This window comes from Bacteroides sp. 214, from assembly GCF_010501015.1.
Taxonomy (GTDB): Bacteria; Bacteroidota; Bacteroidia; order Bacteroidales; family Bacteroidaceae; genus Bacteroides.
In genome coordinates this window covers 115,344-173,014 of sequence record NZ_QVML01000004.1, presented here as the reverse complement: position 1 = coordinate 173,014, position 57,671 = coordinate 115,344, and the positions used below count along the sequence as shown (strand labels likewise).

43 protein-coding genes and 1 tRNA gene (1 of these 44 only partly in view) are annotated in these 57,671 nt (G+C 42.7%); 17 read left to right on the top strand and 27 right to left on the bottom strand.

Translation table 11 applies throughout. The features are described 5' to 3' along the window. The 6 genes in view from D0T50_RS05190 to D0T50_RS05165 are tightly spaced (at most 11 nt apart) and all read right to left on the bottom strand, a layout consistent with a single transcriptional unit that may run on beyond the window. Positions 1-1,220 carry the 5' portion of a DUF58 domain-containing protein gene (locus D0T50_RS05190; RefSeq protein WP_163222447.1) on the bottom strand. Its footprint begins 91 nt before the window's first position, so 1,220 of the gene's 1,311 nt are visible here — the first part of the coding sequence; it begins with the start codon at positions 1,218-1,220; its stop codon lies beyond the left edge, outside the window. Then, a complete protein-coding gene (locus D0T50_RS05185) occupies positions 1,220-2,191 on the bottom strand; it encodes a MoxR family ATPase (RefSeq protein ID WP_163222446.1) in 972 nt (323 codons plus the stop codon). Before D0T50_RS05185 ends, D0T50_RS05190 begins: the two co-directional genes overlap by 1 nt. An 11-nt stretch (positions 2,192-2,202) precedes the next feature. Further along, entirely contained in the window at positions 2,203-3,480 is a 1,278-nt protein-coding gene (locus D0T50_RS05180; RefSeq protein WP_163222445.1) for a DUF4350 domain-containing protein, read from the bottom strand. Then, positions 3,477-4,103 carry a DUF4129 domain-containing protein gene (locus tag D0T50_RS05175; RefSeq protein ID WP_163222444.1) on the bottom strand — a complete coding sequence of 209 codons (627 nt, stop codon included), beginning with the start codon at positions 4,101-4,103 and terminating at the stop codon, positions 3,477-3,479. Before D0T50_RS05175 ends, D0T50_RS05180 begins: the two co-directional genes overlap by 4 nt. Before the next feature lie 9 nt (positions 4,104-4,112). Next, positions 4,113-5,045, bottom strand: coding sequence for a hypothetical protein (locus D0T50_RS05170; RefSeq protein WP_163222443.1), 933 nt, complete (start codon positions 5,043-5,045; stop codon positions 4,113-4,115). Then, positions 5,026-5,988: a stage II sporulation protein M gene (locus D0T50_RS05165; RefSeq protein ID WP_163222442.1), complete on the bottom strand. Its 963-nt coding sequence runs from the start codon at positions 5,986-5,988 to the stop codon at positions 5,026-5,028. Before D0T50_RS05165 ends, D0T50_RS05170 begins: the two co-directional genes overlap by 20 nt. Positions 5,989-6,086: 98 nt before the next feature. Between D0T50_RS05165 and D0T50_RS05160 the strand changes: the two genes are divergently transcribed. Further along, positions 6,087-6,818 carry an RDD family protein gene (locus D0T50_RS05160; protein ID WP_163222441.1) on the top strand — a complete coding sequence of 244 codons (732 nt, stop codon included), beginning with the start codon at positions 6,087-6,089 and terminating at the stop codon, positions 6,816-6,818. A 74-nt stretch (positions 6,819-6,892) separates the two neighbouring features. On the opposite strand, the gene D0T50_RS05155 is transcribed toward D0T50_RS05160, so the two are convergent. The 3 genes from D0T50_RS05155 to dnaE are packed head-to-tail and all read right to left on the bottom strand — an operon-like array spanning position 6,893 to position 11,320. Next, positions 6,893-7,228 (bottom strand): hypothetical protein, encoded by a 336-nt coding sequence (locus tag D0T50_RS05155; protein WP_163222440.1) that lies wholly within the window; start codon positions 7,226-7,228, stop codon positions 6,893-6,895. A 30-nt stretch (positions 7,229-7,258) separates the two neighbouring features. After that, positions 7,259-7,573, bottom strand: coding sequence for a thioredoxin (gene trxA, locus D0T50_RS05150; RefSeq protein ID WP_163222439.1), 315 nt, complete (start codon positions 7,571-7,573; stop codon positions 7,259-7,261). Positions 7,574-7,630: 57 nt separating this feature from the next. Beyond that, positions 7,631-11,320 carry a DNA polymerase III subunit alpha gene (dnaE, locus tag D0T50_RS05145; protein WP_163222438.1) on the bottom strand — a complete coding sequence of 1,230 codons (3,690 nt, stop codon included), beginning with the start codon at positions 11,318-11,320 and terminating at the stop codon, positions 7,631-7,633. Between the two features lie 163 nt (positions 11,321-11,483). Here dnaE and D0T50_RS05140 point away from each other — a divergent pair, with 163 nt between their 5' ends. The 3 genes from D0T50_RS05140 to D0T50_RS05130 are packed head-to-tail and all read left to right on the top strand — an operon-like array spanning position 11,484 to position 13,182. Then, a complete protein-coding gene (locus tag D0T50_RS05140) occupies positions 11,484-12,173 on the top strand; it encodes a phosphatidylserine decarboxylase family protein (RefSeq protein ID WP_163222437.1) in 690 nt (229 codons plus the stop codon). 3 nt (positions 12,174-12,176) lie between these two features. After that, on the top strand, positions 12,177-12,887 hold the full coding sequence (gene pssA, locus D0T50_RS05135; protein ID WP_163222436.1) for a CDP-diacylglycerol--serine O-phosphatidyltransferase: 711 nt from the start codon (positions 12,177-12,179) through the stop codon (positions 12,885-12,887). 52 nt (positions 12,888-12,939) lie between these two features. Continuing rightward, positions 12,940-13,182: a DUF4834 family protein gene (locus tag D0T50_RS05130; protein WP_163222435.1), complete on the top strand. Its 243-nt coding sequence runs from the start codon at positions 12,940-12,942 to the stop codon at positions 13,180-13,182. 632 nt (positions 13,183-13,814) lie between these two features. Here the strand turns inward: D0T50_RS05130 and D0T50_RS05125 are convergent. Next, positions 13,815-14,252, bottom strand: a complete 438-nt coding sequence (locus tag D0T50_RS05125; protein ID WP_163222434.1) for a nucleoside deaminase — start codon at positions 14,250-14,252, stop codon at positions 13,815-13,817. Between the two features lie 9 nt (positions 14,253-14,261). Continuing rightward, positions 14,262-14,498, bottom strand: coding sequence for a hypothetical protein (locus D0T50_RS05120; protein ID WP_163222433.1), 237 nt, complete (start codon positions 14,496-14,498; stop codon positions 14,262-14,264). 99 nt (positions 14,499-14,597) lie between these two features. On the opposite strand from D0T50_RS05120, the gene D0T50_RS05115 reads away from it, so the two are divergent. The 3 genes from D0T50_RS05115 to D0T50_RS05105 are packed head-to-tail and all read left to right on the top strand — an operon-like array spanning position 14,598 to position 16,087. Next, positions 14,598-14,963, top strand: coding sequence for a YraN family protein (locus tag D0T50_RS05115; protein ID WP_163222432.1), 366 nt, complete (start codon positions 14,598-14,600; stop codon positions 14,961-14,963). 16 nt (positions 14,964-14,979) lie between these two features. Continuing rightward, positions 14,980-15,336, top strand: a complete 357-nt coding sequence (locus D0T50_RS05110) for an MmcQ/YjbR family DNA-binding protein (protein WP_163222431.1) — start codon at positions 14,980-14,982, stop codon at positions 15,334-15,336. Beyond that, entirely contained in the window at positions 15,320-16,087 is a 768-nt protein-coding gene (locus D0T50_RS05105) for a biotin--[acetyl-CoA-carboxylase] ligase (protein WP_163222430.1), read from the top strand. The genes D0T50_RS05110 and D0T50_RS05105 overlap by 17 nt, the downstream gene beginning before the upstream one ends. Positions 16,088-16,278: 191 nt before the next feature. Here D0T50_RS05105 and D0T50_RS05100 read toward each other — a convergent pair whose 3' ends face one another. The 4 genes from D0T50_RS05100 to D0T50_RS05085 form a co-directional block, all read right to left on the bottom strand. Next, positions 16,279-16,971 carry a YjjG family noncanonical pyrimidine nucleotidase gene (locus D0T50_RS05100; protein ID WP_163222429.1) on the bottom strand — a complete coding sequence of 231 codons (693 nt, stop codon included), beginning with the start codon at positions 16,969-16,971 and terminating at the stop codon, positions 16,279-16,281. A gap of 104 nt (positions 16,972-17,075) precedes the next feature. Beyond that, positions 17,076-17,936 carry a hypothetical protein gene (locus D0T50_RS05095; protein ID WP_163222428.1) on the bottom strand — a complete coding sequence of 287 codons (861 nt, stop codon included), beginning with the start codon at positions 17,934-17,936 and terminating at the stop codon, positions 17,076-17,078. A gap of 26 nt (positions 17,937-17,962) precedes the next feature. Further along, positions 17,963-18,634 carry a 16S rRNA (cytidine(1402)-2'-O)-methyltransferase gene (rsmI, locus tag D0T50_RS05090; protein WP_163222427.1) on the bottom strand — a complete coding sequence of 224 codons (672 nt, stop codon included), beginning with the start codon at positions 18,632-18,634 and terminating at the stop codon, positions 17,963-17,965. Between the two features lie 4 nt (positions 18,635-18,638). Beyond that, positions 18,639-19,133, bottom strand: a complete 495-nt coding sequence (locus D0T50_RS05085; RefSeq protein ID WP_163222426.1) for a hypothetical protein — start codon at positions 19,131-19,133, stop codon at positions 18,639-18,641. Positions 19,134-19,293: 160 nt separating this feature from the next. Between D0T50_RS05085 and D0T50_RS05080 the strand changes: the two genes are divergently transcribed. From D0T50_RS05080 to D0T50_RS05070, 3 genes are all read left to right on the top strand, one after another. Beyond that, the gene (locus D0T50_RS05080; RefSeq protein ID WP_163222425.1) at positions 19,294-19,893 is read left to right on the top strand and encodes a thymidine kinase; all 600 of its coding nucleotides are present in this window, start codon (positions 19,294-19,296) and stop codon (positions 19,891-19,893) included. 21 nt (positions 19,894-19,914) lie between these two features. After that, positions 19,915-21,054, top strand: a complete 1,140-nt coding sequence (locus D0T50_RS05075; protein ID WP_163222424.1) for an AI-2E family transporter — start codon at positions 19,915-19,917, stop codon at positions 21,052-21,054. 78 nt (positions 21,055-21,132) lie between these two features. Further along, positions 21,133-21,205 (top strand) — tRNA-Lys (locus tag D0T50_RS05070). Positions 21,206-21,317: 112 nt separating this feature from the next. Here the strand turns inward: D0T50_RS05070 and D0T50_RS05065 are convergent. Continuing rightward, positions 21,318-23,648: a beta-galactosidase gene (locus D0T50_RS05065; protein WP_163222423.1), complete on the bottom strand. Its 2,331-nt coding sequence runs from the start codon at positions 23,646-23,648 to the stop codon at positions 21,318-21,320. A 200-nt stretch (positions 23,649-23,848) separates the two neighbouring features. On the opposite strand from D0T50_RS05065, the gene D0T50_RS05060 reads away from it, so the two are divergent. The 7 genes from D0T50_RS05060 (at position 23,849) to D0T50_RS05030 (ending at position 34,615) form a co-directional block, all read left to right on the top strand. Next, entirely contained in the window at positions 23,849-25,378 is a 1,530-nt protein-coding gene (locus D0T50_RS05060; RefSeq protein ID WP_163222422.1) for a family 43 glycosylhydrolase, read from the top strand. Between the two features lie 6 nt (positions 25,379-25,384). Next, the gene (locus D0T50_RS05055; RefSeq protein WP_163222421.1) at positions 25,385-28,489 is read left to right on the top strand and encodes a DUF6298 domain-containing protein; all 3,105 of its coding nucleotides are present in this window, start codon (positions 25,385-25,387) and stop codon (positions 28,487-28,489) included. A gap of 500 nt (positions 28,490-28,989) precedes the next feature. Next, positions 28,990-29,757, top strand: a complete 768-nt coding sequence (locus D0T50_RS05050) for a DeoR/GlpR family DNA-binding transcription regulator (protein WP_163222420.1) — start codon at positions 28,990-28,992, stop codon at positions 29,755-29,757. 113 nt (positions 29,758-29,870) lie between these two features. Further along, the gene (locus D0T50_RS05045) at positions 29,871-30,725 is read left to right on the top strand and encodes a transketolase (RefSeq protein WP_163222419.1); all 855 of its coding nucleotides are present in this window, start codon (positions 29,871-29,873) and stop codon (positions 30,723-30,725) included. Between the two features lie 6 nt (positions 30,726-30,731). Beyond that, positions 30,732-31,676 (top strand): transketolase family protein, encoded by a 945-nt coding sequence (locus tag D0T50_RS05040; protein ID WP_163222418.1) that lies wholly within the window; start codon positions 30,732-30,734, stop codon positions 31,674-31,676. Between the two features lie 7 nt (positions 31,677-31,683). Beyond that, a complete protein-coding gene (glpK, locus tag D0T50_RS05035; RefSeq protein ID WP_163222417.1) occupies positions 31,684-33,177 on the top strand; it encodes a glycerol kinase GlpK in 1,494 nt (497 codons plus the stop codon). Between the two features lie 16 nt (positions 33,178-33,193). Continuing rightward, on the top strand, positions 33,194-34,615 hold the full coding sequence (locus D0T50_RS05030) for an L-fucose/L-arabinose isomerase family protein (RefSeq protein ID WP_163222416.1): 1,422 nt from the start codon (positions 33,194-33,196) through the stop codon (positions 34,613-34,615). A gap of 160 nt (positions 34,616-34,775) precedes the next feature. Here D0T50_RS05030 and D0T50_RS05025 read toward each other — a convergent pair whose 3' ends face one another. The 11 genes from D0T50_RS05025 to D0T50_RS04975 form a co-directional block, all read right to left on the bottom strand. Next, positions 34,776-35,018: a hypothetical protein gene (locus D0T50_RS05025; RefSeq protein WP_163222415.1), complete on the bottom strand. Its 243-nt coding sequence runs from the start codon at positions 35,016-35,018 to the stop codon at positions 34,776-34,778. Between the two features lie 67 nt (positions 35,019-35,085). After that, positions 35,086-35,625 (bottom strand): RNA polymerase sigma factor, encoded by a 540-nt coding sequence (locus D0T50_RS05020; protein WP_163222506.1) that lies wholly within the window; start codon positions 35,623-35,625, stop codon positions 35,086-35,088. A 225-nt stretch (positions 35,626-35,850) separates the two neighbouring features. Continuing rightward, entirely contained in the window at positions 35,851-38,958 is a 3,108-nt protein-coding gene (locus D0T50_RS05015) for a DUF6298 domain-containing protein (RefSeq protein WP_370520881.1), read from the bottom strand. A gap of 84 nt (positions 38,959-39,042) precedes the next feature. Continuing rightward, a complete protein-coding gene (locus D0T50_RS05010) occupies positions 39,043-43,449 on the bottom strand; it encodes a hybrid sensor histidine kinase/response regulator transcription factor (protein ID WP_163222414.1) in 4,407 nt (1,468 codons plus the stop codon). Positions 43,450-43,498: 49 nt separating this feature from the next. Further along, positions 43,499-46,114 (bottom strand): glycoside hydrolase family 2 protein, encoded by a 2,616-nt coding sequence (locus tag D0T50_RS05005; RefSeq protein WP_163222413.1) that lies wholly within the window; start codon positions 46,112-46,114, stop codon positions 43,499-43,501. Further along, a complete protein-coding gene (locus tag D0T50_RS05000; RefSeq protein WP_163222412.1) occupies positions 46,114-48,354 on the bottom strand; it encodes a DUF5703 domain-containing protein in 2,241 nt (746 codons plus the stop codon). The genes D0T50_RS05005 and D0T50_RS05000 overlap by 1 nt, the downstream gene beginning before the upstream one ends. A 14-nt stretch (positions 48,355-48,368) precedes the next feature. Continuing rightward, the gene (locus D0T50_RS04995) at positions 48,369-49,787 is read right to left on the bottom strand and encodes a sialate O-acetylesterase (protein ID WP_163222411.1); all 1,419 of its coding nucleotides are present in this window, start codon (positions 49,785-49,787) and stop codon (positions 48,369-48,371) included. A 6-nt stretch (positions 49,788-49,793) separates the two neighbouring features. Beyond that, positions 49,794-53,012: a glycosyl hydrolase gene (locus D0T50_RS04990; protein ID WP_163222410.1), complete on the bottom strand. Its 3,219-nt coding sequence runs from the start codon at positions 53,010-53,012 to the stop codon at positions 49,794-49,796. 12 nt (positions 53,013-53,024) lie between these two features. After that, entirely contained in the window at positions 53,025-55,874 is a 2,850-nt protein-coding gene (locus D0T50_RS04985; protein WP_163222409.1) for a glycoside hydrolase family 2 TIM barrel-domain containing protein, read from the bottom strand. Positions 55,875-56,090: 216 nt separating this feature from the next. Continuing rightward, complete coding sequence (locus D0T50_RS04980) at positions 56,091-56,453, bottom strand: DUF4377 domain-containing protein (protein ID WP_163222408.1); 363 nt, start codon at positions 56,451-56,453, stop codon at positions 56,091-56,093. Positions 56,454-56,718: 265 nt separating this feature from the next. Then, positions 56,719-57,078 (bottom strand): hypothetical protein, encoded by a 360-nt coding sequence (locus D0T50_RS04975; protein ID WP_163222407.1) that lies wholly within the window; start codon positions 57,076-57,078, stop codon positions 56,719-56,721. Positions 57,079-57,671 lie beyond the last annotated feature (593 nt).

The window sequence follows — 57,671 nt, the reverse complement described above, 5'->3', positions numbered from 1 at the left end:
TGTTGCTTTAGTGTGGTTACGATGAGTCGTTTCTCGAAGATGAATTTCTCGGCAATAACCTGTTCGTAGTAGGCTTGGGTATTGTGTGGAGTATGCTTGGAGAGTTTATGAAGCTCTGTATCTTCGAAGAAAACAACAAGCAAACGGTGCATTTTAGAGAGTTGCAGCAGGTACGGGAGCTGACGGTTAAGGCTGCCGATGCTGTCGAAATCGGTATAAAGAATAAGAAGGCTGCGTTTGTTGATGTATTTACTCAGGTATATGCACAGAGCAGAGTAGTCGGTTTCCTTGAAAGCCGTTTGCTGATGATAGAGCCCCTCGAGCAACAGTTGCATTTGCCCGGCTTGCTTGGAAGCGGGAATGAACTTATCGAAATGATCATTGAAGGTAACCAGCCCTGCCTTGTCATCTTTGCGAATAGCAACGTAAGAGAGCACCAGTGAGGCATTGATGGCATAGTCGAGCAGGGTAACTCCTTCGAAGGCACGCTGCATGACACGCCCTTTATCTATCACACTATATATCTGCTGCGAGCGCTCGTCCTGATACACATTGACCATGAGGTCGTGTCTACGGGCGCTGGCTTTCCAGTTGATAGTGCGATAATCATCGCCCTTCACATACTCTTTGATATGCTCAAACTCGGTGTGATGACCAATGCGGCGTACTTTCTTGATGCCCAGTTCAACAAGGTTGTTGCTCATCGCCATTAATTCATACCGGTGCAACATAAGGTAAGAAGGATATACCTTCACTACTTCGGGCTCGCCAAGGGTATAGCGACGCTGCAATAATCCTATGGCAGAAGTAACAAACACACGAATCCGTCCAAAGTCATACTCACCACGCTGTGTGGGTCGCAAGTTGTATTCAATGGTTTTGCCCTCACCCGGGCGCAAGGAAAGCTTAAAATCAATGTCGCGCTTCTGAAAAATGGGCGGTATTTCATCAATAACCGTAAGCCACACAGGGAACGAATAAGTACTCTCTATGCGCAGTTGCACCCGATTATCGTCACCATTGGAGAAGCGTTTGCCGCACCGACGGGAAGCCACCATGCGTTTGGAACGAAAGAGGATAAAGGCTTCGAAAGCAATGAGCAATAAGAACACTACCAACAACACCTGCCCCATAAGAAACAGGGAAGTCCACCAGTATCCGCCTGCCAAGAGCAATACCAGTAAAGAAGAGGCAATATAGAACCTACGAGGCAAAAACATTATTTCGGCACTTCTACTTTATCCATCAATCGGGTAGTTACCTTAGCGGGCGACAGTCCTTCCATCTCTGCTTCGGCAGTGAGGATAAGACGGTGTTGTAATACGTAAGGCGCCACAAACTTGATATCCTCGGGGGTTGTAAAATCGCGCCCCTGCAACAAAGCAAAAGCTTTGGATGCCTGCAAGATTGCCACCGAAGCACGAGGCGAAGCTCCTAAGAATACCGCTTTACTGGTGCGGGTTTGCTCCACTATAAGGGCAATGTAACGCAATAGTGTAGGCTCCACAAAAACGCTGTTGGTGAGTTTGCGCAGTTCTAACAATTCGTCGCGCGTAATGATGGGGTTGATATCCTCCAACTTTACAAAAGCAGCGTTGGTGTGATGGCGTTCGAGGATGCTTATTTCCTCGTCTACCGTAGGGTAGTCCATGGTTATCTTCAATAGGAATCTATCCAACTGCGCTTCGGGGAGTTTGTAGGTTCCTTCTTGTTCTACCGGATTTTGAGTGGCAAGAATAGTATAAAGGTCGCCCATCTTATAGGTGTGTCCGTCGAGGGTTACCTGTCGCTCTTCCATAACTTCAAAAAGCGCCGATTGGGTTTTGGCGGGAGCACGGTTTATTTCGTCCACCAAAAGGATATCGGCAAATACGGGTCCTCGATGGAACTCGAAGCTACTCTCCTTCATATTGAAAACGGTTGTCCCCAAGAGGTCGCTCGGCATGAGGTCGGGCGTAAACTGCACTCTGCCGAAATCGGCGCTGATAAGGCGGGCAAGCAGTTTGGCGAGCAATGTCTTAGCCACACCGGGTACACCTTCTATTAATACATGCCCGTTGGCAAGAATAGCAGTAAGTACTAACTCCACCGCACGGTCTTGCCCCACAATGATGGTTGCTATCTGCTCCTTCAGTTGCGCTATTTTTTCGGCAAAAGCCGACAGGTCTGTGCGTTCGTTCATTTCTTCCATAAGGTAATGCGTTATATTCGATTGATTATTTCGTTTATTTTATCTATATATTTCTTGAGTTGCTCTTCGGTAATAGAACGATTCTCTTGCAAAACAGACTGAATGGCAATCAGCGTCCGTTCCAATCGCAAAGCTTCCATACCTGTTTTTTGCGCGAGTTTGTGTGCTAACGTCCGCGCGTCACTGCCATCATCAATATCTATTTGTACCGCGCGCCTTAATGTTTCGGCAAAGTAGAGGTACTTCTTGCGCAACAGCCCCACATGGTCTTTGCGTTGGTAATAAAGAGATGCTATTAATTCGGTAAAGGCTACCGAAGGATTGCCCGGCTTACTCATTATAGGAATAACACGTTGTTTGCGCCGCGCAGTGAATATCATAAAGAGAAGGACAAGCAATAATGCTCCATACAATCCCCAGCGAAGCGGTCGTTGCGAAAGGAAATAGCGAAACGGAGATTGATCTTCGTAAGGATTATCAAAGTAAGCCTCGGTGCGCTCAACCGGCAAATCGGCTAAACGAGAAAGCAAGCGAAAGAGGTAATCGGCATTATCACCATCAAGCATACCATAGTTGGTAAAGAGTAACGGAGTAGAAACAAGACATACTTCTCCTTTACCTACAGGATAAGTTGCGGCAGTAAAGGGAATCCAATAGGTGTAGGTTGAATCTTCTTCGAGTTCGTCGTCTTCCTCTTCTTCCTTTTCTTTATTATAATGGAACTTGATGACAAGCGGGTCGAGCCTGGAGGTGTCGCCAATAGCAAAATAATTGGGTGTCAGGTGCGGGAAAGCAGTAAAAGAACGCCCTTCATAAAGCGAATCGGCATACCAATACAGTGTATCGCGCGAAGCATCCTGCATAGCGTAGCGCTTCAAAGAGGTTAAGCTATGATTCCCGGTTCCCCAATCCACATAAAAGTCCATTGTATCTTTCATGCTCTGAGGAAAGGAAGAAGCCACCAACATAAAGCTCTGCCCTTCTGCCGCCAGCTCCAACAAGGTATTTACATCCTCATTAGATAACGTTAGTCTATCGGTAACAATCAGGTAGTTCTTCTTCTCCAGACTATCTTTTGCTATCTGATAAATAGTTCGCTTGGAGACTTCGTATCCATTCGGCAACGAAGCCCTTGCCACATCATCGAAGATGGCACTGCCCAACGGCTGCTTATCATACTGGCTGAAGGTAGCGCGCCAAACGAACTTTTTGGGCGTATTATATTCCACTACAAACATAATAACGAAGAATGTCAGTATGCAGACAATGTATATATGGCTACCTTTCATCCTGCTACCTCCTTTTCTATATCGAGTTGCAACAACCGCATACGTTCAAAGAGCGGCTCATCTGCATCGAAATTACCAAATCGAACCTGTAAGAAAAGCCTCGTCATTGTTTGAAATACGGTGCGTCCCTTACCTTGCTTTACTTCGTACACATATTCGGTTGGGGTTTTATGTAGTTGCCAGTCTATGATTTGCTTATCGTCCAACGCCTTGAGTGTTTGCAGATAAAGCAAGCGAACGGCTTCTTTGTAATCACCACTTGCCAGGGCCTTTTCTATATCTTCGGCAAAATCCACCCGGTAAATAGAGTCTTCATGGATGGTATATGCCAATGGTTTTTGGGAGGATGTTCGCATAAATAGTTCAGGGCGTTTGCGGTAAATAAACCAAACCACAAGAAGTACCACCACGATAAACACCCCTATCAGTATCGGTTCACTATACTTATCGGCAAAGCTACTGCCAAAGAACTTGTACAGCAGTTCCCAGAACCATCGGGTTAGCAGTTCATAGATATCTACTTCAGGGCGAACAAGTTCCCGGTTATAATCATACAACGGATCGGTTTGCCACCGTGCCAGTTGCTCCTTATTATAAATTAATGTATCGCCCTGCTGAATCATACGAAAGCGTTACAGCTGTTCGAATTTGTCGATATCACTCTCTATTGTAATACTGTCTATTACTTCGGAAGCATGTGCATATTGGTAACACATACCCAGTTGGGTGAAAACCATGGAAAGGAAATTACCAAATACAGCAAGCACCCCTACAATATACAACAAGAAGGTGTACACAACAGATGTATCGGAAACGGCATTTACATCACTCGCTACCAAAATCGATTTAACTGCAAACATAATTCCCCATGGAAGCGAAAAGACACCTTGCAGAATGTTTGCAATAATACCCATAACCAGCAAAATAAGGAAAGTGCCTCCCCAAGTAGCAAATCCTAAGCGAAAGCTTTTCTTTAAAGCAGCAACAGCAGATATCTCTTCGAATAGATAAACAGGCAGAAACAAAGAAAGCGGTATCACTATAACAAACAACAACGGTACAAGAATAAATACTAAAAACGGCATAAGTCCCGCTAACAACCCAATTATTATCGCAACAAGGAATATAACAGCAAATAAGAACAACATTCCCAACGCTGCACGTCCGGAATTCTTAAAGAGCAGAGGTTTAATCTCCGCGAAGGTTATATTATTCAGCCTATCTTCGCGTGTATTGTAGAGCTGTACAAAGGAAAAGATTAACCCGGCAAGAAGAATCGCGGCAATAAGCGAAAGCAAGGTGGTGGGTATCACTCCCAGAAAGAAAGAGGAAGGAAGAAACCCGTCCATGTTGGTAACTTCGGTACTAGCCAAGTCTACCATATGAAGCCAGTTCAACATTTTATTCATCGTCAACCCCATCAGTAAAGCAATAGGAAGCATTAAATACGTGATGTACTTGAGCATTGGTTTCCAATTCTCTTTAATAAAATCGAAAGTCGCCGTCATTTTCTCGCCAAAAGCACGCTTGGCATAAAAAGTAATCTTAGGAGTTTGTACGTTCATAATATCGCTTATTAGGTAAATAAAAATAATAGTAAATAATAAATGCAAGAGAAAGAAGGATAATGCCTAATCGAACCACTGGGGGATAGTGCGTGTGGCGTGTAAAAAAGGCTTCGATAAAGCCCGCCACAATAAAGATGGGTACAGCGCCAATAATAATCTTTACCCCTTGTTTAGCTCCACGGGCAAAAGAGGTCAGCCGTGAGTGTGTGCCCGGAAAGAGCCAGCCATTGCCAATTGCCAATCCGGCAGCACCGGCTACGACAATAGACCATATTTCCAGCGTGCCATGCAGCCAAATGGCTAGCATAGATTCGCCCAACAACCCTTGCTGGAAAAAGAATGTTTGAAACGCTCCAATCATCACCCCATTTCTAAAAAGCATATAACCTGTTCCAAAACTAGTCAACAGCCCCATCGCAAACACATTGAAAGAGACCATTATATTGTTCATGGTTATAGCCAAAAACATATAGAGACTATTCATGGAACCATACACCGCCATCGGTTCGCCGGCTTCTATGTTGCGCAATGTCATTTCTACATAGGCATCGCCCATGATAAGACGGGGAAAGTCCAAATCCTGCAATGCCGAAATGACACCTACCAATACACTCACAAGAAAAATAATACCCGAGTAGAGCAAAAGCTTACGTGCATGATACATAACCAATGGCACCTCGTGCGTCCAGTAAGTAATAACACGCGACCATTTCTCTTTTTTATTCTTGTACAACAGGTTATGCAGGGCAGAAGAAAGGTTGTTGAGGTAAATTGTAATGCGCGAATGAGGATAATAGGTTTGTGCGAAAGCAAGATCGGAAGTCAACTCCACGTAAGTATCTGCCAATAAATCGGGACTAAGCTGTTGGGCTTGTTCCACAATCTCTTCCATCTTTTTCCACTTGTCAATATTCTTTCTAATGAAGGTAACTTCTTTCACAAGCCTGTGGATTTGGTGAATCTTTTTAACTTACTCAGAAGCAAAAGTAAGATTTTAATAATATATTTGCAATTAAACCACAGAATGTTTTCCTATTTATGGCAGATTCAACGATTATCACAGGGCAATATGTACGCATCAATCAGGTACCGGCAAGTATCGGTGAGCGTATTTTTGCGCGGATAGTAGATTATATCATTTTGTTTCTGTATGTTATCGCCACCTTTTTTGTGTTGGATAAATTATACATTGGTTCGTATGCCAACACCAATGTAATTCTAACCTTTATACTAATTTACATGCCCATACTTTTTTACTCCCTCTTGTGCGAAGTATTCAACAATGGACAAAGCATAGGTAAACGGTTGTTCAACATACGTGTGGTAAAAGTAGACGGATCTATCCCTACCCTTAGCGCGTATCTATTGCGGTGGTTGCTTTATCTGGTTGATGTGCCGCTGACCAGTGGATTAGGAGTGATTGTGGTTTTGATAACCAAAAACCACCAGCGCTTAGGAGATCTTGCCGCCGGCACTATGGTTATTAAAGAAAGAAATTACAAGAAGATTCATGTAAGCCTGGATGAGTTCAACTTCCTGTCCGACAACTACAAACCGGTATTTCCGCAGGCAGCAGAGTTGTCTTTGGAGCAGATTAACGTTATTACAAAGACACTGCAAGCACACGGAAAAGAGCGCGAGCTACACATCCAGCAACTGGCGGGCAAGGTTCACAAGCTACTAGCCATTCAAACGACACCCATAAACCAAGAACAATTTCTGCAAACGCTGGTAAGAGATTACCAATACTTCGCGTTGCAGCTTATATAAAACAACTGGGGGTTATTGAAAAAAAACATTTCAATAACCCCCTCTTGTTTACTATTTATAGGCTGGCAATCCAGCTATTCCACTTGTCCTAATGACTCGCCATACTCCATTTCGCCTTGTACTACTAAGAAAATATCTTCAGCGTTATACTCGCCCATTTCATTTTTCTTAGCTTCGTCAACGATATACTCAACTACCTTATCCAAGTCTACATTAACAAAACCCTCTTCGTCGGGCTCGGCTTCTAAAACACCACTCTCAATGTAATACTCATCAATTAAATCGAGGAAATAATAGAGCTCGTCATCGCTGAACTTCTCCTTCAATTCCTGAGGCAAATAGTTTTTAATAAACTCAATGGTCTTTTCGTCATCGAGATCATCTAACAAAAAATCATCTTCCAATCCCATAGCTTTCTTTTTTATATGAATAAAAAGTACTTATAGTAATGCTTTGATTTTATCTTCAATAGTCGATTTGCTTACAGCACCAACTGTTTTATCTACCATTTCTCCATTTTTAAAATACAAAATGGTAGGAATGTTGCGAATACCATACTCAGCAGGTATATCCGAGTTTTCGTCCACATCGCATTTTCCAATGATTACTTGCCCTTCATAAGCAGTAGCCAGTTCTTCAATATAAGGACCTACCACTTTGCAGGGTCCGCACCAAGGCGCCCAAAAATCTATCACTACAGGTTTGCCTGATGCTAGAAGTTCCTTCACGTTGCTGTCGGTAATTTCTAAAGCCATAACTTATTTATTTTAATGATTAATAATTATCGGTTTACGTTCGTATCGGCAAAGATACTAATTTATATAATATTCCAATTCTTCGTGTTCATCCAAGAAAGTAACGAACTCTTTGCTAATAGAGATTTTCAATGCTTTTGCTACAAGCTCAAGATTTGTATGGTCTTCGGGCGACTTTACCCTAAAACAAAGTTCGGCATCCCCTGGCGATTTTCTCGCCAATGTCGAAAGGTCATTAACCAACTGTTTGTTTAAATACTCCAAAGGTACCCCAATAGTTAGTTTCTTTATTAATTTATCTTTCACATCGGGCAGCAATTCAATGGATATTACCTTTATTTCTAACTCATTCGGATTCCATTGTCTACCTTGACACTTAGCATTGATAAACAAGAATGCACCTTCGCAGAGATAATTCTGAAAGTTTACCCAATCTTGTCCGAAGAAAGGAATTTCAGTTGCTCCCGAATAGTCTTCCATTTTAACAATACCAAAGGGATGTCCCTTTTTACCTATACCAGCTCTTACAGATAAAACAATTCCACCCATAGTTAGTTCTTTATTCGCCAAAGATTCTTTATCATTAAGCTCTATTAACCGGGTGTTGCATACATGCTTCAACACAATAGCATATTCATCGAGCGGATGCGCCGACAGGTAAATTCCAACTAACTCTTTTTCGCGATTTAACCTTTCAAGATCGCTCCACTGCTCCGCCGGTGGAATTTCCGGTGTGGCTATATCTATTACATTTTCACCACCAAAGAGCGAGTTGGCAGCTTCGGATTTATCCGTTTGATATTTATTCCCATAGCGAATCAATGTTTCCAGGAAAATCTCACCTTTTGCATTAGGGGCAAAGAAGTGTTCCCTTCTCAATTCGGGAAATCCATCGAAACCACCAGCTAATGCCAAATTCTCAATACTTTTCTTGTTGCACGTATTCAAATTGATACGCTGTATAAAATCGAAGATTCCTTTGAACGGCCCATTTGCCTTGCGTTCTTCAATGATACTTTGCACCGCACCTTCGCCTACTCCTTTGATGCCACCCAAACCAAAACGAATATTACCTTCTTTATTGGCTGTGAACTTCAGGTTACTTTCATTAACATCAGGACCTAACACTTGGATTCCCATTGCCTTACACTCGTCCATAAACTTGGTGATTTCCTTGATGTCGGAAAGACTTCGGCTAAGAACGGCAGCCATATATTCCGGCGGATAGTTGGCTTTCAGGTAAGCGGTTTGATAAGCTACCCATGAATAACATGTGGCGTGAGATTTATTGAACGCATAGGAAGCAAAACTTTCCCAGTCGCCCCAGATTTTCTCCAGTACCGCCGGGTCATGACCGTTGGACTTTCCACCTTCAATAAATTTCGGTTTCATTTGATCCAACTTATCACGCATTTTCTTACCCATTGCTTTTCGGAGTGCGTCGGACTCACCACGGGTGAAGTTACCCAATAAGCGCGAAAGAAGCATGACCTGTTCTTGATACACCGTAATACCATACGTATCGCTCAGATATTGTTCCATAACAGGTATGTCATATTCTATCGGCTTACGTCCATGTTTACGGTCAATAAAGTCGGGTATATAACTCATCGGTCCGGGGCGATAGAGCGCGTTCATGGCAATCAAATCTTCGAATGTACTAGGTTGAAGTTCGCGTAGGTATTTCTGCATACCGGGCGATTCAAACTGAAACGTTCCGACTGTTTTACCGTCACAGTATAGTTGATATGTTTTAGGGTCTTCTATATCAATACTTTCTATATCTATCGTTTCTCCTGTACTCAGTCGCACATTCTCTATGGCTTCTTTTATAATGGAAAGTGTTTTTAGCCCCAAGAAGTCCATTTTAATTAATCCGGTTTCCTCAATTACCGAACCTTCAAACTGAGTAACGAGCATTTTCTCTCCTGTTTCTTTATCATCTGCCGTACTGATAGGCACCCAGTCGGTTATATCATCACGACAAATAATAATACCACAGGCATGTACACCGGTATTTCGTACGTTCCCTTCCAGAATCTTAGCATACTTAATCGTATCTCGCACTAACGGGTCGGGCGAATACTCTGCTGTTTGGAGTTCGGGAACATAGTCTATACAGTTTTGCAGGTTTATTTTTTTATCGGGGATACGGTCGGGCACCAACTTAGTGAGCCTGTCTGACTCCGGCAAAGGGAGTTTTTGCACACGGGCAACATCCTTAATGGCCGATTTAGTAGCCATAGTACCGTATGTAATAATATGCGCCACCTTCTCGAACCCATACTTCTCCGTTACCCAGCGAAGTACCTCACCGCGCCCGTCATCATCAAAGTCGATATCAATATCGGGAAGAGAAATACGGTCGGGATTAAGGAAACGCTCAAACAGCAAGTCATACTTGATGGGGTCTATAAGCGTTATACCTAAGCAGTAAGCTACTGCAGAACCGGCTGCGGAACCACGTCCCGGCCCTACTGAAACCCCCATTTTGCGAGCAGCCTCAATAAAGTCCTGTACAATAAGGAAGTAACCGGGGAATCCCATAGTCTTCATGATATGAAGCTCGAATACCAACCGTTCTTTCACATCATCGCGCAACGGATCGCCGTAGCGGGTTTTAGCTTTGTCAAAGGTAAGCTTCGCCAGATAATCTCCCTCCAGCTTAATACGATAAAGTTTATCATAGCCACCCAGACTTTTTATTTTATCATTCGCTGCCTGTTCGCTCAACACGACTTGCCCGTTCTCATCGCGCGTAAACTCGTTGAAGAGGTCTTCTTCTGTATATTTTTGACGATATTCTGCTTCTGTGCCAAACTCTTCGGGGATAGCAAAAGTAGGCATGATAGGAGGGTTATCTATAGAATAAAACTCTATCTTATCACAGATTTCTACTGTATTAGCCAACGCCTCGGGAACATCCGCAAAAAGTTGATTCATCTCCTCGCGGGTTTTCATCCATTCCTGTTTGGTATAATACATGCGATTAGGGTCATCTAAGTCTTTCCCGGTACTCAAACAAATCAGTCTGTCGTGTGCTTCAGCATGTTCTTCGTTTACAAAGTGTACATCATTGGTACAGATGAGTTTAACATCGTATTTCTTAGAAAGCTCCAACAGGTGCTTATTGACTTCTTGTTGCAAAGCATACGCTTCTTGGTTTGCATTAGGAACTGTTGCTTTATGGCGTTGTAACTCCAAATAATAATCATCACCAAAAAGATTTTTATACCATTGAATTGCCTCTTCAGCTTCTTCGAGCTGTCCATTGGTTATTCGTTTAGGAACCTCGCCTCCCAAGCATGCCGAGCTAACGATTAACCCTTCGTGATACTTCTCCAGTTCATTTCTATCAGTTCGCGGACGCATATAATAGCCATCTGTCCACGCTTTCGATACCAGCTTTATTAAATTATGATAACCCTTTTCATTCTTTGCCAGCACCACAAGGTGATAACCGCTTTGATCGGGCTTTCCTTCTTTTTTATCCATGGTGCGTCGTGCCACGTACATTTCGCACCCAATGATTGGTTTGAACAACGGTTTTCCTTCCTTCTTCAACACGCTATTCTTCTTCGCCACATAGTTAAAAAACTCCTTCACACCAAACATATTTCCATGATCGGTCACAGCAATTCCCTTCATTTCATCGCGGATTGCTTTATCTACCAGCGCGCTGATACTTGCCTGACCATCGAGTAGAGAGTATTGTGAGTGAACATGTAAATGGACAAAATCCTGCATATTTTTATTCCTTTCTTTTGAGACTCTAAAAGTACAATGTATGGAACGTACAACAAAAATTATACCCCAAAAGTTATCAACAAAAACGATTTCGACTATTAACACTTGCTTTATAGTCAGAAATAACCTATTTTTGCAAATACAATAATACCGGTTTAATACAATGGGTAAAAAACTTAGGAAACTCAAAAAGATAAGAATACACCACGAAGGAACAAATATACTTATCCTTTCGGCACTTATCTTAGTTGCTATAAATGGGGCTCTCTACTGCGGTCTCGCTTCCAAAATTCTCTTTTATATTGTTGCTGTTCCCAGCTTAGTGGTATACATGCTGGTTGTCAATTTTTTCCGTTGCCCTATACGCTTATACGGTAAAGACACCGAGAAAATTGTCATTGCACCCGCCGATGGTAAAGTGGTAGTTATAGAAGAGGTGGAAGAATATGAGTACTTCAACGACCGCCGACTGATGATTTCCATCTTTATGAGTCCACTCAATGTACATGCCAACTGGTATCCGGTAGATGGCGTGGTTAAGAAAGTGGCACACCAGAACGGTAAGTTCATGAAAGCATGGCTACCTAAAGCCAGTGTTGAAAACGAGCGTTCCATGATTGTTATAGAAACCCCCGAAGGCGTAGAAGTTATGGCTCGGCAGATTGCAGGAGCAATGGCAAGACGCATTGTTACATACGCCATACCTGGCGAAGATTGTTATATCGACGAACACTTAGGGTTTATCAAATTCGGATCGCGTGTGGATGTCTACTTACCTATTGGTACCGAAGTTTGCGTTAAAATGGGACAGCTTACCACCGGAAATCAAACAGTTATTGCCAAATTAAAGTAAATCATGGCAAACGCATTTACCCGTCATATCCCCAACACAATTACCTGCCTCAACCTCTTTTCGGGGAGCATAGCTTGTGTTATGGCTTTTGAAAGCAACTACACCTTAGCTCTTGGGCTTATCGTACTATCGGCTATCTTCGATTTCTTTGATGGAATGTTTGCACGCGTATTGCATGCTTACTCTCCCATTGGCAAAGAACTTGATTCGCTGGCAGACGATATTAGTTTTGGATTTGCGCCTGCTGTTATTGTATTCTCGCTGTTTAAAGAGGTGCATTATCCTTCGTTTATGGAAGGCGTGAGCAATTACTTCCCTTACCTGGCTTTTATCATTGCTATATTCTCCGCACTTCGGTTAGCAAAGTTCAATATAGACGAACGGCAAACAAGCTCTTTCATAGGATTACCAACTCCTGCCAATGCCCTGTTCTGGGCTTCGCTTGCAGTAGGAGCACATAGTTTTTTAATTTCGCCACAGTTCAATGCAATCTATTTATTTGTATTAGTGCTTATATTCTCATTGCTGTTGACTTCAGAGATACCCATGTTTTCGTTGAAGTTCAAAAACCTCTCCTTGAAAAGCAACTACATTCAATTTATCTTTTTAATAGTTTGTGTTGTATTACTGATTCTATTTAAGGTAAGCGGGTTGGCTGCTTGCATTGCTTGGTATATTGCTTTATCACTATTTACCTACAAGAAGAGTGCTTAATTTTTTGGCACACTTATTGTTGGAAGTCTGTTGAACATAAAATTAAAAGGTCATGTCTTTCCTCGCCATTATATTCTTTTTCCTCTTAGCCATATTCCTCTTTGGAGTAACGCTCATTAGTTCTGTACTAAGAGCTATCTTCGGAAGAAGAGGAAACAGAAGCAACCCCACCACAAACACTACCTCGCAAAATTATCAACGTACTTCGCAAGAAAATCAAAGTAACAACAGTCAAGGAAAAAAAATATTCGACAAAAACGAGGGAGAATACGTTGATTTCGAAGAGGTGAAGTAGCATTCCATATCTTGTAAGAACAAAATTCAGCTAAAAAAATCAACTCGTGAGTGCTGCTCACAGTTTCAAGTTTATGACAGCTGAGAATAAAAGATATTTAGCAAAACCCCTATAGCTCTCCAACCATCTACTTATAGCATTCGCTCCATTTGCTTATAGCATTCACCCCATTTGCTTATAGCATCCACCCCAACTGCTTATGGCATTTACCCCGAATGCTTATGGCATTCATTTCAGTTAAAAACTCACTGGCAAATGAGTACGTTTTGACTGTGTTCTTGATCAAAAATCACTGAGAACTTCATCTCTTCTCAGTGTTTTTTTAGGAGTATCCTTCACCCTTCACCTTTAAGCATAATTTCATTGAGAATCAATATCTTAAGGGTGAATGTTAGCATCCTTCACCAGTACGTTTTTTCTTATTTTCTCAAAAGGTTTTATCATGTTGAGAAAAAATTCTCAACATGGTGAGTATTCGTTCTCAACAAGGCAAGTATTTGTTCTCAACATGGTGAGAATTTGCTTAGTAGGTGAATAGCGATAGGTATCACCACAAAACAGTAATAATCAACTATTTAGCCCAAAAAGTGAAGGGTGAATGATAAATACATTTTGTAGATAGTAGTACGCTTTTATTGACGCTTCGCCTGAAAGAAGTCTTTCATTTTGCGTCCACACTCTTCGGCCAATACACCACTTACTACCACCGTTTTGGGATGCAGAGCGTTCGGAGCATATTTTTGATATCCGCGCTTCTCGTCAGCCGCGCCAAAAACCAATCTCCCCAGTTGTGACCACGCGATGGCTCCTGCACACATCACGCAAGGCTCCACAGTAACATACAAGGTACAGTCACTCAAGTATTTGCCACCCAGCACATTCGCTGCGGCAGTAATGGCTTGCATCTCGGCATGGGCTGTAACATCATTGAGGGTTTCGGTGAGGTTGTGTCCGCGAGCAATGATACGCTCTTTGGCGACAATAACCACGCCAACAGGCACTTCTCCGCGTTCTTTGGCTTTATCGGCTTCTGCCAACGCTTGTTTCATGTAGTAGGTATCGTCCAGCATAAGAGGTAGTTAGCGTCGCATATCGTGTTCTTCGAAGAGAGTCGGATAGTCTTCTTCCATATTTTTCAAAATGAACTTCAGGATTGTTTCGCGCACCCAACGCGACTTATTCGTTATCTTGTACTTCTCCAAGTAACGGTCAATAGCTCGTTGTTCTTCCTCGCTGACAAGACACGTCATGCGAATCTGCCGTTTTGACGCAACAGCCGGGTGGCGATATTCTTTCTTTTTTCCTCCTTTGCTCATATTTCTTGCAAAATTACTTTTACTTCTGTAAAATCAAAGGATTAAATGAGTAAATTTGCACTAAAGTAAACATATCAAGGCACTTAAAAGAGGTTTTCAATGGCGGAGCATAACAATTTAGGAAAAGCAGGCGAAGATGCGGCGGTAGCATATCTCCTCAAAAATGATTACATCATCCGCCACCGCAACTGGCAAAGAGGACATTTGGAGTTGGATATCGTTGCTGCAAAAGAGAATGAGCTGGTTGTTATAGAAGTAAAAACGAGGAAAAACACCTCCTTTGCAAAGCCACAAGATGCGGTTACAATGCAGAAGATAAAACGTACGGTATTGGCTACCGATACTTATTTGAAGCTATTTCAGATAGACAGTCCGGTGCGTTTTGATATCATCACAGTAGTTGGTAGTGAAAAAAATTTCCAAATAGAGCATATTATTGAAGCATTTCACCCACCAATTTGGTAAAGAGCAACAAAAGATTATGGATGTAGAAACCGTTAGAGAACACTGCCTGAGCAAGAAAGGCACTACCGAATCGTTCCCTTTTGACGAAGATTCGCTCGTGATAAAAGTAATGGGGAAAATGTTTATTCTCATGTCGTTGGAAACTGCCGACAAAATAGCTCTTAAGTGCAATCCTGAATATGCGGTAGAGCTACGCGAAACATTCAATGCCGTGGAACCAGCCTATCATTTCAACAAGACCTACTGGAATCAAGTGTTTTTCAATCGCGACGCTGACGATAAATTGATTCTTCGCCTTATTGATCACTCCTACGACGAAGTAGTAAAGAAATTCCCCAAGAAATTGCGCACTGAGTATGAATCGCTTCCTTGATGACAACAGCGAGTTGCTTATTTCACTGCCTGTAACCGACTCGACCAATAACTATCTAAACAACCTGAGCAGCAAGCAACCACTTGCAGAGTTTACTACCGTAACAGCCCGGTTTCAGGAAGCTGGTAAGGGACAACGAGGTAATTCGTGGGAGTCGGAGGCTGGGAAAAACCTCTTGTTCAGCACTCTGTTCTTTCCGCGTTTCATCAACATAAAGGATCAATTCATACTTTCTCAAATAGTGTCACTAGCTATAAAAGAAGAGTTAGAAAGGTATGCCAAAGACTTTTCTATAAAGTGGCCGAATGACATTTATTGGCAGGAACAAAAAATAAGTGGTATCTTGATTGAGAATGAGCTACAAGGCGAAGTTTGGGAGAAAAGTATTGCAGGGGTTGGAATCAACATTAACCAGCAAGAATTTCACAGTGCCGCACCCAATCCGGTATCGTTAGCACAAATTACAGGAAAAGAGCATGAAACGACAGCCCTGTTAAAATCTATTCTTGAAAGGATACATAGTTACTACAATAATTTAAGGGAGGGGCACAACGAACTTATCAGTGAAAAGTACCACGCCTCCTTATTCCGCAAAGAAGGTCTTCATCTTTATAAAGATACATCAGGAACTTTCAAAGCCTGCATCAAACAGGTACAAGCCAACGGAAACCTTGTATTAATAGACCAAACGGGCAAAGAGCGCACTTATGCCTTTAAAGAAGTAGCGTTTGTATTAGAAGAAACTGTTTAAGTTTTCCACAAAATGATTAATATAGGATGCTTTGGCTTCGCCGACCGCTGGTTCGTTTTTTCTTTAGCGCTCTTTTTGTCTGTTTCTTCTCTTTTTGCAGCTCAAATAGCCCGCTATTATCGCCTTAAGAAGAAAACAAACAGCCTAAAAATAGCACAAAATAAAAGAACGAGCAAAACTTAAACAGTTTCTTATAGTATTGCGGTTATCTCCCTTAAATCTTCAATCAGGTAGGTAGGATAAAAGGGAAAATCGTCTTTCTTATACACGTTATAGAACATCTGATCCATTCCCGCTTCTCGAGCTCCCGTAATATCGGCGTTCCAGTTGTCGCCAATCATCAACGAATTTCGAATTTCAGATTGGGTGGCAGATAACGCATAATAAAATATCTGCGGATTGGGTTTCATCACACCAATATCTTCTGAAAGAATAATTTTCTTAAAATAGCCATCAATGCCCGACGACTCCATCTTGCGCCTTTGCAATTCCCTGAATCCATTGGATATAATATAGAGATGATACTTGCCAGTAAGATATTCCAGCACCTCTTTAGCATGAGGCATAAGTTTACTTTTCAGCGGGAGAGCTTCGAAGTAATCCTCACGAAAATCTTTCAACAACTGCGCATCTTCCACACCTACCGAACGAAGAGGATAGGCAAAGCGCTCGCTATTTAATTGTTCGCGGGTTATCTTATCGTATGTATATAGTTCCCACAGCTCTACATTTCTGGTGGTATATATATCGAAATAGCTATCAAACGAATCAAAATAACGATCAAACCGATGCTTATCGTACATTTCCTTAAATGTTTCTCGTGAGTTCTCTGAGAATGCCCACAGAGTATCATCTAAATCTATAAAAAGATTCTTGTATTTCATAAGGTGTGAAGTTTAAGACTGCGAAGATACAAAAAAAGCGAAGAATCCCGGCACTTCCACAGAAGTACGAGGATTCCTCGCCTTACGAGCTTTGCTCTTTTATTTTATCTTACCTGAATAACCAAGTATCTGGAAATGCTCCAGAAATCTGTTGGATTGGTTACTTTTAGTGTCAATTGTTCTTTGTCGTCTTTCTCGAGGATATACGAACCAGTTGGGTGCGTAGTCAACAAGTCGGCACGCTTAGAATACAATTTAATTTCTTTCGTGGTGCGAACATCAATTTGCGTAAAGTAATCCTTATTAAAATCAGCACTTTTCAGCACATCACCACCATCTAGAATTTTTTGTGATTTGAGCTCTGATTTAGTACCAAACACAAACCATGCTGCGTTAATAGCTTTATCTTGTTGGGCTACGACTCTCGCTTTTTCTTCATTTTCGGCAGTCAGAGACTCTTTTGTAGCGCTAAGCGAAGTTACTGCTGCATCCAGTTCCTGAATACGGATATTCTTCGAAGCCAATTCGTTTTGCAACTCTTCAATACGTTTTGTTTTCACTTCGAGTTCTTTTTGCAACGATTCAATGGCCTTCTTCAACTGAGCAGAGTTAGTATTGCTATTCTTTAGTTGAGCTTGCAATTTCGCAATCTGCGTTTTGTTATCTTCCATTGTCTTGGAGATAAACTCAATGTCGGCCGCAATTTGTTGACGGGCAGAAATAGAGTTTTCGGTAATAGTACCACGTTGCAAATCCACACGATTTTCGGCAACATTAATTTTACGGAATCCTTCCTGAATTTGATTGTAAGTACTCATCATTTCGTCAAGTTCCGCATCGCGTTGAGTTAGCGCAGTTGCTAATGAGTCTCTCTCAGCTTTTACTTTACTACTTCCGGTAATTCCATCACATGAAGCCAATGATACGGCTACACATACTACGAGTAAAAAAGTTAGTTTTTTCATACTTTCACATTTTATATTATTTTGTTTTATTCATTTCCCGCCACAACAATCACGATTTCGCCTCGCGGATCGGTTTTGGTAAAGTGTTCTATCAGCTCCGCCAGTGTTCCCCTGACAGTTTCTTCGTGTAGTTTCGAAATTTCTCTCGAAACGGTTGCTTGTCGCTCCATACCGAAATACTCTCCAAACTGCGTCAAGGTTTTCAATAATCTGTGTGGAGATTCGTAGAATACCATGGTGCGAGGTTCTTCTATTAGTAATTTCAGTTTGGTCATCCGCCCCTTTTTCTGTGGCAAGAACCCTTCAAAAGCAAAGCGGTCGTTGGGTAAACCCGAAGCAACCAATGCCGGAACAAAAGCCGTTGCACCGGGCAAGCACTCTACAGGGATGCTATTTCGCACACACTCTCTCACTATCAAGAACCCGGGATCAGAGATTCCCGGAGTACCCGCGTCGGAGATTAGTGCAGCTACTTCGCCCCCCCTCACTCTATTAACAACACTTTCAACGGTTTTATGTTCATTGAACTTATGATAAGATAGCATTGTTTTTTTTATTTCGAAGTGCTTCAAGAGTATTCCCGAGGTGCGTGTATCTTCGGCAAGAATGAAATCAACCTCCTTCAGGATGCGTATAGCGCGGAAAGTCATATCTTCTAAATTGCCTACCGGGGTAGGTACTACATAGAGTTTGCTCATTGCATTATATAAAGTATTTCTTGATGATATCAGTAAATTCGGTCAGGACTTCATCATCTTCCTGCGGGGTTATTTGCGTATCAAGATAATATGTGGCTTCATCAAAGGAGTCCATCTCATCAAGCCTCCCCAGCACCGAGTTCATTCTCTCCACATCTCCATCGAATAATTCGCGAGAGAAACGAAATGTATCATTCAAGCTAAGAGAGCCAACAAGTTTTGGAGTTCGTTTTAGTTGCTCGGCTACGATTTCTGTAGAAAGGGGAGTAAACGGAACAGCTACTTCTTCAAAGATTTCGGACACCTCAGGTTCTTCGGTTATGCGAGCTTCGGGTTCTTCATCAAGTATACGTTCTATGGTACTCAGTTTTTGCCCAATGCTACTCACGCGTCTTTTTGCCATGGCGCGTATCGCCCCGTCTTCTTCACGACTTAGCACACCCGCCAAACTTCTTAACTCCTCAAAGTCAAGTTCTATCTCCTTTAAGACATCCAACATAATGGTATTCGTTATGTAACCACGCAAAAATAGAAATAAATAATTGTTGTTTATTAAATGCTGCTTATTATTTAACAGTTCTTGCACCTTTGTAAACAATCTACTTGGAGAGAAAAACATTTTCACTACATTTGTAATTACTAAAAATGAAAAGAACAACATGATGCTTTCCGAGGATTACAATAAAGAAACCAATAAACGAGGAAGAATTGAAGTGGTTTGTGGATCGATGTTTTCGGGTAAGACGGAGGAGCTTATTCGTCGCCTGAAACGCGCCAAGTTTGCCAAGCAACGGGTAGAGATATTTAAACCTGCCGTAGACACACGCTACTCGGAGGAAGATGTGATTTCGCACGACAAAAACGTTATTGCCTCTACTCCCGTAGATTCGTCCACAAGTATTTTGCTCTTCACTTCCGAAGTAGATGTTGTGGGTATTGATGAAGCACAATTCTTCGATGCCGGGTTGGTAGATGTGTGTAATCAGTTAGCCAATAATGGTATTCGTGTAATTATTGCCGGACTGGACATGGACTTCCGCGGCGTACCCTTCGGACCAATGCCTGGACTTTGCGCCATTGCCGACCAAGTATCCAAAGTACATGCTATTTGTGTGAAATGTGGCGACTTAGCCAACTTCTCGCACCGTACGGTCAAAAACGACAAACAGTTTTTCCTTGGCGAAACTGCAGAATATGAGCCACTATGCAGATGTTGTTACCAAAGAGCCATTGCATTGGAACAAACCGAAAACAAATAACACTATAACTTTCAACCCTGTATGCTTGAAAAGAAAATAACCTTCGATAGTTTCATCCGTTCGATAATCGGTTTGGTTATCGCTATTTGCATACTGGGATTGATTAATCACTTAAGTGGAGTACTACTACCCTTCTTTCTGGCATGGCTTATTGCGTATCTTGTTTATCCAATAGTGCGCTTCTTTCAGAACAAATTACGTATTCGGAATCGTGCTGTCGCTATCTTCTGCACGCTATTTTTACTTATCGGAATAGGGTTTGCTATCTTTTACATCATCATTCCGCCGATGGTTGGTGAAATCAGTAAGGTAAAAGACTTGCTGGTTGCCTACTTTACCACTAATAGTGCTAACGATGGCGCAATTCCCGAAAGCCTTTCGGAATTCTTGCGCAAGAACATTGATTTCAATGCCATAAACGAGGCCCTCAAGTATGAAAATATCACTGCTATTCTCAAATCGGCAGTTCCCAAGATATGGCTATTGCTTTCGGAATCCATTAGTTTCCTGTTTAGCATTTTTACGATTTTTATCATTCTACTTTATATCATTTTTATCCTGCTCGACTACGAAACATTTAACAACGGCTGGCCAAAACTTGTCCCGGAGAAATATCGCGGCTTTGTACAAGAACTCGCGAGTGATATTGAAACAGGAATGAACCGATATTTTCGCGGACAGGCACTGGTTGCTTTCTGTGTGGGTATTCTCTTCTGTATAGGCTTCTTAATTATCGATTTCCCTATGGCCATTGCACTGGGGCTATTCATCGGAGCATTGAACCTGGTTCCCTATCTTCAAACACTGGGATTTCTGCCCACTATTATGCTAGCTATTCTCAAAGCAGCCGATACGGGGCAGAATTTTTGGCTCATTATTCTTTCGGCAGCAATTGTCTTTATTGTGGTACAGATTATTCAAGACGGATTTATTGTTCCTAAAATAATGGGTAAAGTTACCGGACTAAACCCCGCCCTTATCTTATTATCTCTTTCTGTTTGGGGAGCATTAATGGGTTTTATTGGACTAATCATAGCTCTTCCGCTTACCACGCTCATGCTTTCTTACTACCAACGCTACATTATCAACCACGAAGACATTTATTATAGGAATAAACAAGAACCTGAAAATCAAGAAGAAAAAGAATTTGAAGAGAAATAATTCTGTTTTTTCTTTTATTTGGTTTGTATTTTAAATAAAACCCCTTATCTTTGCACCCGCTTAACAGCAAAAAAGATTGATTCAGTAGCTCAGCAGGTAGAGCACAACACTTTTAATGTTGGGGTCCTGGGTTCGAGCCCCAGCTGGATCACATAAAAAGAGGAACTTGAAAAAGTTCCTCTTTTTATTTAATACAATTTGCTCGCGCGTTCGCGGACTCATTTTCACTCTATAACCGGATGTAAAAACACCCCAAGCCTCCTCTATTTCAACCTAAACGTTTGCATCTTACCATAAACCCGATATTCTTTAATCATCCCCGTTTTATTGGCTTCCATCCGTGGCAAATAAAAAAACCCTGTTATTTTTTTGTTTTCGCCCAAGTTAATTACAAGCTGATGCGGATATTTAGGGGTAGTTGTCGAATAGTTGGTATGCCAAAAGGTTGATTCCTGTAAATCAAAAACATTGGTAGCAATATTGTTGGCTTCATTTAGTTCTTCGCTATCGGCATACATAACCTTCCAATGCCGGCGCGACACCGGCTTACCGTCTTCTCCCAGCAATTCCAACTCTGCTATAGCCGAATAATCATCTCCGCCATGCGAGCTTAAAGCCTCAATACAGAAGAAACGCATATCTATTGTCTTACCAAATTTCACATGCTGCCATCCGTTTCCAGGCTTAAATGTTCCTGTATAAACTGGGGTTTCATTTGTCAGGTTAAGATTCTCACCCAGTTTGCGATGAGCATATGCTCCATGTCCTCTTTGAACATCTAATATAGGTTTCCTCAGACCTTCTATTTCTGATTTTAAAGGAGAAGCCATCTCTAAAATAATTATTTCATTTTCTCCCTTTTTAAGCCAGCAGCCCGGCATATAGAGAGTTTGTTGAGGTCCTATCTCCCAAAATCGCCCAATAGCATAGCCATTTACCCAAACCATGCCTTTATTCCAATTGGTCATATTGAGAAACGTATCGCCAACCTTATCGAGAGTGAAGCTTCCTTTGTAATATGCAGCTTGCTTAGTTACACTCTCTTCTTTTTTATACTTTTTGTTCTTTGCAAAGTTATAATCAACAGGAATATTGAATACTTGCCAGTTCTTGAGTTCTTTTGTCTCGTTCCTTGCTTGTATTTCCACTTTCTCTGTGATGCCTTTCCAGTCATAAATGCCTTTTCCAAAATTCATACGTCCCATAGCTTCTACCAAGATATCAAGTTGAGCACCTTGTTTTAGAGGCGGAAGTTTAACACTCTCCTCCCCCTTAAGGCGACTGAGGGTTGCTATCTTCTCTCCATCGAGGAATACCTGAGTCCAGTCATGAGCTTCGGTAATGAGCAAAGTCTGCTCTTCATCTGATGCATTTAGTTGCGTACGGTAAAGAATGCTTCCCCAACCCTGATCAAAAAACTCCATCGATTTAATTGTTGCACTCTCTTTAGGTTCAGGCAGGTTTTCAAACAACGGAGCTACTTCTGTTAGTTCAAAAGCAGGTATGTGAATTGTAGGAATTGAATCGGGTATTTCGGGCAATGTTTGTCCCTTCGGCAAATAATTCTTCAACAGGTTGCGTACTTCGTGGTATTTCGGAGTTATATTACCCGACTCACCAATAGGAGCATCATAGTCGTATGATGTACAAGTAGGCGAAAAGTTAGGAAAGTTAGCTCCACCCCAGTGTCCAAAGCTTGTTCCTCCATGAGTCATGTATAAACTGAATGAAATATTTCTATCAAGCATCGCCTTCATACCACTTACCAATGCTTCTGCACTACGTGTTTCATGTTTTGCTCCCCAGTGATCGAACCATCCCGACCAGAACTCGCTACACATAAGCGGAGTATTAGGACGAAGCTCTTGCAAACGACGGAACTGGTCGTCTATATTGGCTCCCGTGCCAAAATTGATTGTCCAAGTTAAATCTTCAAGGGCGTTATTTTCAAAATTAGAGTTCCAATCGCACTGAAATAATGGAACTTCATTGAATCCTGCATCTTTTACTATATCACGTATTGCAGCAATATAGGGTTTATCTGTTCCAAATGAGCCATATTCATTCTCTACCTGAACCATAATAATATTTCCCCCTCTGGTTATTTGTTGGTTTGCAAGTTGTTTACCTATCTCATTCATAAACAACTTGGTTCGTTCCATGTAATATGAATCTTGTTCGCGCAGTTTAATATCTTTCTTTTTCAGCAACCACCAAGGCAAACCGCCCATTTCCCATTCGGCACAAACATACGGTCCGGGACGTACAATGACATACATGCCGTGTTTTTGAACCAGTTTACAAAAAGCGGCTATATCTTTTTGCCCCGAGAAATCATATTTGCCCTCTTCGGGTTCATGATAGTTCCAGAAGATATAAAGACATACGGTATTCATGCCCAACGCTTTAGCCGCCTGTATGCGGTGTTCCCAATACTCTTTAGGGATACGAGGATAATGAAGTTCGGCTGCTTTAACAACGAATGGCTCACCATTGAGCAGAAAGGTTTTATCGGCAACTTCAAAAGTTCCTTTGGTAGTACAACTACTTAATAATAGAACAACGATAGCAATAAGCAAGGGGAATCTTTTCATTAGATTGTGTTTTTCAAAAGTTCAATCTTGAAGAAAGTTAGAAACTGTTACAAATATATAGACTTTATCCCAGAGCAACATCAATATCCAAGTCCGTTTTCTAATGGAACCCATTATTTTACACCAAACTATTCTTTTTTTGCTCTTAATTGTCTATATTGCAGCCATATTGCAATAATAATTTAAAAAACACAACACTCATGAAACACGTATTTTTTATTCTAATCAGTACCTTCGTTCTTTGTTCATGCAATTTTGAGCAACCAACTACCAATCAGTGGGAAGGAAAAAACGGAGATTTAGGTAACGGTTACTTTCTAAATCCGATTCTTGCAGGCGATTATCCCGACCCGTCTATCGTACGCGATGGCGAAGACTATTACATGACACATTCCGCATTTGACTATTTGCCGGGACTAGTTGTTTTCCATTCCAAAGATTTGGTTAACTGGCAACCCATTAGTTTTGCACTCAAAGAATACCTCGGCTCAATATGGGCACCGGACATTGTGAAGTACAAAGACAAATTCTACATTTATTTCACAGTATCGCGTAGAGGCAATTTTGTAGTTTATGCAGACTCACCGCACGGTCCGTGGAGCGATCCTTTTGATTTGGGAGTAGGACATATTGACCCTTGCCATGCTGTAGGCGAAGATGGCACACAGTGGCTTTTCCTGAGTAACGGATTGCGCGCGCAACTAACAGAAGACGGTCTTTCGGTTATCCCCGAAACGTTGAAAAAGGTTTATGATGGTTGGCAATACCCGGAGGAATGGGTTACCGAAGGGTTCTGCCTCGAAGGACCTAAAGTCAGGAAAATAGGCGATTACTACTATTACCTTAACGCACAAGGTGGTACAGCCGGACCTGCAACGAGCCACATGGTTGTTGTTGCCCGTTCTAAATCCATTGATGGTCCGTGGGAAAATGCGCCCAACAACCCTCTGATTCGCACATACAGCCGAACAGAAAGATGGTGGTCGAAAGGACACGGCTCACTCATTGACACACCAGATGGAAAATGGTGGATTGTGTACCATGCTTACGAGAATCAATTTATGAACATGGGGCGGCAAACCCTGTTGGAACCTGTTGAGTTTACAAAAGACGGATGGATTGAAGCACCGCTGGGAACAGCCATCGAACAACCTATTCGCAAACCTATTGATTCTGAAAAAATAGCCGATAGAAGAGATAAGCTTGATGAATACCGCATCGGGCTGGACTGGAAATATTATAAGAACTACGATCCTACACGCGTATCTGCCAGGGACAAAGTATTAACGATGAAAGCACAGGGAAAAACACCTGCCGAGTCGGCTCCGCTTATGTTCGTAGCAGGTGCTCATAGTTACGAATTCAGCACTAAAATAAATATAACCGATGACGTAAATGCAGGATTGGTTATTTACTATAATGCCGATTTCTATGTGGGTATCAGCTTCGACACAACAAATACTTATCGCTGGCGAAAAGCCGCTCATAAAGGTAGAAAAGCACACGAAGGGGAAAATACCTTGTGGCTGAAACTCCGAAACGATTGCAATGTAATTACCGGATACATCAGCTACAACGGAGTTGATTGGATTAACCAAGGATGGGCTAACGAGATATCGGGCTACGAGCACAACACCCTATACGATTTCCAGAGCATCCTGCCGGGTATCTTCGCTTATGGCGAGGGAGAAGCTACATTCAGCGATTTTGAATTCAAATTATTGGATTAGGAAGCCATGTACAGGCGTTTCTTCTTTATTGCACTGCTCTTAGGTTTAGGAGCAGGTGCAAGTAGTCAATCGCTCACAATTACGCCCGAGCGCACATTGAATCTCCGTACTTTTGGAAATGGAGACCGTATTCCCGACTACTCTTATTGCGGTTATATGGCTTCGGACGCGTCAATACCATTTGTAGAAGCTAAAATAAAAGTAACACCACAAGAAGGTGATGCCACCGAACACATCCAACGAGCTATTGACTACGTAAGCGCAATGCCTATGGATGCCAATGGTTTCCGTGGTGCTATACAATTGGAAGCAGGCAGCTATCGCTTGGAAGGTAGCCTGCAGATTACCCAATCAGGAGTAGTGCTCCGCGGTAGCGGCTATGATGAAAAGGGAACGGAACTGATTGCAGCGGGGACAGACCGCGCAACCCTTATCCGCATTCTGGGTAAAGGAGACAAACAGCTAACCGACAGTATTCCTGTTGCCGCACAATATGTGCCGCTGAGTGCAACAGTTATTCCGCTTTCCGTCGGACATGGAATAAAAAGTGGCGAACGAATCGTTCTTACCCGTCCCTCTACCAAACAATGGATTGAGAAAATAGGCGCCGACAAAATAGGGATATATGTGGATTATCCACTCACACCTTGGAGTTCGGGCGATTATGACATACGTTGGGAGCGCACAGTTATTGATGCTTCGCCTACCAGTATTACGATTGATGTACCACTCACGAACTCACTCGATCCGGAACTGGGTGGTGGTTTTATCAGCCGTCTACGCTGGGATGGACGCATTAGGAATGTAGGTATTGAGAACTTGCGCCTTACCTCCGAATACAATCCCAAAAACAAGAAAGACGAAAACCATCGTTGGATGGCCATCACTGTAGAGAACGCAGAAGACGGCTGGGTGCGCCGCGTTACAGGGAAGCACTTTGTAAGTAGTATTGTAGCTGTTTGGGAAAGCGTTCGGCGCTTTACCATAGAAGATTGTAAAAGCTTGGAACCTGTGGGAGAGATTGGTGGCTATCGTCGTTATGCCTTCCAAACTACGGGACAGCAAATTTTGTTTCAGCGGTGTTATGCTGAATATGGGTTTCACGATTTTTCAGTAAGCTCTACAGCAGCAGGGCCTAATGCCTTTGTGCAATGCTATTCATACCATCCTTATAGCTTTAGCGGTACGTTAGGTGGTTGGACATCGGGAACATTATTCGACCGTGTAACCATTGATGGTAATGCTTTGAAGATCGCTTTCCGCGATGTAGATGGTCAAGGAGGAGGCTGGAGTGGTGCAAACTCTCTTTGTTGGGAGACACGGGCTCCACAAGTTCATATAGACGCTCCCCCCGGAGCATACAACTGGGCTTTCGGTACATGGGGACAAGGATATGGCAACGGCAATCATGAAATGCCACGCACATTTCTTCAACCCCGTAGTTTCTTCTATGCCCAATGGGGAGCTCGAACAGGCAGAGTGTCCAATGAAACAAACGATATTCTCTACGTAGCTAATCCTCCCGGACAGACGGATGCTGTACATACGGCATTCATGAACAAACGTTCGGAGCTGCCCGAGTTAATTATGGAACAATGGATTGATACTGTTACGGCAAGACACCCATTTGCACTAACCTATAACGTACGAGACATTAACGATATAGCAGTAAAGAAATCAAAACAGGTTATCCCTGCCATGGCAGCGCCTGTTGAGATTATAAACGGGCGCATCGTACAGGGTGGCAAGCCACTTTCAGGACGTACGCAACGCACTGCTCTGTGGCGTGGAAATCTACGCCCAAGTATTGTTGCTTCGGCAGGAATACACCTCAGCCGCTTTGTCCCGGGTAAGGAAGGTAATGGCTTTACCGACAACATAGACAGTGTTGCCGTGCAGATGCAACGTCGTGGTATTGTAGCACTAAATCATTTTCCTGCGCTGTGGTACGAACGTCGCCGCGATGACCACGGACGGTCAAGACGGGTAGATGCCGATGTGTGGGCACCGTTTTACGAACAGCCTTTTAGCCGTAGTGGCATAGGCGAAGCATTCGATAGGCTGAGCAAGTATAACCTTGACGAGTTCAACCCGTGGTACTGGAATCGTGTGAAACAATTTGCCGAAGTAGCCGACCGCAATGGGCTCCTACTCATCCAAGACCATTATCTGCAGCATAACATTATCGAAGAAGGTGCGCACTGGGCAGATTATCCGTGGCGCACGGCAAATAACATCAACAATCTGGAGTTTCCGGAAAATGTGTTTTATGCAGGAGACAAACGTGTCTTTATGGCCAACCATTTTTATGACACCACACACGCCGAACGCAGAAAATACCATATCCTCAACATACGCAAACATCTGGACGAGCTTGGCGACCATAACAATGTGATTCATCACTTGGGGCTTGAGTACACAGGCCCGGCACATTTCATTCGCTTCTGGCTCGATGTAATTCGTGCGTGGGAACAAGAGACCGGCAAGAATGTAAAAACCATGCTTTCGGCTACCAAAGATATGCTCGACGAGATCTTGGCAGATCCAGCCTATGCTTCGCAGCTTGACATCATTGACATTCGGCAATGGCACTACCGCACAGATGGTTCGTTGTACTCCCCACAAGGAGGTGTAAGCCTTACCCAACGGCAGTATGCACGAATCATGGATGTGGGGCAAGAAAGTCTAGATGGTGTCTATCGTGCCATTTCAGAATATCGTTTACAATACCCCGACAAAGTAATAGTCTATAATAAAAGGAGTATGAGCGGATGGGTGCCTTTTATTGCAGGAGCTTCGCTTTGTAGTACACCACGAGTAACACTCCCACGTTTTTATGAAGAAACAGCAGAGATGCTTCCTGTTTCGGAAGTTACACTTCAAGGCAAACAATGGGGTATGGGAACACCCTCGGTTGGTTATGTTATTTACACTACCGAATCTGAAGTTACCATTGATTTACGTCATAAAACCGGAAACTTCAAAATACGTTGGATTGATCCGCGTAGCGGAGAACAAATAGGAAAAGTGCAGAAGATAGTTGCCGGAAATGAAATAGTATTGCAGGTACCTACTGAGCGAGGGGCTGTGGTTTGGCTATCGAGGAGGTAAAACCTATTCCCAATGGATTAATATACACTCCAAATGTAGTTTTACGAAATAGGTCTTCACATTCACAAAGCGCTGTAACCAATTGGCAGTAAGATGGTTGTCTGTGAAGACCTCTTCTTTTATCCTTCACAGGGTTTTCACAACCAATTTTCCGACTGTTTTTGTAGTAAGAAAACACTGGGAAGCAGTTCGAAAAACAGTCAGAAGTGAAGCAAAAAACAGTCGCAAAAAGAGATTGCTTAAAGCTCTTATTCAAAAGCACTTGTCAGCCATAGCTTCATGCTCCCCCAGCCATAGGCGCACAACCCGTCGTCCATAGGCGCACAACCGCTCGTCCATAGGCACACAATTCGTCCGCCTATGGCTCATATCTTCAAGCATAGTCGTGAACAATATTCATAATAATTAGGTAAAACAGTCTTAAAACAAGAGAATAAATACCTTTTCATCGTAAGAATAATCAAGCAAAAGTTTATCTTTGCTTTTCAAATTTAAATATCATGTTAGCCAACCAACGTAGAGATAAAATATTGGAACTCATTCGTGAAGATGGGCATGCCAAAGTTTTCGATCTGAGTCACCTCTTCAAAGTAACTGAAGTAACCATTCGCCAAGACCTTGATTTGCTCGAGAAAGAAGGGTTTATCAAACGCGAACATGGAGGTGCGGTACTTATCGATATGGATGCCAGTGTAAAAACCATCACACTCCAAAACAAAAGCCATATGGAGGAAAAGGCGACTATTGCACAAAAAGCCATCTCTTATATAGAGAATGGAGATACTATTATCCTCGATTCGGGCTCTACAACTACAGAGATAGCCAAGCTAATCACTGGTTTCCAAGACCTTACGGTTATTACGAATGCACTCAACATAGCGCTTATATTGGGCGCGCACCCCAACATCAACTTGGTTGTAACCGGTGGAGAATTCAAAGCCCCTACTCTTTCACTGACAGGACAAAAAGCCGCCGATTTCTTTTACAACCTGCACGTAGACAAGCTCTTCCTTGCCACAGCAGGTATCACGCTTAAGTCGGGATTAACCTATCCGAGTATCAGCGACATTTGCGTGAAGCGGGCAATGATAGAATCGGCAAATGAAGTGTTTCTGGTAGCTGACTCTAGTAAAATAGGAGTAAACTCATTTGCCAGCCTCGGTGCGCTTTCACTTATCAACCTATTAATTACAGATGAAAATCTTTCGAAAGAAAGCCGAAAGATGCTAACGGATAACGAGATTGCATATATCATAGCAGAGTCATAGACCAAAGGAAAACAATCGTTTTTTTACCTTTTCCTTTGCTGTTGTCTTTTCTTTATTTACTTTTGTGTTTCTAAAACTTTCGTTTTAAGCATAAAAAGAAAATAAAAGAAGATATGAAGCAAAAAGAAGAAATTCGCTGCTTGGAATATACAGCTGCGAAAATACGAAAAAGGCTATTGGAAATAGTCTATAAAGCAAAAGCCGGTCACATTGGTGGCGGACTATCATCGCTCAATATGCTTACAGCATTGTACTTCCATACCCTTAACGTCAACCCTAAGCAGCCCAAGATGGAGGGACGCGACCGTTTTATTATGAGTAAAGGGCATTGCGTAGAGGCTTTGTACTGCGCATTGGAAGAAAAAGGTTTTATAACCCCTGAACTACTGAATACTTACGGAGATTATAACTCACAACTTGCCGGACACCCTACAGTAAAGGTGCCCGGTATTGAAGTAAATACCGGTGCTTTAGGGCACGGATTATCAACAGGTGTAGGTCTTGCCATAGCTGCTAAAATGGATAAAAAGAGCCACAAAATGTTCGTCCTTATGGGTGATGGCGAACAAGGAGAAGGCTCTATCTATGAAGCAGCTATGGCAGCCAACCAATATAAACTCGACAACCTGGTAGCCATCATAGACCGCAATGGTTTACAAATCAGTGATACTACCGAGAAGGTGATGTCGCTCGAACCGATGAACGAACGCTGGAGTGCTTTCGGCTGGGATGTGACCGAGGTAAATGGCGACGACATGAGTAGTATCGTTGCTGCTTTGGATCATATCGACTACAACAACGGGCAGCCACACCTCATTATTTCCCGAACTACTAAGGGCGAAGGCATTTCTCTTATGGAGAACACGCTGAAATGGCACCACGGCATACCTACACAAGAAGAATATACTCAAAGCATGGCAGAGTTGGACGCACACCTCGCTAGTTTTCATCAACCACTAAAACCATAACTCATCATGGATGCAACCAAAATAATCCCATGCCGCCAGAGCTTTACAAATACATTGGTAGAGCTGGGAAAAACAGATAAAAACATCGTAGCTGTTACCTCCGACGCAAGAGGCTCGGTTACACTAGACCGTTTTGCCAAAGAGCTTCCCGATCAGTTTGTAGAAGTGGGCATTGCCGAACAGAATGCAGTAGGCGTCAGTGCCGGACTTGCTATGGCAGGAAAGAAAGTATTTGTATGCGGACCGGCTTGTTTCTACGTAGCGCGTAGCCTCGAACAGGTTAAGGTAGATGTAGCATACTCCAAAAACAATGTAAAGATACTGGGCGTAAGCGGTGGCGTGAGTTATGGGGCTCTAGGTGCAACGCACCACAGTTTACACGACATTGCCGCACTAAACGCCTTTCCCGGAATGCAAGTGATTTTACCTTGCGATGCGCGACAAACACGTAAATTGGTACAACAGTTGGTAAACGACGAACATCCAACCTATATCCGCGTAGGGCGTAATGCCGTGCCCGATGTATATCAGGATGACACGTTTGAATTCCAAATAGGCAAAGCTAATACTTTGCTGGAAGGCAACGACATGACTATCATCGGCACAGGCGAAACCGTATATCATTGTCTCGAAGCAGGCAAGAAACTAAAAGAACAAGGTATTAACGTACGTGTAATTGATATGCACACACTGAAGCCTGCCGACACCCAAGCCATCATCAAAGCCGCGCGCGAAACCGGAAAGATTATAACCGTAGAAGAGCACAGTATCTATGGAGGGCTGGGTGCTATTGTTGCCGAAACCGTAGTACAAAATCATCCCGTGCCCGTCAAGATTATAGGTATACCCGATGAGAATGCGATACATGGCAAGCCATTGGAGATCTTCCGTCACTACGGATTGGATGCCCAAGGCATCTACCAAACTGCTATCGAATTCTATCGTAGCTAATCTGCATATGAAAAATTATATCATAGCTGTTGACCAAAGCACATCGGCAACTAAAGCCATCTTGTTCAACGGGCGATGCGAACTATTGTATCGCACCACCCTTCCGCACGAGCAATACTATCCCGTTCCGGGATGGGTAGAGCATAATGCGGAAGAGATTTACAATAATACGCTGAAAGCTATTAAGCAGGTGGTAGAATACGGAAGCGCCGGAAAAGACGCTACTTACTCCATTGCCATTACCAATCAACGAGAAACCGTTGTGGTGTGGAATAAAGAAACAGGTAAGCCACTCTGCAATGCGGTGGTATGGCAATGCCAACGTGGGGCAGCTATCTGCGATAATCTCATCGCACGCGGACATTCCGAAACAATTAAAAGGAAAAGCGGACTGGTCATAGATCCTTATTTTTCTGCCAGTGGCATCCAGTGGATTTTGGATAATATAGACGATGCGCGTACGCTCGCCAATGAAGGCAAATTATTGGCAGGAACCATTGATACATGGCTGCTCTGGAAATTAACCGATGGGCAAACACATGCTACCGACTACACCAATGCCTCGCGCACACTCCTATTCAACATACATACCTTGGATTGGGATGATGAGCTACTTGCGCTTTTTAACATTCCACGCTCTATGATGCCCACAGCCAAACCGTGCGACAGCATTTTTGCCGAAAGCACTGTTCAAGGTTTGTTTGCTAAACCCGTTGTTATAGCCGGTGTACTTGGCGACTCACACGGAGCTCTTACCGGGCAGATGTGTTTTGAGCCCGGCATGGGAAAAAGCACCTACGGAACCGGTTCCTCAGTGATGGTAAATATTGGCGAAAAGGCAGTGGATGCTTCCGATGGATTGGTTACTTCGGTAGGATTTTCGGCTTGTGGCAAAACACACTACGCCTTCGAAGGAAATATCCACTGCACCGGCGCTACCATAAAATGGCTGCAAGAGCAATTACAACTCATTGAGAGCCCGCAAGAAGTAGAATCCTTGGCAACAGCCGTTCCCGACAATGATGGTGTTTATCTCGTCCCAGCTTTTGCCGGACTGGGTGCTCCATGGTGGGATTCTCAAGCCAAAGCCATGTTACACGGCATGACGCTGAAAACCCAAAAAGCCCATGTAGTAAGAGCTGCACTGGAGGCCATCGCTTATCAGGTAAAAGACTTGGTAGACCTGATGAGTCGTCAATCGGGTGTTTCATTGAAAGAACTTCGGGTAGACGGTGGTCCCACGAAAAACAACTTCCTGATGCAATTTCAGAGCGACATGCTGGCAGCAACTGTCAACCGATCCAACATAGAAGAAGCCTCGGCGCTGGGTGCGGTAATAATGAATGGACTGGCACGTGGCATTTGGAGTTCTCTGGAAGAAGTCGCCGCATTGCGTAACTCCGGAGATTCTATTATTCCGCACATGAAAGAAGAAGAGCGCGATAAACTCTACGCCGGATGGGTAAATGCCATTCGCCGTACACGCATAAAAGACAATTAATTAAAATACCGTAATCATGAAAAACAAAAAAACGACATTTGGAATTATTCTTGCCACCCGTAGTTATTTTAACTCGGCTTTGGCAAAAGATGTTCGTGAAACACTCACGCGCATACTTACCGAGAACAACTACGACTACGTTATTCTCGATGAAGAAGATACTCCTACCGGTTCGGGAAGCATGGAAACACGCGAAGATGGAGTAAAATGCGCTGAACTTTTCAAAAAGAACCGCGAACGAATCGACGGTATCATCGTTACATTGCCCAATTTTGGTTTCGAAATCGGTGTCATCACTGCTATTCAGCAAGCCAACCTCAATGTGCCTATTCTTGTGCAGGCATGCGATGATGAAAATGACAAGGTAGATCTCGATAATCGCCGCGATGCATTTTGCGGTAAACTTTCGGTATGCAACAACCTGTATCAATACGGCATTCCTTTTACAGACACCACATTACATACATACTCTATCCATAGCCCGCTATTACTGGAAGATATTCATCGCTTCGCTGCTATTTGCCGCGTGGTAAACAGCATTCGTGGAGCACGCATTGGTGCTATTGGCGCTCGTCCCGCTGGTTTCCAAACGGTACGTGCTTCGGAGAAGATTCTGCAACGCACAGGCATCACGGTTGTTCCAGTAGATTTATCGGAAATTATCGGTATGGCAGATACCATTGCGGATGACGATACCAAACTGCTCAGTCGCGTAAAAGACATTCACGGATATGCGATGGTTCCGGGTGGTTATGAAAAGAAACTACTAAAACAAGCTAAGTTTGGTTTAGCGGTAGAAAAGTGGATTGACGCAAACGACATTGATGCTGTAGCCATTCAGTGCTGGGATTCACTGCAAGTAAACTATGGTTGCGCTGCCTGTGTTACTATGAGTATGTTGGGCGAAAAGCTTATCCCCAGTGCATGCGAGGTAGATATTGCCGGTGCCATTTCTATGTATATGCTTACCCTTGCCTCTCAAAATGCTTCCGCTTTAGCTGACTGGAATAACAATTTTGCCGAAGACCGCAACAAATGCGTCTGCACCCATTGCGGCAACTTCCCCAAGAGCTTTGTGGGTAGCAATATAGAATTGGGTAACCTTGGTGTACTAAGCCGCACTATGGGTACCGAAAACACTTTTGGCGCTGTGAAAGGCAAGGTAGCTGCCGGTCCATTCACATACTTCCGCATATCAACAGACGATCCTAAGGGCATCATCAAATCCTACCTCGGTGAAGGTCAGTTAACCAACGACCCTTACGGAATGGATGGCTGTATAGCTGTTACCCAAGTACCCAACCTGCAAAAGCTGATGAAGTACATGTGCAAAAACGGTTTTGAACACCACGTAGCTATGTGCCGCGGCAATGTGCAGGATATTATCCTCGAAGCAATCGAGACCTATTTAGGCTGGGAAGTTTACACTCACGAATAGATACTGTTTTTAAATTACACTTTTGTACATAAGGCGCGGCAAGCATAGGGATATGGTTGTCGCGCTTTTCACAAAAAAAGGCAGCTTCTCACGAGGTTGCCTTTTGAAAACACGAAATTTCCCTACTGAAAAAACAATCAATCTTTTATTTCAAACCCTTTTATATTATTCTCTCTATGCTTTTTAATATAGATTCTTTTAGTTGCGATTTCTCAATACTAGACAGACGGTATGTTTGGTCTTCTCCTGTGAGAATTCGTTTGGCTTGTTGCGCTTCTTCATTCAATGTGCAACTGCCATTGAGTGGACATTGCGGATCTGTTTCCGAAGAAATACGCAAAGCATAAGCGATGAAATCATCGTCTTTTAATAAGTCTGTAACTCTATTTTTCTGGCGGTCCACGAGTGTTGCACTATTGTTATATCCTTAAGACGGACATTGATGCGCCGTGTAACCTATTGATACTAAATTATTTTGCCACGCTGCGAAGTTTTGTCAAACCACGGCACATTAAATTGCGTACTGACTGATAATTCATATTCATTATCTGACAGATATCTTCGTATTTCTTTTCTTCTATATAATATAAGGTAAGTGCCTCACGCTGACGTGGCGAGAGCTGATTCATCAAGTATTCAATTGAGGCATTTTCATTTTGCTCTTGCTCTCTTTTCAGAAAATTCTTTTCTACATCGTCCGAAGAAGCCGGTTCAAGCTCTTCGACAGCTGTGCTCGACATATAGACGCGCTTACGCACTTCATCACAGATTTTATTCTTCAGCGAAATAAAGATGTAGGATTTGAAGTTATTTACACAACCTAATTCATGCCGTTTCTGGTATATCTTTACAAAAACATCGTGAATGCAATCTTTAAGTAATTCATGGTCGGTTGTCAGCCTACGCCCATAGTTGAAGAGTACATCAATATATAAATCATATAACTGCGAAAAAGCATGTGCATTGCCTCTCTGAAACTCACCGAACAGTTTGGAGGTAACATCAACCATCTCCACTCTGTTTGCTTGTATTACATTCGCCGATTTAATCATCATAGCACAAAATTTAAAGGTGTTTCTTTATGATACAAATTTAGGGCAGAATACGAGTTAAGGCGTGGACTTTTTGGTACTGCGCATGAAAAAACAGGTAACATGTTTTACAACATTATTTACCTGTTATTACTATTTTTAACAAATACCTCAAAGAGGCAAGTTTAAGCGAAATTTACAGAACTACAGCTTACTAAACCAGTAAACTCCGGTTTTACCCACCGGCACTTCAAGAAGATATTTATCTTTGATATTCAATGACTTAGAAACAATATCAACCACACCAGTCACAGGGTTAATATGCTTTAGCATATATTTACCGCCATCTAACTCAACTGGTATATTTCCACTTGAATGGGAATATATGATACAGCCAATACCAGATTTTACCAATTTTTGATACGTTTCCGTATCAGATTTTACCAATTCCATCTGCGCAACAGAGCGTAAAAATTGTTCATCCCGAACGGGTAGCATTGGGCAAGATCCACCCGCCATTAACACTGCCCACGCCATAGCCGGATAATTTTGCGTGTAATAGGTCACTGCCTTATCGGGGTATTTAGTACGATATTCAGAAACTGCTTTGTATGCTTCGGCAAAAGTAACCCTACCTACATTCATAACACGGGCATGTTGGCGTGGCGCCAAATTCTTTCCACCTTCGGGAGCATAGACCGTACCATCACTTCTGTAGTGCCAGTAGCGAATATCTATAATATCTACTATTTCAGCACGCTTCGGATCGTTCAGAATGGCATCTTGTACATCTTTGGTAGTACTTAGTGCAACAAGAGCATCTTTGCCTGTTTCAGCTTGCCACTCAGCAATAACATCTATCCAGAACTCCACAAAATGTAGCGGACCGGTAAACTCATCGCTTATCAATTGAATTACATTGTGGTTGTCGGCAAAGCTATCGAGACATTTGCGAATATAGCTACGATGCAATTCCCGACGAACGGGATGGGTGACATCATAGAACATCTCGGCATAAAAAATACGTTTATCTCCCGCAAAGTGTACCGGTTCGGGGAAGCCGGTATTATTTACGTTGTTGGCTGTTCGCCAAGGAGAATCAACCCAGTGTGCACCCGCTTCGAGTATGTTGTGTTGGAAGTAATTTTGATGAAACAATAACAAACCAACCTGCTCGCTCTTATCAGCAAACTCTTTCAACCGTGCCCAATACCAAGGGTTATACTTGGTAAGGTCGTACTTGCTCATACCATCCCATGCCGGTTTTTCGCTGTTAGTCCGTGCAAAAGGCTGCTCATAGAAAGGGGCCCAAGCATATCCATCGCGGCGACGAATACGTTCGTGATCATCGCGACGACGGTCATACCACAACCCATAGTTATGGTCAAGTACAAGAATATTTTTTCGTTGCATATAAGTAATCACAGAGTCGATACGGTCAGTAAGCCCTTTCCCTTCCCTACCAGGAACAAAACGACTCAAATGAGGAGCTGCATTAGCAATAAGTGGTGTACGTAGCTTACCATTCCAAATAGCTATATCTTGTTTGCCGCCTTTAAGCAACATACCGTCATAGGTTAGTTTGCCATTTTGCAACTGTACATGCTTCTTATTTGTATTTACAAGCTTTGTCTTTTTGACTTTAAGTTCATCCACAGATTTCAAACGCGCGGGATGTGCAATGGTAAGTGTATGTTCATTAATCCATTTGTTCAACGTCAATAGAGGTGTTTTTGCCTCTTGAGCCAACTTCATAGCAGTTTCCACGCTAGGACTGGTAGAGGCATTGGTACTCATTGGCAATATACGCGCGCGGTCAGTTACATCCTTTCCCAGACGTTCTTGTAGTTGTGCATAGAACAAACTACGTGGCCTAACGTGATTATTCGACGATCCCCAGTCACCATTCCCTGAAAATTGCGCCCAACAACCATACGCTCTGTTTCGTGCATCATCAGCAGGCGAGTAACATTCTATTTCTGCTGCAGTACATTGCCAGAAAAGGCTATTTGCTGTATTCCAACCCGCACCGTTGTTATCTTGTCCCAAGTTCTTAAAACAGAGGTTATTTCCATCAATATTTACAACATCAAAGAGAATACCACACGACCAGGAACTTACCGCACCACTAAATCCAAACGATTCGTAAGACTCGCATTGCACAAAAGCATTAGGACCTGCAGCACAGTAGCCCACGGCAAAATCGTGAATACCTTGTTCGGAATAGCAGCGTTGAAACAGATTCAGCTGTCCGTAGGTTAAGAAGGTAGTTCTACGCATACCACCAATCTCCGAGATCGGTTCCAGCGAAATGCAATCTTCTACCGTAACACGCGAAGCAGTAGGCTGCAGCACAACTGCACTTCCTGCAAAATGTTTGAAATTGACCTGCTGTATCCAGCAATTCTCTGCATGTTCTATAGAAATACCCGTCCAACAATGGTCTTCGTGTTTAGGGTAGTCCTTGTCGTAATCCGAAACAAGTGTAAGATTGGCAACCCCGGAATGAGCGATTCGCCCACTCCATTGGTATAAAATTACTTTAGCACCTCCATAAGCAACATCAAGCGCTACAGTAAGCGGAGCATCAATTGTAATGGATCCGGCTTTTACCTCAGTAACTGTTCTATCCCAACAAAGATCCATTTCGCCCGGTTTCCATCCCATTGCGCCAATACCACCGCCAAACACATCACAGTTCAAAGAAGCAATCCATTCTTTGGTAGAAGGGCGAACAATAAACACACGCGCACCGTTGGCTATATTATTTGTTTGGGTAAGTTGCAGTGTGGTTGAGTTAACAGGTACATAGGGCGAAGAAACAGCCAATGTATCGAGCATTGTCGCATTCATTGTTCCTTCTATACGAATAAGCGCGCTCCTATCAAAGCCCTTTTTGAGCAACACAGTCTCATCTTTATTCGTTCCCATCAATAACACACCCGAAGCGGTTATGTGTAGATTTTGTTCCAACTCAAAAACCCCTTTATCCAACAAAACAGCTCCGCGAACTCCCTCTTTATTTAGTGGTAGTGAAGCTACATAGTCAATAGCTTGTTGGATTCTGACAGAGTTATCTCCTTTTACAGGAGATACAAACAACATGAAAGGGACTTCGGGAATTGCCTGATTAGAATTCATGTAGCCACACTGCGAGAAGTCCAAGATACGGTTCCCACGTTCATCGCATTGATAAACAAGTTTATCATTTTCTACTTTTAGAGGAAAGTTCTGTGCAGTAAGCGGCGCAATGCTTAGCAAAGAAACGCATACCATTCCAAGAACAGCCTTCGAGGATATTTTTTTCATCATCTATAAGTTTTGATATTCGTACAATACGTGTTTATTGTACTGACGATTCAGAAATTGATTTGTACCCCCGAAAAGCAGCGATTCTTACCCCTTCCTCCACTGGTTCATATATTCGCGTGGAGTTTGGTTGTACTTCTTGCGGAAACATTTGCTATAGTAGCCCGAGTCCCTGAAACCAACCGCATATGCCACTTCCGATATGCTCATATCAGTATTCTTCAGCAGGTCGATAGATTTATTCAAGCGTATTTCCTTTACCAAGTCCACCGGAGCAAGACCGGTAAGGCTTTTCAATTTTTTAAAGAAAGCTGAGCGACTCAACCCAATAGAAGAAGCAATCGTATCTATGTTGAAATCACAATCATCCATATTTTCTTCAACTACTTTGTGTATTTTTTCGAGCAACTGTACATCTTTCTTCACCAAATATTGCTCGTAGTTGTCTGTCTCAGTATCTTCTTGGTGGTGCCACACCCGTTCGCGAAACACCTTTCGTTCGCGCAATAGCTGCTCAATACGTGCTATCAAATACTCTTTGCTGAATGGTTTAGTAATATATGCGTTGGCGCCATTATTTATAGCATTAGTTTTGGCTTCATCATCGTTCTTCGCTGTGAGTATAATTACCGGAATATGGCTGATTTGGAAATCTTTACGAATATGTTGCAACATCTCTATACCATCCATTTCAGGCATCATTTGGTCAGTCACCACAATATCCGGATGATACAAGTGGGTCTTTTTGAGCCCCTCCACGCCATCATTGGCTACATACACATTAAACTTATCCTCCATTTGTAGTTTCAACAGGTTAACCAAGTCTTTGTTGTCTTCTACCAGCAATACCGTTGGCAACGAGGCATCCATAGAGTCTTTATCTTCATCTGCCGCCTCTGTATCCTTAGAAAGTTCCGCAGCGTTAGTAGCTTCGGATAATTTATCATTATCACTCACATAAAAGTCCACATCCGCTGTTTTATAATGTTCCTTGCCCATCAGTAGTTCAATAGTAAAAACAGAGCCTTTCTCTTGTTGACTTTCGGCAACGATAGTGCCTTGGTGCATATTCATAATCTCTTTAGAAAGAGCCAATCCAATACCCGTGCCCTGATAATAGGAATTGCGTGCCGCGCTACCTTGCGAGAATCTTTCAAATATTTCATTCAATTTACTTTGTTCGATGCCAACACCCGAATCTTCAATACGGATATAACACTTCTCTCCATTGCTCGACATTCCTGTAGTGATATAAATACTTCCATCCGAAGGTGTAAACTTGAAAGCATTGGAAATAACATTGCGCAACACAATACCTAAACGTTCTTTATCGGCCCAAACCATGATTGGTTCATCGCTAGGTTGCACATCGTACTTTATCTTATTTTCTGCTGCCAACACATGGAATTCTTTATAGAACGAGTTTACCATCAAATTAAGGTTCAACAATGATATATGCAAACGCATCTTTCCATTCTGTATCTTGCGGAAGTCCAGAATCTGATTTACCAGCTGCAACATCTGATCCGTATTTTTCTCCATCAGGTCAACATATTGCAATCCTTTAGATGATAGTTTTTCTTTCTCTTTCAGCTCTTGAATAGGTCCTTTTATCAGCGTAAGTGGCGTGCGCAATTCATGAGAAATATTGGTAAAGAACTTTATTTTCAGTTCAGAAAGTTTCTGTTCAATGTAAACATCGTTTTTCATCTTCATCATAAGCAGCCCCAAACGAATGGAGAAAATCAACAAGGCACCCCCCAAAAAAACATAAATTGCATACGCCCACCAACTTCTCCACCAAGGTGGAAGAATAACTATCTGTAATGTTTGCTGCGACAACATGTGAGGAGCTGCCTCATCTACGCTTTGCACACGAAACAAATATTTACCCGGAGGTACATTAGTGTAAGAGGCATGACGGTTCTTTCCATTGAAGTGCCACTCCTTTTCGTATCCATCCAATATGTATTTATATGAAATACGATTAGGGTTGAAGAAATTTAGCGCAGTAAATTCAAGGGCAAACATTGACTGATTATAGTTCAACGTAATAGACTTGGCATACTTAATAGATTCCTTAATAATTGGTTTGTCCTTAAAATCACGAAGATCCTTGTTGGATACTTTGAAATCTATGATATAAGTTCGGTTATTGGTATTGAACGATTCAACCTTATCCGGACTAAAAGTCAATATACCTTCGCGACAGCCCAACCATAGTTCATTATTTTGAGTACGTATAGAAGAGTTTTCTTCCATTTTCATATCAAAAAAGCCATCATATTTATCATAGTTACGGAACAACTCCTGCTTTTTATCAAAATGAGAGAGACCACTCTCTGTTGCTAGCCATAAATTCCGCTTGTCGTCTTCAACAATAGACACAATCACATCGGTGTTCAAGCCTTCGTGTATACCATAAGCTTTGAAAACAGGTCTTCGCTTTGTCGCATCGTAACGTATCAGCTTATTCAATCCTCCGCCAAACACGCTAACCCAAATTTGCGCATCGGAATCTTTATACAATGCATAAATATCGTTATCAGCTATGTTTGAGCTGGAACTTTCTTCACGATAGGTTTCAAAAACGATCTCTTCGGGTGTTGTAAAGTTGGAATCAAAAGACATTAGACCATCTGTTGTTCCCACCCAGATACGCCCATCAGCGTCTTCGGTTATGCTACGTACTTCTATATATTGCCCATAAGAGGGGTAAAACTTAAAGCCGTTTCCTTTGTTTTTGAAAGTAATCTCTCCACCCTCTTCGCGTACTAAGTTGAGTCCACCACCCATGGAACCTACCCAAACGCGCCCTTTAGTATCTTCGTAAGTAAAGTACACGTCGTTATGATTTATGGTAGAGGGTAAATTTACATCGTTTACAAAGTGTGTAAAGCGAAAACCTTCCGGTGCCAGAATATCGGGCTGCGCTTTTATCAAGCCATTTCCTTTTGTCGAGAACCAAAGATTACCCTTCGTATCCTCCATAACATGATAGACATTCCCTATAAAAGAGTTCTCGGACGAGAACACTTGCTTCAACTGACCGCTACTATTGATCCTGTACAATTCGCCCCATCGCGTGCCCGCCCATATATCGCCGTTTTTTGCCTGATAGAGAGATTTAACACCTCTATTCTCGGACTGAATATTTTTCTGTTTAGAGAACAGATGCAGTTCAAACAGGTTAAACTGTTTCTTCGGGAAATTTATCCGGCAGATACCCGTCGCCATAGAAGAGAGCCAAAGAATACCTCCTTCGTCTATCAACAAATCAAAAAAGCGTTCGTTGGGCATGATTTCGGAGAGAGATTTTTGCTCGTTTATAGTTATCATGTTTAAACTTTCACGCTCAAACATAAGGACATCTCCGTTGGGAGTTAAAAAGAAGACCCCCTGTTCGCCCACATCCTGATACTTGAAATCACCTCTTTTTACACCAAGAGGGAATTTATACGTTTGAGCTGATTTATTCAACGGATCATAGTAAAGCAATGATTCGTTATCCACCACAAACCATATTTTATCATATTGGTCTATGAAAGAGTCCATCACCTCTTTATTTCTAAGTTCTAGTGTTAATTTAGTTAGTTCTTTATAGCCCAAATCGTACTCATAAACGCCCTCTCCTTTTACAGTAATATAAGCAATGCCACCTGTGGTAATAAGTATATTTTGAATAGGTTGCGTAACACCTTCAAGATCATATTTATTGACTGTGCCCGTTTGCTGGTTGATACTGTAAACTTTTCCAAAAGCATCGCCCAACCATATAAATTCATCAGTTTTGTACGAACAAGTAAAGAGGTCATGGGTAGTAGCAGCAATCTTGCGATAAATAAAATCGGCAGGTTTATCTTTTAGTTCCTCGCCCTTGCGATAAGCAAATATTTTATAGTCTTGTCCAATCCAGCAAAGGTAGTCCTTGTTTTCTACAAATACATTGTGCTTCAAACGCGAGTCATAGGGGTTTATGTCAGCGCTTGCATCGTGCATAAGCTTCATTTCCACTTCCCCCCCGGAGGTAACATAAGCTATCAGCAAATTTTTGTCTTTGGTCAACAGAAGCACATTGCCATCAAAAGTGGTTTGTATCTTAATGACCTGCGTATCAAATGAATGGTTTTTTATCTTATCGTGAACGGCATAGAAACGTTCGTTGTGCTTATCAAAGATATACAGTTTCCTATCAAATGTTTTTATCCACAAGAAACCAAGTTTATCTTCCACCATGCTTTGAATCTTGCGTGGGGGAATATCTGAATAGAATCCGTCACGATTGTTGTACGTTTTGAATTCTGTGCCATCAAAACTACACAGTCCGTACCATGTACCAAACCACATGAAGCCATCTTCGCCTTTCAAAGAGCAGTTCACTGTCTTGTTGGGCAGACCATCCTCTACTTTATAGTGCTCTACAAGGATATTGGGCTGTGCCAATAACAAACAAGGCGCAAAAAGTAGCCATAAAAACAGTGCTTTCTTTCTCATATTTACAGCGTTAGATAACAAGATATGAGTCAAAGGTAGCAAAATATTTTTATTTCTTTGTATCCGCTTTTTCTCCAAACTCTGTTTGTTGTTTTTCTACCTCATTCAAGACCCTATCTTTTTCCTCTTCTGTCAGTATTGCTTTATGCTGCTCTTTACTACCAACAACCTTCTTAACAGTTGTTTTCTGCATTTGTTCTACAAAACAAAAAGGCAATGAAGCTGGTACACTTTCAAATTCTATCTCTGCAGGAGTTGGCGCCATCAATCCTTCAAATAACACACGGGCTTTTATCTTGATTGTCCCTGCGTTGCGAGTAGAACGAACCAAAATAGGTGCTGAACCAAATTCCACAGCTCGTGGATTGGCACCAATAGTCGCATCACCGATAATTTCGCCTTCGCCTTCTATGCTAAAGAAGATATTATCTTTGGCAAGACGACGTACATTCCCGTTATCATCAGTTACCTCGGCTACCACAACGATAAAATCCGAGCCATTGGCTGTAAGTGGTTTACCGCATTCATCAATATAAAGGCGTAACTTAGTGGAGCGTCGGGAAGGCATTTTTTTCTCGGTGCAAACTATTTTGCCGTCTACAAATCCTTCGAATAAGAAATTTACTTTTTCCCAATTACGCTGTGTATAGCTATAGCTGCGTGCTTTCCAGAAATCCCATACATTTTCAAAGACAAGCGGTGCATTAGGTAAATGTCCGGCAGCACGTACCACAGATTTTGTCCAACTCCGGGTATTGTCGTAAACCGACAAACGTACAGAGTCGCAATTGGTAAAGACTACCACATCATTCCCCGAGAAAGCAGACATTTCGTGAGCCACAAAAAGCATTGGAGCAATTTCAGCAGTAGGATGTTGCAAGCGAGCATCGGTTTGACTACGGAACATATAGTATGCATACTTCGGCTGACGGAAAGCATCAAAAAGTCCGCCCCAATACGGATCGGGATGATAGCCTCGTTGATGATCAAAACTATGCCACTGCGCTCCACCAACAAATCCACCGTTAGTACGGTACATTTCGTCATAACTCTTTGCCAGCGAAAGAGCTTGAGTGAGTAGTGGATGTTCGCCCCAACTTCGGCTGGCGCGGTTATTGTTGTTATGTGCGTACCAGTCGTCGACATTTTCGCCAAACTCACGACAGAATATCGGTTTCTCCGAAACCCCTTTAGCGTCATCACCCGGCCAACCATAAACAACGTCGTAGTGTTCGTTCACTCCGTCGGAATGTACATCGGCAGCAGTAAATGGCCTGCCCGGATAAGGAAATTCATCACGGGTTATTTGTAGTGCTTCGAGAGCAAAATCGAGCGGATAACGGGTTTCATTCAGTATGGGTTCCCACATCAAAACAGAAGGATGGTTGCGGTCGCGACGTATCATTTCGCGTGTATTTCTATGGACTAAATGAGCAAACTCTGGTGCTTTATTCCAGAACTGCCACCCCGGAGTAGCAACGATTACAAACAGACCTAACTCATCACATGCATCCATAAAAGCAGCATCCATAGGGTAATGCGCCACGCGGATAATACGACAGCCGGCATCACGAAGTCTTCGTGCATCACGCCACTGTTGTGAATTAGGAAGAGCATTGCCTACATATGCAAAATCCTGGTGACGGTTCGTCCCCACCAACTGACCAAATGGTTTTCCATTTAACCAAAATCCGTCTTTACGAAATTCCGCTTTACGGATTCCAATGCGAGTGATGCCGCCATCAATGGTTTGCTTACCCTCTTTTACGCGCGACTCTACACTATATAAATAAGGAGCATCGGGCGACCAAAGCTTAGGTTGCTTTACTGTTATTTTTTGTTTGGCAACTTTTGATTCACCCGGTTTTAACGTCATTTTTTCGGATATCCGACGAATAAGAGTTCCGTCGGCAGCTACAAGTGAAGTTTCTATAGTTACCATTCGAGTATTATTACCACTATTTGCCACATCGGTATTTATAAATACATCTGCACTTTGGTCGGTTATATTATCATAATGCACAAAAAGACCGCCACCTGCTACTTTGCAAACGTCTACAGCATCAGTAATAGCTACAGGAGCTTTAGCAATCATCCACACATCCCGATAGATACCGCCGTGATAGGTGAAGTCGAGTGTATACTGACGTTTGCCGGGAGGATACTCACGATCATCGCTATTATCTGCAAAAACAGCAATCAGACAAGCATCACCAGCTTTCACTCCTATCTTGGTTAGATTTATAGAAAACGGAAGATATCCTCCCAAATGCTCTAATACCTGTTTGCCATTAATGTAAACGATTTGTTTTCCCATAACCGCCTCAAAGTGCAATAAGACCTCTTTGCCTTTGGTTTCGTCAGGGAGCACAAAATGTTTTCTATACCATACCGGCCCTTGATAATTGCGGCAACCACTACCTTCGGCAGGCATTAGCTCTACTGTATGCGGGGTAGTTATTACTTCCCATGCAGCATCGTCAAAGTTCAGAGCTTCCGCACCTTTTACGTCGCCTTTATAGTATCGCCAACCGGGGTTGAAATCGTAGACAAGTCGCCCACTATCCTTCAGTGGGAAGAAACCAGCAACAGAATAATTGGCGTAACAAACATGAGTTATCACACTCAGAATAAGAAACAATGTTGTTGTTAGTAACTTCTTCATTATCGTATTATATTATTGTTTATAATTACTATGTCTTTGGTACGGCTTTCAGGATTCACCGTTAATTTAACTAGTTTGCCATTCTTTAATGTCGCTTCGACTGTTGTATTACCCGGAGCATGCAACTTAAACTGCACATCCCAAGCCGATGGCCATGCCGGAAAAAGATAAATCTGTGTTCCATTGGTTTGCAAAAGCATTTCCTGCAAGCCAATCATTCCACTTCCACCATGGTTATGATCGGGCGACCAGTCATAGCCCGGTCCCCAAAAGGCAGGAAAGCGATAAGGTCCATCACCCAATTTCAGCAAAGCCAGGCGTACAGCCTCTTCGGTCAGTCCTAAGCAAGCTGCCCAAATATTATCTTGCTTCCAACCCATGTGCGAACGAAACTTAATCGCGTCCGGATCGTAGAAGTAAGTGTTGCGCGCTATCTCCAATCCCTCTCGTCCAACACCATAGATGCGCCACGGAAAAACGGGATAGAGTTGCGGTGTTTCAACATTATTCACCCGTTCCCATGTCTTGGCAGGAGAAATCATCTCTTTCCCATCTACCACACGATACGGTATAGGTGGAATTAGTGACAACATATCGTTCTTTTTTCCGTAAGTTTCCAATACAACACGCAGCGCGGCAATGGTACTGGAGGCATTGTTGGCCATTTTGTAGGTTTCGCAAGCCGAACCGGGATAAAGCACCAAATGACCGTTATCGTCAAGATCTTTTCGTCCACGTTGCTTAGCTAAATAGCGATAGTGCTCTTCAAAAAAAGTCAAACTACTTTCAATCAGCGGAATGTATTGACTGATATCTACATTCTGGTAATTGGCTGTTTCCAAAATCATCTGGCAGAATTCCAAAACGGTATCCCACTCATATTCCAACCAAGCGTTGTACTCTAAGCCTTTATCAAACCAGTCGGGACGTTTAAAACCATACTCTGCCGGATTGGGCAATCCAAAATTTTCAATTTGCTCGGTAAAACAGGCACCGTTGTGCCCCCAGTAAACTCTGGAACGCAGCTCTGCATTACCTAATATACGATTATAGAAATCAAACTGTGTTGTCATCATATCCGCATCGCCACTCTTAAGCATTGGCCAGTAGACGAGACGCTGATTCTGCGCAGTCATAGTACCACCACCCCATTTACGATAGTCGGGAGTAAAGTTTTGTGTACTATCTACATAACATGGGTCGAATGTAAAGAGCCCACCGTTAAATTTTGTCGGTGCAGTGCCATAAGCATTACAACCAAGCATATAACGAAAGAGAGTATAATTGCGGGTTATCTCTTCGGCAGCACCGATTGCCGTAATATGGCTACGTTTCCAGAAATTATTCCACCAGGCACGGGCTTCTTTCTTTTCATTACCCAAGTGAATAGCAGTAGCTGTTTGGTGCAGGTTGTGCTGCCATTGTTCAATACTTTCGGTCTGCTCGGTATGCAAAGCTATACGAATATATTCCCGGCGCACCGGTTGAGAAGTACGAAAGCGCCAGGCGCGATAATCGGTTCCGGCGTAAGTTCTCTCTTGCGTACCACTGTAAACAAGATTGTTTCCTCGTAGCTTTCCACCAAAAGTTAGGTGTGCCAATGGATTCATCATACTATCCTTCACCACATCCATTCCTTGTTGGGCTACTACCGCATCAAACACTGTCTGTTTAGGATTGCGATGATAAAAAACGAGTTCGTTACCAATAGCAACAATCGAATCTTTGGCTGTATAGCTACCTTTGGGTGGTGCCCATTTGTAAGAGTTTTGCTGCCCTTCGCCCTTGCGTATCGGGCGGTCTTGATAACGCCAGTTCTCATAAAAGAGTTCGGCGGTTACAGGTCGACGGCTATTAACTTCCAGGTGTATCACCGGTGTATGTATACTTGCCCAAAGATGTATATTCGTTCCACCGGCAGAGATTTCGACAAAGCCATCATTCAGATTGAGTGTTTGGCAAAAGTCTTTCGCATTTTCAAACGGATTGGGTGACAAACGCAGACGTACCCGTCCCAGTTTCAACAATGTATTGTGTTCATCAAATGTACCGCTACGGTTTATATAGAAAAGGATATCACCATTCTCTACCCATACATTCATTCCGATGTCTCCACCACCACATGGCATAGATTCAGAAGAGTTTTGACTGGGAGAGTTCCACACAAAAGGAGTGGGCTGAGCATAAAGGGTCAGCACAGTGATTGTTGCAATAAATAATAGATATATCCTTTTTCTCATATTATACTCGTATGTTACCAGTTATCTGTGCGAAACGAAGAAACGGGTAGTCCGTCGCCGCCAAACAAATCACCTTGTACCATATTGGCAAACCCATAACGTGCAGCTACAGGGTTCTTTACCTGCTCGCTTTTTACAAAAACCTTACTACGCGATATCCATGCTTTAGCCGGGTAAAACACTTTATCTTCGCCAGCAATGGTAAAGTTTGTTGATTCAAACTCCTTCGCGCAAATCCACATCGGTGCACGTTCAAAAGAAAGCACAATTGTGTCTCCTTTAATCTCCATAGAGTTATAGTACGGGCTGTCGCCGCTTACTCCCTTCACGCCATATGTTCTATTGAGTGCCAGCAATGCCAATCGTTCGCCCGCAGTTCGTTTATTGCTCGGATGAATACACTTTTCTTCGCCCGTATCCAACAACACCGCCATTCCGGTGTTTGGAACACGATGTTCTACCTGTGCCTGAGCTTCGCGCAAATATGCCGAATTAATAACTTCGTTCCCTTTTGCGGTTACAATGCTGTAATCAAACGGAGCTATCTGACAATAGTAAAACGGGAAGTCGCCTATCCCCCACTCACTACGCCAGCCTTGTATCATCGTAGCAAACATATCGGCATATGTGTGTGCACGGTCGTAATTGTCTTCACCCTGATACCATATTACACCACGCATAGCAACACCAATGAGCGGATGCAACATACCATTGTAAAGTACGGTCGCTGTACGGTTGGGTGAGGTTATATCTTTTTGTACTCTTGGAATTGGTTTGCCGGGAAAAGGTTTCAACCATTCCTCCGTCATCCATGCTTCACAAGCCGATCCACCCCAAGCTATAACTATTAATCCTACGGGTACATCGGTAATTTCCTGCACTAATTGTCCGAAATAATAAGCCGTCGCACTAAAATCATAAACACTTTCGGGGGTCGCTTCTTTCCATTCGCCTACAATATCGGCTTGTGGCAGCAATGTCGACGTACGTTTGCCGGTAAACAGACGAATATTAGGATTTCGGCTTTTCAATACATCCATATTAGAACCTTCAACAGGTTGATTTTTGAAACCTTTCATTGGCATCTCCATGTTGCTCTGGCCCGAGCATATCCATACTTCGCCAATCAACACGTTCTTCAATACAGTCTTCTTGCCATCGTCAAAGGTTATATCGTATGGTCCACCTGCAGTAGGGGTATTAACACTTAGCTTCCACGCACCGGCATTGTCGGCAACGGTAGTGTATACTTTTCCATCCCAGCTGGTGGTAACGGTTACTTTCTTTTGTGCAGAAGTTGTTCCCCACAGTCTGGCCTCTGTTTGTTGCTGTAACACCATACCATCTGCAAAGAAAGAAGGCAGCTTAACCTCCGCAAAGAGCGACAGTGCGAAGCTTACGACAAAAAGCAAAGAGATAAGTTTCTGTTTCATTATTGTTTATTTTAATACAATTTCAATCGGTCCTAATAGCCCGGCAGGCAATAAGTTGTTTTCTTTACGGCGATACTTACCGTTCGTCCAAATACCCTCAAAGGGAACTTTGTTATTATCCAACCCATTAATTGCATTTGCCCAAGTATTCTCTACCTCAATGTGTAGTTCATTGTTACCCTTCTTAAGTGCATGGGTTATTTCTATTTCAAGAGGTGCTGTCCATACCGTGCCACAATCAATACCGTTTACACGAACATTAGCAATATTGGCTATTTCGCCTAGTGACAGGTAGACACGTCCCTTTATTTTACCTTTCCACTTGAATGTGGTGCGATAAATTGCCGTACCCGAATAATATTTTACCTTTTCATTTTCTTCTTTGCTCCAGTCGAAAAGCTCGTTCTTTCTAAACGTTTGTTCAATAGCAGGGAAGTGCACATTCCACACTCCTATTTTTATTGGAAGCACAACCGGACTCTTCGTTTGAGCATTGACTATTTGTGCCTTTGTTTCTTTAGGGAACACCACAAACACCGATTCGTTAGCATCCAGTTTTATCGAAACAACGGTGCAATTTCCTTTTATTTCAGCATGTATGGGTTGAAGTATTTCTCCCGTCATGGGATTCCACAACTCAACATTCCCCACCACACGGAAAGAGGCATCAAAAGTGACTGGGCTATCGGCTTGGTTGGCTATAAAGTACACATCGCCTTCATTGCCTCTACGATGTGTCCACGCAATGTTTGCTGGCAGAATCACATCTCGTTCCAATTGCCATTCTGCAAAGGTTTCATCTTTATAAGGAATATCTGGGATAATCACTCCACCCTTACGGAACTCATCTATTTTAGCTTTTACTTCGATAGATAGCGGTATATTACTTGGATTCATAGGACGAGCTTGTGGCAATACCAACACTTTATAAGAAGCTCCACCAGGCAGTACTACGCGTCCATTCTCGACTTTTGCCAATCGAAGCAGCGCATCTTTATTAAAGGAGTCATACGCATATCCACGCAGTGGGTTTATCCACTTTTCGGGGTCGGCCATATTAGCGGTATGGTTTACTCCTGCTATACTACGCATAGGAATACCTTCGTTAGCAAGGCGTTTCTTTTCATAAGCAACTTGCTCTGCGCCAAACAGTCCGGGTAATGAAGGCAGTAGCCGTTCCGGAAGAACAGCTCTTCGTGGCATCTCTTCACCGGTAAAGACAGCAATATCCACTACAGGAGTTCCATATTGAAGCAGACTTTGTACTCGTGTAGCATAGCTTACCAATGCTTTAGCTCCATGTTTCCACCACGTTTGGTCGCGCTGAAAAAAGAGGCCGATGCCATCTAGCGTCATGCCCGGTTTGCGATCCATCCAAGGGTTATGCACAAAGACATGAAATACCATTTTATTAATACCAAGCGCATAATTGCGGTCGAGTATTGCTTTCAGCATACCCGGGTGTTCATCCCAATTTCCACGTATTTGTGTAAGTGCCTCCGCCTGCACTATATTTTTCCCGTAAATACGCGCACCACTAATGGCATCCAGCATATCGTTCGTTTTATCATGAGTGGGGCTACGCAACCAGAACTCTCCCATCGGGCGGTCGGCAAGTTGGTAATGTTGCATTCCATCGGCAATCATGGTAGGGGCTACGTTCTCAATAGATGTTTCGCAGTCATAATCTTTGGCAAAAGCAGCCAGTTCGGTATAGAAAACATCTGTTACAAGTTCGCCCATCGTGGTGCGTACATCGCGAAGAATTCGCTCGGAAGCTTCGATGCTTTCCATGGGTAGACCGGTAAGCAAAGGTAGATAAGGCATTAGATCGTAACCACGACGCACCTTAAATTCGGCAGCAAAATTACTACTCCAGTTCTGTGTGCCACATTCCCAGCTATCTACAAAGATAGACTTCAACACACGACGTGCCAGTGCCGGGTCTGTTTGCCTAAAGGCAGCACCCAGCCAATTCTCCAACTGCTTCCGCACAATAGCCCGGTCAAACTTATTACATTCCAATCCTTTGCCTGCTCCACCGGTAGCATTGACATGCCCGTTAGAGGTGTGCCCTATACGAAGTAGCTTCCAATTTCCTTGGGGAAGTTCGGCAGATAGCTTTCCCTCTTTCAGCGCAGCCGTCAGGTTGATGACCTCTTCCTGCCTGATGCAATCGGATTGTGGCACTTCTTCTTCTGTTGTTTCATTGGCTACGCGCCATGCCAATCCGGTTTTTCCTTCCCAGTGATGCACACGTGGAGTACTATGTAACAACAACTTGTTGATACGAAGATTGGCTTTCCATTTAGCATCGTTCATATCTTCACTACCCGCTTCGGAACCGGCCGGATTCCAATAAAAACGGAAATAACGCGCTGTGGTAGGAGGAATAGCATGTGTATCGTTGAAATCATAGTTCTGCCAACCTTGGCGGGCAGGTATCAACTGTTTCACCAATCGAAAATTCACCCCATCATCACTTGCCATCACCTTTAAGCGCTGTGCCTGATAGTTGTTATTGACTTTGGTTATTTCAATATTATGACAGGTAAAGGGTTCCGCATATTCATACTGTATCCAAGCGCCAAGAGATGTTGGGTCTGTAATTTGTTCCACATTTACACGAAAAGAGCCTCCGGTAGTATCTACTTCGGCAGAAGTGGTGATAACAGGAATAACTTCCTTTTTTTGCTCTTTTACAGGTAAAGCATAGAGCGCGATATCTTTGTAATAGCCTTCTTTTGTTTCAGGTTGGGAAAGAAGTAGCTCATTTAGTTTTCCGCCCGATACAATCGTATCTGTCCAAACAATTCTTTGCATAGACTCTTCGGGAGTTATCCACGGACCGCCTGCCAGCGCAAAACCATCACAGATGTGCATACCAAGTTTCAAGTCCAACCGGTCGGCTTCTTTCATCGCATGATGTATCATGTCCCACCATTCGGGTGTTAGCTGCCTGTAGGGTGTAGGAAAGTCGGGACCTTGTTCGGGCGATTTAATCGTAAGAATAAACGCACCACCTAAACCAACTTCTTTCATCGCTTCCAAGTCAGCAGTCAAAGCATCTTTGGAGAAAGCACCAAACATCCAATGCCATATTGCCCAAGGTTTTGCCTCTTGAGAAGGTGTTTGAAATTGTTGGTGTAGAGGCATTTGTGCTACACAAAGTTGTGTAACAAACAAGAAAATAGCAACCAACAAAAACCGCATTTTATTCCACATACACAAAGATACTTATTTAAATCGCAAAATCATTCTACCTGTACGTACACCATCTGTTTGAACAGCCTGCGAAGAAGGTCCGCAAAGGTCTGTCGAATTTACTTTATTGCGTACAGCAGGTATCACATCCAATACAGAGATGCCACTCTCGGGTAGTGTATAAAGCAAACGATCGCGGCCATCGCGTGGTTGGTAAACGCCTATGTATGAATTGGGAGTTTCATTAGTAATAGAAATGGTTCCCTCTTGCGTACGAATATCCATCCACGACACATTGGCAAAATACCCTTTAAACTCAGGATAAGTAAATGTTTCGCCCGGGATAGGATCGTTGTAATCATTTTCCCACACATCATATATCGTGCCATGTAGGCGATTTTGCCACACCCGATAAGGTCCTGCACCAAGCCAACGTTTGCTGATTACTTTTTCTTCGGGATAATCGAAACGAACCCCCATCAGCTCTACCACTCCCGAGAAGTTATAGGTATAATCTAAGGCCAGTGTACCGTCGGGGGCTACTGTCCACTGTGCTTTGTCTAAGCAACCAAGTTTGTAGTTGGCAGTTATGATTAAATGATTGTCGGCTTTATCTGCTGTAAGGTTTACGAATACACCGGCATCTTCAAATTCGTCATAGGTACGCTCTTTGGCTTTAGCTTGTTTGTCATCGTGGTTGTAAAAACGATCGAGCGAGCGGTCGGCACGACGAGCGGCAATAAAACGAGGACCGTTGGTAAAGCTAATGGTACGACCTCCTACGACAACCTGTTTCAGTTGTCCATCTTTTTTAGAGAATGTATAATTAGCATCGGCTGCTTTTACCACCATTTCATCGTCGTTTTCGGTGTACGTTGGTATATTACCTTGTACGGTTTGTGCTATTTTTTCCTTCTTTATAGGGAAAGACCAGCGCCATAGCTCATGTCCTGTTGCATCAATAGCAGTCAGGAACAGGGCATCGGCTGCCGCGTCTATGCGAGTTTTAATATCCAATGTGCCTGCCTGATGTGCCGGAATATCACTTCCTTTTAATTCGCCTTGTTTCAACACTTTAGCACTACTGGTAGCATCGGGCGCTGGGAATTGTACTTGCTGCCACACAAAGCGACAGGTATTTGTATTTAAGAAATCATAGCGATTTTCGATAGAGAACACTCCGTCGAAGTCAGCATCTATAGCCTTGTTCATTACCTGCACAGGATTCCATATTTCTTTAATGGTATAGAAGCTACCCTCTTTTTCGTGGTGCGGCCCTACAATACCATCGGCTCCGTAGTTTCCTTGATTGTCGATAAAACCATCCATATCCACACGCTTCACTCCTTCGTCGGCAAGCACCCACAGATAACCACCAATACAACGAGGATGTTTACGCATCATCTCCCAATAATCCCACAGACCGGCACCGTGTCCGCCATCATACAAGCCATGAAGGAATTCGGTGGGGCAGAATATTTCGGGAAGACGCATATAGTTTTGGCTCTCGCCATACGAGCGATAGTGCATGGTTTCAAAGCCGCCGAAGTTACCCTGCGGATGAATAACGGGGCGCTTCTGAGGATCGTATTTATGGAATTCATCATCGAGTTCTACGTTCCAGCCTTTCTCGTTACCATTACTCCACCAGATAACCGACGGGTGGTTAACATCGCGTTCTACCATTCCGGGAATTAGTTTCTTTCCTGTTGGTGTGTCATATTTTCCATGCCATCCACCAAGTTCATCCATTACATACAACCCCAGGCTATCGCAAGCATACAAGAAATCGGGGTCGGCAGGGTAATGCGACAAACGAACAGCATTCATATTCATCGCCTTCATCAGCAACACATCGGCTATATTCTCGGCTTTGCTCAGTGTTCGCCCGCTTTCGGGACGGAAGCTATGGCGGTTTACTCCACGATGCATAATGCGCACACCATTTACGTACATCCCATCGCTTTCGCGTACTTCAATCGTGCGGAATCCAAATGATGTTGTTTCGCTGTGCAATAGTTTCCCCTCTTTGGACAATAATTCAAATTGAGCTTTATAGAGGTTCGGTGTTTCAGCACTCCATAGAGCAGGATTAGAAAGAGTCGTGTTTAAAGTAGTCCAATCGCCTCCTGCTTTTACTGCTGTGGTTTGCTCTTTTACTTTTTTGCCACGAGCATCGAACAAGGTTACACGTATGTTCGAACCTTCTACCGGGGCGTTCAGATAACAATTGGCTAAGAAACTACCATCTGCTTTCGCATCGATAGCAATATGACGGAAGTTCTGTGCCGGTTTTACTTCAAGGAATACCGGACGGAAGATGCCACCGAAGTTCCAATAGTCGGCACGACGCTCCGCAAGGTTTACACTGGCATTTTCGCTTTCCTTGCTTACGGTTGCTTCGAGCAAATTCTTCTTGCCATACTTCAATAAGTCGGTAACATTGTACTGAAAACGATAAAACGCTCCTTGATGCTTAGATCCGGCTTTCCGACCGTTAATCTTCACCTCCGTATCGGTCATTGAGGCTTCAAATATCAGGTTGATCTGCTTGCCACGCCACTCTTCGGGCACATCAAATTCATATTTGTACATTCCCTTTTCATTGGCTATACCATCGGGGAAAGGTTTACCATAAAAAGAGATTCCATACTGATATGTTCCAAACCCTTGCAGTTCCCAACAAGAGGGTACGCCAATCTTAGACCACTTACCCGCGTTGCGACCATCGGTGCAAAAGAAATCCCACTGTACCATGTCGTCGGAACCACGTCCCGAAAGGTAGTGAATAATGGTTTGTTGTTGCGCATAGAGACTCATTGGCGCAAGCGCGCACAAGGAAACGGCCAAACAAAGGCTCAATCTGATTTTCTTCGATAACATGTTATTCCGTCTTTAGTTATTTGTATAAAGACGGATAGGTGAGGGTTTTGTACTACTTTTTGTTGTGGTTTGTGTGGTTTAAAGAAATCATATAGTTGCATCTGCATCAGTTCACACTCCCGTTGGTGTAACCTGTGCAGCTGCAATCTTTTTGAACTGGTTATTCTTTGGCCAGGTCGTTGATATAACGTCTATTAGTAGTTTTAGGAAGAACGTTTAATCAGGAAGATTTTCTGATTCTTTTTCTTCTTTATTAATTAAGCTTATAAATCGATACTCCTTTAGTGGTGCATCCTCTGGAGCACTTGAATAAGTCACCTCTAACACGTCTATGACGTATTCATAACCTTCTTCATAATTAAAATTAAGAATTTCATAGGGGAATTTTGTCCACTCCTGATTCTCAGACGTTTTGACATAATAAACATATTGGTAACTTGGCGTTTCCTCAATGTTATCCTTTACACTTCTTTTAGAAGCAACCGTAAACACAATGTCTTTATAAGTTTCTTTTTCATTATCATCGTTACATGACATCAGGAAAAAAAGAAGTGTGACTAATGTAATCAATTTGTTCATAAATTCAATTTGTTTTTGTTAGTTTTATTTCCATCTTGCAAACTATTAAAATAAAAATAGCTGCATTTAATTATCTATGTACTCCAACTAAAGTTGAGTAACTTAATTATTTGTATACCTTCACAGCGCCTTTTTGTAGTGTTAGTTAATGTTAAAAATCTCGTCAGATTTTATTTGTTAGTTAATCTCCTGCAGGGAGGTTTTTATAGTATTCATAGAGGTGGCGAGCCTCTACAATAGCTCATTCATTCCAGCTCAAACCAGCCTAAACAATAGTCGATGAATCTTTTAACGACACGTCATGTTGATATGATTTTTTTTTATGCATATTACCATGCTTTTGATAATAATCTACTACGGGGTTCATCAACAAATCGGATGTGTGCGTCAGGAAACATTTATCTTGTGCTTTGGTAAGCAACAAGTTGTAGTACATCCGGGTAGGATGATTTTCGTGTTGCACACTTGCTGAGAATGCAGTGAGTAACGACAACGCACTATCCGGGCAACACTCCATCAACGAATCTGCACGAAGCAATAAGGGATTAGTTACTTTTCTCTGTGAACAAGAGATGAACAGTAGTGGCAAAAAAGAAAGGAAAAGTAAGCGTTTGTATGTTTTCATGTAATAGATAAAATAGAACGTTTCGACAAAGGTATAGTAAAACAGGGGAAATGCAAACATTTTTACAATTTTCCATTCAAGAATAATTGTATTTGTCAGAAAACATAACCACCCGCCCCCATATTCCCCCTCGATTTATTTATATACTATTAACTTCTCTGTTTCCCATAAAAAGGAGTCGCTCGCTTTGCCCACATCGCAAAAATCCGGTTGTATGAAGTCGGATTACTTTTTACACTGTTTTTGCCTCCGTGGTTACCACTTTTGTCTTCGTGTTAACCACGAAGGGTAAGAGTGGTTAACACGGCATGTGCTAGTGGTTACCACGGAAGCGAGTTGTGTTAAACACGGGAGTAGGAAAAACTAAAAAAATAGAGGCAAAAAACGCCTGGTTTTCCGCCTCTATCTGTATATACTTTCCGTATATCTTTGTATACTAAAGATAAGGTTTTTTGGTGATAGTTCCAAATTTGTATTAAGGTTCTATAACGAGTTTGGATTTAGGATTGTATGATAATGTTACTAAACGGGGTTGTGCCGTATGGGTTAAACCCGCTACGGGGTTTACTCACTTAACCTTTTTCTGCCACAGG

Bases quoted from the DNA above. Each gene is read 5' to 3' on its own strand.
- D0T50_RS05185 (WP_163222446.1), bottom strand. From the start codon at position 2,191: ATGGAAGAAATGAACGAACGCACAGACCTGTCGGCTTTTGCCGAAAAA.
- D0T50_RS05180 (WP_163222445.1), bottom strand. From the start codon at position 3,480: ATGAAAGGTAGCCATATATACATTGTCTGCATACTGACATTCTTCGTT.
- D0T50_RS05175 (WP_163222444.1), bottom strand. From the start codon at position 4,103: ATGATTCAGCAGGGCGATACATTAATTTATAATAAGGAGCAACTGGCA.
- D0T50_RS05170 (WP_163222443.1), bottom strand. From the start codon at position 5,045: ATGAACGTACAAACTCCTAAGATTACTTTTTATGCCAAGCGTGCTTTT.
- D0T50_RS05160 (WP_163222441.1), top strand. From the start codon at position 6,087: ATGGCAGATTCAACGATTATCACAGGGCAATATGTACGCATCAATCAG.
- D0T50_RS05155 (WP_163222440.1), bottom strand. From the start codon at position 7,228: ATGGGATTGGAAGATGATTTTTTGTTAGATGATCTCGATGACGAAAAG.
- trxA (WP_163222439.1), bottom strand. From the start codon at position 7,573: ATGGCTTTAGAAATTACCGACAGCAACGTGAAGGAACTTCTAGCATCA.
- dnaE (WP_163222438.1), bottom strand. From the start codon at position 11,320: ATGCAGGATTTTGTCCATTTACATGTTCACTCACAATACTCTCTACTC.
- D0T50_RS05140 (WP_163222437.1), top strand. From the start codon at position 11,484: ATGGGTAAAAAACTTAGGAAACTCAAAAAGATAAGAATACACCACGAA.
- pssA (WP_163222436.1), top strand. From the start codon at position 12,177: ATGGCAAACGCATTTACCCGTCATATCCCCAACACAATTACCTGCCTC.
- D0T50_RS05130 (WP_163222435.1), top strand. From the start codon at position 12,940: ATGTCTTTCCTCGCCATTATATTCTTTTTCCTCTTAGCCATATTCCTC.
- D0T50_RS05125 (WP_163222434.1), bottom strand. From the start codon at position 14,252: ATGCTGGACGATACCTACTACATGAAACAAGCGTTGGCAGAAGCCGAT.
- D0T50_RS05120 (WP_163222433.1), bottom strand. From the start codon at position 14,498: ATGAGCAAAGGAGGAAAAAAGAAAGAATATCGCCACCCGGCTGTTGCG.
- D0T50_RS05115 (WP_163222432.1), top strand. From the start codon at position 14,598: ATGGCGGAGCATAACAATTTAGGAAAAGCAGGCGAAGATGCGGCGGTA.
- D0T50_RS05110 (WP_163222431.1), top strand. From the start codon at position 14,980: ATGGATGTAGAAACCGTTAGAGAACACTGCCTGAGCAAGAAAGGCACT.
- D0T50_RS05105 (WP_163222430.1), top strand. From the start codon at position 15,320: ATGAATCGCTTCCTTGATGACAACAGCGAGTTGCTTATTTCACTGCCT.
- D0T50_RS05100 (WP_163222429.1), bottom strand. From the start codon at position 16,971: ATGAAATACAAGAATCTTTTTATAGATTTAGATGATACTCTGTGGGCA.
- D0T50_RS05095 (WP_163222428.1), bottom strand. From the start codon at position 17,936: ATGAAAAAACTAACTTTTTTACTCGTAGTATGTGTAGCCGTATCATTG.
- rsmI (WP_163222427.1), bottom strand. From the start codon at position 18,634: ATGAGCAAACTCTATGTAGTACCTACCCCGGTAGGCAATTTAGAAGAT.
- D0T50_RS05085 (WP_163222426.1), bottom strand. From the start codon at position 19,133: ATGTTGGATGTCTTAAAGGAGATAGAACTTGACTTTGAGGAGTTAAGA.
- D0T50_RS05080 (WP_163222425.1), top strand. From the start codon at position 19,294: ATGATGCTTTCCGAGGATTACAATAAAGAAACCAATAAACGAGGAAGA.
- D0T50_RS05075 (WP_163222424.1), top strand. From the start codon at position 19,915: ATGCTTGAAAAGAAAATAACCTTCGATAGTTTCATCCGTTCGATAATC.
- D0T50_RS05065 (WP_163222423.1), bottom strand. From the start codon at position 23,648: ATGAAAAGATTCCCCTTGCTTATTGCTATCGTTGTTCTATTATTAAGT.
- D0T50_RS05060 (WP_163222422.1), top strand. From the start codon at position 23,849: ATGAAACACGTATTTTTTATTCTAATCAGTACCTTCGTTCTTTGTTCA.
- D0T50_RS05055 (WP_163222421.1), top strand. From the start codon at position 25,385: ATGTACAGGCGTTTCTTCTTTATTGCACTGCTCTTAGGTTTAGGAGCA.
- D0T50_RS05050 (WP_163222420.1), top strand. From the start codon at position 28,990: ATGTTAGCCAACCAACGTAGAGATAAAATATTGGAACTCATTCGTGAA.
- D0T50_RS05045 (WP_163222419.1), top strand. From the start codon at position 29,871: ATGAAGCAAAAAGAAGAAATTCGCTGCTTGGAATATACAGCTGCGAAA.
- D0T50_RS05040 (WP_163222418.1), top strand. From the start codon at position 30,732: ATGGATGCAACCAAAATAATCCCATGCCGCCAGAGCTTTACAAATACA.
- glpK (WP_163222417.1), top strand. From the start codon at position 31,684: ATGAAAAATTATATCATAGCTGTTGACCAAAGCACATCGGCAACTAAA.
- D0T50_RS05030 (WP_163222416.1), top strand. From the start codon at position 33,194: ATGAAAAACAAAAAAACGACATTTGGAATTATTCTTGCCACCCGTAGT.
- D0T50_RS05020 (WP_163222506.1), bottom strand. From the start codon at position 35,625: ATGGTTGATGTTACCTCCAAACTGTTCGGTGAGTTTCAGAGAGGCAAT.
- D0T50_RS05015 (WP_370520881.1), bottom strand. From the start codon at position 38,958: ATGATGAAAAAAATATCCTCGAAGGCTGTTCTTGGAATGGTATGCGTT.
- D0T50_RS05010 (WP_163222414.1), bottom strand. From the start codon at position 43,449: ATGAGAAAGAAAGCACTGTTTTTATGGCTACTTTTTGCGCCTTGTTTG.
- D0T50_RS05005 (WP_163222413.1), bottom strand. From the start codon at position 46,114: ATGAAGAAGTTACTAACAACAACATTGTTTCTTATTCTGAGTGTGATA.
- D0T50_RS05000 (WP_163222412.1), bottom strand. From the start codon at position 48,354: ATGAGAAAAAGGATATATCTATTATTTATTGCAACAATCACTGTGCTG.
- D0T50_RS04995 (WP_163222411.1), bottom strand. From the start codon at position 49,787: ATGAAACAGAAACTTATCTCTTTGCTTTTTGTCGTAAGCTTCGCACTG.
- D0T50_RS04990 (WP_163222410.1), bottom strand. From the start codon at position 53,012: ATGTGGAATAAAATGCGGTTTTTGTTGGTTGCTATTTTCTTGTTTGTT.
- D0T50_RS04985 (WP_163222409.1), bottom strand. From the start codon at position 55,874: ATGTTATCGAAGAAAATCAGATTGAGCCTTTGTTTGGCCGTTTCCTTG.
- D0T50_RS04980 (WP_163222408.1), bottom strand. From the start codon at position 56,453: ATGAACAAATTGATTACATTAGTCACACTTCTTTTTTTCCTGATGTCA.
- D0T50_RS04975 (WP_163222407.1), bottom strand. From the start codon at position 57,078: ATGAAAACATACAAACGCTTACTTTTCCTTTCTTTTTTGCCACTACTG.